The 56364-nt window shown below is 70.6% G+C and carries 51 protein-coding genes and 1 pseudogene (2 of these 52 only partly in view); 16 read left to right on the forward strand and 36 right to left on the reverse strand.

Features of this window, described 5'->3' with window-relative positions:
- The 5 genes from ACWFRJ_RS17845 to ACWFRJ_RS17865 all read right to left on the reverse strand — a co-directional run.
- A protein-coding gene (locus tag ACWFRJ_RS17845) for a DUF1684 domain-containing protein (protein ID WP_453530950.1) crosses the window boundary here: on the reverse strand, positions 1-60 show its start. Its footprint begins 759 nt before the window's first position; 60 of the gene's 819 nt are visible here — the first part of the coding sequence; the start codon lies at positions 58-60; its stop codon lies beyond the left edge, outside the window.
- Between the two features lie 59 nt (positions 61-119).
- Positions 120-1094 (reverse strand): ABC transporter substrate-binding protein, encoded by a 975-nt coding sequence (locus ACWFRJ_RS17850; RefSeq protein WP_453530953.1) that lies wholly within the window; start codon positions 1092-1094, stop codon positions 120-122.
- Positions 1095-1167: 73 nt separating this feature from the next.
- On the reverse strand, positions 1168-1929 hold the full coding sequence (locus ACWFRJ_RS17855; protein WP_453530956.1) for an amino acid ABC transporter ATP-binding protein: 762 nt from the start codon (positions 1927-1929) through the stop codon (positions 1168-1170).
- Positions 1926-2804, reverse strand: a complete 879-nt coding sequence (locus ACWFRJ_RS17860; RefSeq protein ID WP_453530959.1) for an amino acid ABC transporter permease — start codon at positions 2802-2804, stop codon at positions 1926-1928. The genes ACWFRJ_RS17855 and ACWFRJ_RS17860 overlap by 4 nt, the downstream gene beginning before the upstream one ends.
- The gene (locus ACWFRJ_RS17865) at positions 2801-3658 is read right to left on the reverse strand and encodes an amino acid ABC transporter permease (RefSeq protein ID WP_453530961.1); all 858 of its coding nucleotides are present in this window, start codon (positions 3656-3658) and stop codon (positions 2801-2803) included. Before ACWFRJ_RS17865 ends, ACWFRJ_RS17860 begins: the two co-directional genes overlap by 4 nt.
- A 572-nt stretch (positions 3659-4230) precedes the next feature.
- Here ACWFRJ_RS17865 and ACWFRJ_RS17870 point away from each other — a divergent pair.
- Entirely contained in the window at positions 4231-5208 is a 978-nt protein-coding gene (locus ACWFRJ_RS17870; protein ID WP_453530964.1) for an ABC transporter substrate-binding protein, read from the forward strand.
- A 52-nt stretch (positions 5209-5260) separates the two neighbouring features.
- On the opposite strand, the gene ACWFRJ_RS17875 is transcribed toward ACWFRJ_RS17870, so the two are convergent.
- Positions 5261-6553, reverse strand: coding sequence for a DUF5685 family protein (locus tag ACWFRJ_RS17875; RefSeq protein ID WP_453530967.1), 1293 nt, complete (start codon positions 6551-6553; stop codon positions 5261-5263).
- 289 nt (positions 6554-6842) lie between these two features.
- Here ACWFRJ_RS17875 and ACWFRJ_RS17880 point away from each other — a divergent pair, with 289 nt between their 5' ends.
- On the forward strand, positions 6843-7286 hold the full coding sequence (locus tag ACWFRJ_RS17880) for a cell division protein SepF (RefSeq protein ID WP_383275957.1): 444 nt from the start codon (positions 6843-6845) through the stop codon (positions 7284-7286).
- Between the two features lie 13 nt (positions 7287-7299).
- On the opposite strand, the gene ACWFRJ_RS17885 is transcribed toward ACWFRJ_RS17880, so the two are convergent.
- Together ACWFRJ_RS17885 and ACWFRJ_RS17890 are read right to left on the reverse strand one after the other, a co-directional pair.
- Entirely contained in the window at positions 7300-8496 is a 1197-nt protein-coding gene (locus tag ACWFRJ_RS17885; protein WP_453530971.1) for an acyl-CoA dehydrogenase family protein, read from the reverse strand.
- Between the two features lie 181 nt (positions 8497-8677).
- Positions 8678-10306, reverse strand: coding sequence for an MFS transporter (locus tag ACWFRJ_RS17890; protein ID WP_453530974.1), 1629 nt, complete (start codon positions 10304-10306; stop codon positions 8678-8680).
- A 230-nt stretch (positions 10307-10536) separates the two neighbouring features.
- On the opposite strand from ACWFRJ_RS17890, the gene ACWFRJ_RS17895 reads away from it, so the two are divergent.
- Both ACWFRJ_RS17895 and ACWFRJ_RS17900 read left to right on the forward strand, forming a co-directional pair.
- The gene (locus tag ACWFRJ_RS17895) at positions 10537-11697 is read left to right on the forward strand and encodes a glycosyltransferase family 39 protein (RefSeq protein ID WP_453530977.1); all 1161 of its coding nucleotides are present in this window, start codon (positions 10537-10539) and stop codon (positions 11695-11697) included.
- 236 nt (positions 11698-11933) lie between these two features.
- Complete coding sequence (locus tag ACWFRJ_RS17900) at positions 11934-12947, forward strand: phosphatase PAP2 family protein (protein ID WP_453530980.1); 1014 nt, start codon at positions 11934-11936, stop codon at positions 12945-12947.
- A 123-nt stretch (positions 12948-13070) separates the two neighbouring features.
- Here the strand turns inward: ACWFRJ_RS17900 and ACWFRJ_RS17905 are convergent, their stop codons facing one another.
- Positions 13071-13286, reverse strand: coding sequence for an I78 family peptidase inhibitor (locus ACWFRJ_RS17905; protein ID WP_453530983.1), 216 nt, complete (start codon positions 13284-13286; stop codon positions 13071-13073).
- 414 nt (positions 13287-13700) lie between these two features.
- Here ACWFRJ_RS17905 and ctaD point away from each other — a divergent pair.
- A pseudogene (gene ctaD, locus ACWFRJ_RS17910) lies at positions 13701-15383 on the forward strand (aa3-type cytochrome oxidase subunit I); the annotation flags it as partial.
- Here the strand turns inward: ctaD and ACWFRJ_RS17915 are convergent.
- The 5 genes from ACWFRJ_RS17915 to ACWFRJ_RS17935 form a co-directional block, all read right to left on the reverse strand.
- Complete coding sequence (locus ACWFRJ_RS17915) at positions 15274-16329, reverse strand: helix-turn-helix transcriptional regulator (RefSeq protein WP_453530986.1); 1056 nt, start codon at positions 16327-16329, stop codon at positions 15274-15276. The pseudogene ctaD and the gene ACWFRJ_RS17915 overlap by 110 nt on opposite strands.
- 85 nt (positions 16330-16414) lie before the next feature.
- The gene (locus ACWFRJ_RS17920) at positions 16415-17290 is read right to left on the reverse strand and encodes a hypothetical protein (protein ID WP_453530988.1); all 876 of its coding nucleotides are present in this window, start codon (positions 17288-17290) and stop codon (positions 16415-16417) included.
- Entirely contained in the window at positions 17287-18567 is a 1281-nt protein-coding gene (locus tag ACWFRJ_RS17925; protein ID WP_453530991.1) for a glycosyltransferase family 4 protein, read from the reverse strand. Before ACWFRJ_RS17925 ends, ACWFRJ_RS17920 begins: the two co-directional genes overlap by 4 nt.
- Positions 18568-18731: 164 nt before the next feature.
- Positions 18732-20039 carry an ABC transporter substrate-binding protein gene (locus tag ACWFRJ_RS17930; RefSeq protein WP_453530994.1) on the reverse strand — a complete coding sequence of 436 codons (1308 nt, stop codon included), beginning with the start codon at positions 20037-20039 and terminating at the stop codon, positions 18732-18734.
- A complete protein-coding gene (locus ACWFRJ_RS17935) occupies positions 20014-20541 on the reverse strand; it encodes a hypothetical protein (RefSeq protein ID WP_453530997.1) in 528 nt (175 codons plus the stop codon). Before ACWFRJ_RS17935 ends, ACWFRJ_RS17930 begins: the two co-directional genes overlap by 26 nt.
- A gap of 200 nt (positions 20542-20741) precedes the next feature.
- On the opposite strand from ACWFRJ_RS17935, the gene ACWFRJ_RS17940 reads away from it, so the two are divergent.
- The 3 genes from ACWFRJ_RS17940 to ACWFRJ_RS17950 are packed head-to-tail and all read left to right on the forward strand — an operon-like array spanning position 20742 to position 24908.
- The gene (locus ACWFRJ_RS17940; RefSeq protein ID WP_453531197.1) at positions 20742-21257 is read left to right on the forward strand and encodes a hypothetical protein; all 516 of its coding nucleotides are present in this window, start codon (positions 20742-20744) and stop codon (positions 21255-21257) included.
- A 4-nt stretch (positions 21258-21261) separates the two neighbouring features.
- Positions 21262-24204 (forward strand): ABC transporter permease subunit, encoded by a 2943-nt coding sequence (locus tag ACWFRJ_RS17945; protein WP_453530999.1) that lies wholly within the window; start codon positions 21262-21264, stop codon positions 24202-24204.
- On the forward strand, positions 24201-24908 hold the full coding sequence (locus tag ACWFRJ_RS17950) for an ATP-binding cassette domain-containing protein (protein WP_453531002.1): 708 nt from the start codon (positions 24201-24203) through the stop codon (positions 24906-24908). The genes ACWFRJ_RS17945 and ACWFRJ_RS17950 overlap by 4 nt, the downstream gene beginning before the upstream one ends.
- On the opposite strand, the gene ACWFRJ_RS17955 is transcribed toward ACWFRJ_RS17950, so the two are convergent.
- Together ACWFRJ_RS17955 and ACWFRJ_RS17960 are read right to left on the reverse strand one after the other, a co-directional pair.
- Positions 24895-25737 (reverse strand): transglycosylase family protein, encoded by an 843-nt coding sequence (locus ACWFRJ_RS17955; protein ID WP_453531005.1) that lies wholly within the window; start codon positions 25735-25737, stop codon positions 24895-24897. The genes ACWFRJ_RS17950 and ACWFRJ_RS17955 overlap by 14 nt on opposite strands.
- A 119-nt stretch (positions 25738-25856) precedes the next feature.
- Positions 25857-26510, reverse strand: coding sequence for a transglycosylase family protein (locus ACWFRJ_RS17960; protein ID WP_453531008.1), 654 nt, complete (start codon positions 26508-26510; stop codon positions 25857-25859).
- A gap of 522 nt (positions 26511-27032) precedes the next feature.
- Between ACWFRJ_RS17960 and ACWFRJ_RS17965 the strand changes: the two genes are divergently transcribed.
- Entirely contained in the window at positions 27033-27836 is an 804-nt protein-coding gene (locus ACWFRJ_RS17965) for a hypothetical protein (RefSeq protein WP_453531011.1), read from the forward strand.
- A gap of 148 nt (positions 27837-27984) precedes the next feature.
- Positions 27985-28284 (forward strand): hypothetical protein, encoded by a 300-nt coding sequence (locus ACWFRJ_RS17970; protein WP_453531014.1) that lies wholly within the window; start codon positions 27985-27987, stop codon positions 28282-28284.
- A gap of 89 nt (positions 28285-28373) precedes the next feature.
- On the opposite strand, the gene der is transcribed toward ACWFRJ_RS17970, so the two are convergent.
- The 6 genes from der to ACWFRJ_RS18000 form a co-directional block, all read right to left on the reverse strand.
- Positions 28374-29846 (reverse strand): ribosome biogenesis GTPase Der, encoded by a 1473-nt coding sequence (gene der / locus ACWFRJ_RS17975; RefSeq protein ID WP_453531017.1) that lies wholly within the window; start codon positions 29844-29846, stop codon positions 28374-28376.
- 70 nt (positions 29847-29916) lie between these two features.
- Positions 29917-30603 carry a lysophospholipid acyltransferase family protein gene (locus tag ACWFRJ_RS17980; RefSeq protein ID WP_453531020.1) on the reverse strand — a complete coding sequence of 229 codons (687 nt, stop codon included), beginning with the start codon at positions 30601-30603 and terminating at the stop codon, positions 29917-29919.
- On the reverse strand, positions 30561-31262 hold the full coding sequence (cmk, locus tag ACWFRJ_RS17985; RefSeq protein WP_453531023.1) for a (d)CMP kinase: 702 nt from the start codon (positions 31260-31262) through the stop codon (positions 30561-30563). Before cmk ends, ACWFRJ_RS17980 begins: the two co-directional genes overlap by 43 nt.
- A 110-nt stretch (positions 31263-31372) precedes the next feature.
- Entirely contained in the window at positions 31373-32458 is a 1086-nt protein-coding gene (locus tag ACWFRJ_RS17990) for a prephenate dehydrogenase (RefSeq protein WP_453531026.1), read from the reverse strand.
- Positions 32455-32817: a chorismate mutase gene (gene aroH, locus ACWFRJ_RS17995; protein ID WP_453531028.1), complete on the reverse strand. Its 363-nt coding sequence runs from the start codon at positions 32815-32817 to the stop codon at positions 32455-32457. Before aroH ends, ACWFRJ_RS17990 begins: the two co-directional genes overlap by 4 nt.
- Before the next feature lie 145 nt (positions 32818-32962).
- Complete coding sequence (locus ACWFRJ_RS18000) at positions 32963-33454, reverse strand: YidB family protein (protein WP_453531031.1); 492 nt, start codon at positions 33452-33454, stop codon at positions 32963-32965.
- Positions 33455-33643: 189 nt separating this feature from the next.
- Between ACWFRJ_RS18000 and ACWFRJ_RS18005 the strand changes: the two genes are divergently transcribed.
- The 4 genes from ACWFRJ_RS18005 to ACWFRJ_RS18020 are packed head-to-tail and all read left to right on the forward strand — an operon-like array spanning position 33644 to position 36174.
- On the forward strand, positions 33644-34330 hold the full coding sequence (locus ACWFRJ_RS18005) for a hypothetical protein (protein WP_453531034.1): 687 nt from the start codon (positions 33644-33646) through the stop codon (positions 34328-34330).
- 29 nt (positions 34331-34359) lie between these two features.
- The gene (locus tag ACWFRJ_RS18010; protein WP_453531037.1) at positions 34360-34953 is read left to right on the forward strand and encodes a DUF6529 family protein; all 594 of its coding nucleotides are present in this window, start codon (positions 34360-34362) and stop codon (positions 34951-34953) included.
- Positions 34950-35423 (forward strand): QcrA and Rieske domain-containing protein, encoded by a 474-nt coding sequence (locus ACWFRJ_RS18015; RefSeq protein ID WP_453531040.1) that lies wholly within the window; start codon positions 34950-34952, stop codon positions 35421-35423. The genes ACWFRJ_RS18010 and ACWFRJ_RS18015 overlap by 4 nt, the downstream gene beginning before the upstream one ends.
- Before the next feature lie 22 nt (positions 35424-35445).
- A complete protein-coding gene (locus ACWFRJ_RS18020) occupies positions 35446-36174 on the forward strand; it encodes a nucleotidyltransferase domain-containing protein (protein WP_453531043.1) in 729 nt (242 codons plus the stop codon).
- On the opposite strand, the gene ACWFRJ_RS18025 is transcribed toward ACWFRJ_RS18020, so the two are convergent.
- From ACWFRJ_RS18025 to ACWFRJ_RS18075, 11 genes are all read right to left on the reverse strand, one after another.
- A complete protein-coding gene (locus ACWFRJ_RS18025) occupies positions 36147-37148 on the reverse strand; it encodes an ADP-ribosylglycohydrolase family protein (RefSeq protein WP_453531046.1) in 1002 nt (333 codons plus the stop codon). The two genes, ACWFRJ_RS18020 and ACWFRJ_RS18025, sit on opposite strands and share 28 nt — an antisense overlap.
- Positions 37145-37882: an NUDIX hydrolase gene (locus ACWFRJ_RS18030; protein WP_453531049.1), complete on the reverse strand. Its 738-nt coding sequence runs from the start codon at positions 37880-37882 to the stop codon at positions 37145-37147. The genes ACWFRJ_RS18025 and ACWFRJ_RS18030 overlap by 4 nt, the downstream gene beginning before the upstream one ends.
- 133 nt (positions 37883-38015) lie before the next feature.
- Positions 38016-39260, reverse strand: coding sequence for a pseudouridine synthase (locus ACWFRJ_RS18035; RefSeq protein WP_453531052.1), 1245 nt, complete (start codon positions 39258-39260; stop codon positions 38016-38018).
- Positions 39261-39270: 10 nt separating this feature from the next.
- The gene (gene scpB, locus ACWFRJ_RS18040; protein ID WP_453531055.1) at positions 39271-39927 is read right to left on the reverse strand and encodes an SMC-Scp complex subunit ScpB; all 657 of its coding nucleotides are present in this window, start codon (positions 39925-39927) and stop codon (positions 39271-39273) included.
- Positions 39924-40916 carry a segregation and condensation protein A gene (locus ACWFRJ_RS18045; RefSeq protein WP_453531058.1) on the reverse strand — a complete coding sequence of 331 codons (993 nt, stop codon included), beginning with the start codon at positions 40914-40916 and terminating at the stop codon, positions 39924-39926. Before ACWFRJ_RS18045 ends, scpB begins: the two co-directional genes overlap by 4 nt.
- Positions 40917-40933: 17 nt before the next feature.
- Entirely contained in the window at positions 40934-41530 is a 597-nt protein-coding gene (locus tag ACWFRJ_RS18050; protein ID WP_453531061.1) for a hypothetical protein, read from the reverse strand.
- Positions 41515-42699 (reverse strand): ParA family protein, encoded by a 1185-nt coding sequence (locus ACWFRJ_RS18055; protein ID WP_453531064.1) that lies wholly within the window; start codon positions 42697-42699, stop codon positions 41515-41517. The genes ACWFRJ_RS18050 and ACWFRJ_RS18055 overlap by 16 nt, the downstream gene beginning before the upstream one ends.
- 324 nt (positions 42700-43023) lie before the next feature.
- Positions 43024-44139, reverse strand: a complete 1116-nt coding sequence (gene ald, locus ACWFRJ_RS18060; RefSeq protein ID WP_453531200.1) for an alanine dehydrogenase — start codon at positions 44137-44139, stop codon at positions 43024-43026.
- 144 nt (positions 44140-44283) lie between these two features.
- Positions 44284-46383: a tetratricopeptide repeat protein gene (locus tag ACWFRJ_RS18065; protein ID WP_453531066.1), complete on the reverse strand. Its 2100-nt coding sequence runs from the start codon at positions 46381-46383 to the stop codon at positions 44284-44286.
- A gap of 188 nt (positions 46384-46571) precedes the next feature.
- Positions 46572-47198: an NUDIX domain-containing protein gene (locus tag ACWFRJ_RS18070; protein WP_453531069.1), complete on the reverse strand. Its 627-nt coding sequence runs from the start codon at positions 47196-47198 to the stop codon at positions 46572-46574.
- A gap of 86 nt (positions 47199-47284) precedes the next feature.
- Positions 47285-48934: a CTP synthase gene (locus ACWFRJ_RS18075; RefSeq protein WP_453531072.1), complete on the reverse strand. Its 1650-nt coding sequence runs from the start codon at positions 48932-48934 to the stop codon at positions 47285-47287.
- A 412-nt stretch (positions 48935-49346) separates the two neighbouring features.
- Here ACWFRJ_RS18075 and ACWFRJ_RS18080 point away from each other — a divergent pair, with 412 nt between their 5' ends.
- Both ACWFRJ_RS18080 and ACWFRJ_RS18085 read left to right on the forward strand, forming a co-directional pair.
- The gene (locus tag ACWFRJ_RS18080; protein WP_453531075.1) at positions 49347-51158 is read left to right on the forward strand and encodes a glycoside hydrolase family 15 protein; all 1812 of its coding nucleotides are present in this window, start codon (positions 49347-49349) and stop codon (positions 51156-51158) included.
- A 192-nt stretch (positions 51159-51350) separates the two neighbouring features.
- A complete protein-coding gene (locus ACWFRJ_RS18085) occupies positions 51351-52994 on the forward strand; it encodes a PucR family transcriptional regulator (RefSeq protein WP_453531079.1) in 1644 nt (547 codons plus the stop codon).
- Between the two features lie 28 nt (positions 52995-53022).
- Here ACWFRJ_RS18085 and ACWFRJ_RS18090 read toward each other — a convergent pair whose 3' ends face one another.
- The 3 genes from ACWFRJ_RS18090 to recN form a co-directional block, all read right to left on the reverse strand.
- The gene (locus tag ACWFRJ_RS18090) at positions 53023-54159 is read right to left on the reverse strand and encodes a glycosyltransferase family 4 protein (RefSeq protein WP_453531082.1); all 1137 of its coding nucleotides are present in this window, start codon (positions 54157-54159) and stop codon (positions 53023-53025) included.
- A 386-nt stretch (positions 54160-54545) separates the two neighbouring features.
- Complete coding sequence (locus ACWFRJ_RS18095) at positions 54546-55358, reverse strand: hypothetical protein (protein WP_453531085.1); 813 nt, start codon at positions 55356-55358, stop codon at positions 54546-54548.
- A 91-nt stretch (positions 55359-55449) separates the two neighbouring features.
- A protein-coding gene (gene recN, locus ACWFRJ_RS18100) for a DNA repair protein RecN (protein ID WP_453531203.1) crosses the window boundary here: on the reverse strand, positions 55450-56364 show its 3' portion. The gene runs 813 nt beyond the window's last position; the window shows 915 of its 1728 coding nt (coding positions 814-1728); the start codon falls outside the window, past its right edge; it ends in the stop codon at positions 55450-55452.

Genomic DNA, 56364 nt, shown 5'->3' on the forward strand with positions numbered 1-56364 from the left:
CCGCTGCTCGTGCCAGTGCTTCCAGTCGCGTACCGGGTCCGTCGTCGCATCCGTCGTCATGTGATCAACCTTTCCATAGGGGCATACGGGTACCGGCTAACGGCTCCCCGCCGATGGCTCTACTCCTTGGGCAGACCCTTGGGGTTGACCTCCGACTCCTTGACGGCCTCGCTCGTCAGACCCCAGCGCTTGAGGACCTTGGCGTAGCTTCCGTCCTTGATCACGTGGTTGAGCGCGGCGGCGTACGCGTCGACGAGTCCGCTGTCCTTCTTCGTGGTGGCGGCGATCTCGCCCTGGATGCTTGGGCCTGCGCCCGAAAGGGTCCCGATGATCTTCGTCTGTCCCGACGACGCGACGTGGTAGGCGGCCGAGGGGTTCGGGCCGAGATACGCGTCGATGCGCCCCGACTGGAGGGCCAGGTAGTAGTCGGAGTCCTTCTGGAAGTACTTGATGTTCACCGGCTTGCGCCCGGCCTTCTCGTTCTCCTCGCTCCAGTCGACGAGGATCTTCTCCTGGTTGGTGCCGGAGGAGACCGCGATCGTCCTGCCCGCCACGTCCGCGGGCTTCTTCGCCGTCCACTTCGCGTCCTTGCGCGCCTCGAAGGCGATGTTGTCGTGGCGGTAGGTCGCGAAGTCGTACTTCTCCTTGCGCTCCTCGGTCACCGTGACGTTCGAGAAGACCCCGTCGAACTTCCCGCTGTCCAGGCCGACGAAGAGGTTCTCCCAGGAGACCTGCTCGAACTTCGGCTTCAGGCCGAGCGTGTCGGCGACCAGGCTCGCGATGTCGACCTCGGAGCCGATCCGCGTCTTGTCGTCGGTGGCGAAGAAGCCGAGCGGCGCGACCGAGTCGGCGCTGCCGCCGAGCCGCAGCGTGCCGCGCTCGCGCACCTTCTCGGGCAGGAGTTTCGCGAGGGCGTCGGCCTTCTTGCCGCGTACGCGGTTCTGGTCGGGCCCGATGTTGATGTTGCCGACCTTCTTGGTGCCGGGCTCGCCGCCGCCGGTCGCGGCGTCGCTGTCCCCGCCGCAGGCGCTGAGCAGGGGCGCGAGGGCCAGGGCGGCGACGGAGGCGGCGAGGGTGGTACGTCGGGAAAGCATGCGGGAGCTCCTGGAGAATCTTGGTCTTGAGGACGCTTGGTCCTGAGGACTCTTGGGCCGGAGAACGCTTGGGCTAGAGAACCTTGGAGAGAAACGCGCGGGTGCGGTCGTGCCGCGGACGGTCCAGTACGTCGCCGGGGGCGCCCTGCTCGACGATGAGCCCCTCGTCCATGAAGACCACCGTGTCGGCGACCTCGCGCGCGAAGCCGATCTCGTGGGTGACGACGATCATCGTGGTGCCCTGGCTCGCCAGGTCCTTGATCACGTCGAGGACTTCACCGACCAGCTCCGGGTCGAGCGCCGACGTCGGCTCGTCGAAGAGCAGCAGCTTCGGTTCGAGGGCGAGCGCGCGGGCGATGGCGACACGCTGCTGCTGCCCTCCGGAGAGCTGCTTGGGGTAGGCGTCCGCCTTGTCGGCGAGCCCGACCCGGTCGAGCAGGGTCCCGGCGTCGGCGACGGCTTCCTTGCGCGGCCGCTTCAGCGCCGATATGGGCGCCTCGACGATGTTCTCCAGGACCGTCAGATGCGGGAAGAGGTTGAAGTTCTGGAAGACGAAGCCGATCTGGGTGCGCTGCTTGAGCACCTCGCGTTCGCGCAGCTCGTACAGCTTGTCGCCGGAGCGCCGGTAGCCGACGAGCGCCCCGTCGACGCTGATCCAGCCCTTGTCCACCTTCTCCAGGTGGTTGATGGCGCGCAGGAGAGTGGACTTGCCGGACCCGGAGGGCCCGAGAATGACGGTGACCTCCCCCTTGCGCACCTCCAGATCGAGGCCCCGCAGTACTTCCAGTGACCCGAAGGACTTGTGTACGGACCGGAGTTCGACCATCGCGCTCATCGCGATGCCCCCTTAGAGAAGTGGCGTTCGACGTAGTGCTGGAGGACGGAGAGGGCGCTGGTGAGCAGGACGTACCAGGCGGTGGCGACCATCAGGAGCGGCACGACGCGGCCGTTGCGGCCGTAGATGACCTGCACCTGGTAGAAGAGCTCGCCGATCGCCATCACGGAGACGATCGATGTGCCCTTGAAGAGGGAGATGATCTCGTTGGCCGCGTTGGGCAGGATCGAGCGCATCGCCTGTGGCAGGACGATGCGGCGGATCTGCCGAAGCCGCGGGATGCCGAGCGCCGCCGCTGCCTCCAACTGGCCGCTGTCCACGGAAAGTACGCCCGCGCGCACGATCTCGGCGGCGTACGCGGCCTGGTGCAGGGCGAGCCCGAGGACCGCCGCGCTCATCGCCCCGACCAGGCCCATCGTGTCGAAGGAGTAGAACCCGGGCCCGAACGGGATCCCGAACTGCAACTCCTTGTAGAGGTAGGCCAGGTTGAACCAGAACAGCAGCTGCACGATGAGCGGGATCGACCGGAACGCCCAGATGTAGCCGACGGCCACCGCCCGCAGGAAGGGGCTCACCGAGAGCCGCATGAAGGCGATCACGATGCCGAGCGCGAAGCCGAGGGCCGTGCCGTAGAAGGTGAGCTGGAGGGTGACCCAGACCGCTTTGAGGATCACGTCGGCGGTGAAGAACTCGGCGAACACCCCCCACTCCCAGCCGGAGTTGGTGGCGAGGCCGTGCACGAACTGGGCCAGGAGGACGGCGGTCGCGACGACGGCGGCCCAGCGCCAGGGGTGGCGTACGGGAACGACCTTGAGCGCGCCGAAGTCGTCCTTCACCAGATCGTCGCCGGCGGCCCGGCGCTCCGTCACGCTCATCGGGTGCGCCCCGAACCGCGCGCGTAGTGCCGCTCCACGTAGTACTGGCCGACGCTGAGCAGCGAGGTGATCACGACGTACCAGATGGTGGCGACCAGGAGCAGCGGGATCACCTGGTAGGTGCGGTGGTAGACGAGCTGCACGGAGTAAAGGAGGTCCTGCACCGCGATCACGCTGACGATCGACGTGCCCTTGAGGGTGCCGATCAGCATGTTCCCCGCGGGCGGCACGATGGAGCGCATGGCCTGCGGGAGGACGATCCGCCGCCATCTGCGCCACCGGCTGAGCCCGAGCGCCTGCGCGGCCTCGATCTGCCCCCGGTCGACGGAGAGGATGCCGCCGCGCACCACCTCGGCGGCGTACGCGGCCTCGTGCAGGGTGAGTCCGATGACGGCGATGGTGATCGGCCCGAGGAGGTTCACCGTCTTCACGCCGAAGAGGTACGGGTACAGCGCCCCGATGTTGAACCAGAACAGCAGCTGCACCAGGATCGGCATCGACCTGAAGAGCCACACGTAGCCCCAACTGACGCCGCGCAGAACGGGGTTGGACGACAGTCGGCCCATAGCGAGGATCGATCCGAGTACGAAGCCGAGCACCATGACGACGGCGGTCAGCCAGAGCGTGAGCCACAGGCCGCGCAGCACGGACGCGGAGGTGAAGTAGTCGCCGACCACGTCCCACTGGAACGCGTCGTTGCGGACGACGGAATTGACGGCGAGCGCGAGGAGCACGAGGACCGCGGCTGCGGCCACCCACTGCCCGGCGCGGCGCTGCGGCACGATGCGCGGGACATCGGGTGGTGGGTCTTGAGGAGGGGCCGCTGCGGCTTTGGCTAGCGTGTCGGAAGACATGGTGAAGGCTCCGTGGTCAGCGGAGATCTCCGGCGCACGACGGAACGCACATCAGAACGCACATCGAAACGCTCGACGGAGCATTCAGCGTCGCGTTCGGCGGGAGATCACACACGGGTGATGCCTTCACACGGACCGAGCCCCTCAGCACGATCCGCCTTGAGAGTACGGGGCGCTTTCGGCCCGCTGTCAAGAGTGTCCAGGATATGAGCGGTTGGTCTCACGGCAGTTGACGCGGAAACGGATGCCTGTTCCACTTGCCCCATGCATTCGCAGCAGTGGCTGGTCACGCGCTCCCACATCGACTTCGGTCGAGTGTGGTCGGCGTCGTGTTCGACGACTCTCTGAGCCGACCCCCTGCGCGCTGAGCCCTCTTTCCTTCCCGGGTCTCCTGCGCCTCGCATCTCCCGTGTGCCGCATCTCCTCTGCGTCCGCGCGCCCTTGACCTCGCCTTCACACGCGTACACCGCCGTCGCACCGCTCTGAGCGTCTGAACTTCTGAGCGACGGCACCCCTCCCTCGCCGTACGTCCGCTTCGCCCTGCCCTGCTGCCTGATGGAGAGCGTCACGCCATGAGCAAGTCCCCGCATTCCCGTCGTTACGCATATTCCCGTCGCATCCCGGCGGCCTTCGCACTGATCACCGCCGCCGCGCTCACGCTCACCGCCTGCGGCTCCGGCGACCCCGCCGACACCGCGGGCGGCGCGGCACCCGCGGGCAAGAGCACCAAGATCCCCACGCAGGACGTGGTCTCCCCGGTCGAGAAGAACGCGGCGGCCGCGAAGCTCCTGCCGGCGGACGTACGCGAGCGGGGCACCCTCAATCTCGCGACCGCCGTCGGCGGCAGCCCGCCGGGCAACACCTACCTGGAGGACGGCAAGACGATCGTCGGCCAGGACGCCGACTTCGCGGCGGCCGTCGCCAAGGTGCTCGGCCTGAAGCTGAAGCGCGAGGCCGCGAGCTTCGAGGCGATCCTGCCCGCCCTGGACAGCGGGAAGTACGACCTGGGCACCGGAAACTTCGGCGTGACCGAGGAGCGGCGCAAGACCATCGACTTCGTCACGTACATCAACGACGGCCAGGGTTTCGCCGTCCGCGACGACAGCAAGCTGAAGAAGGTCACCGACTTCAAGCAGCTGTGCGGTCTGAACGTGGCGACCGGCGCGGGCACCACCTTCGAGGTCACCCTGGAGGACAACAAGCACGTGTGCGAGGACGCGGGCAAGAAGCCGTACAGCGTGAAGACGTACGCCGAGCAGGGCGCGATCTGGGGCTCGCTCCAGCAGGGCCGCACCGATGTGGTGATGTCCACGATCAACGGCCTGCGCTACGCGGTCGACCAGCAGGAGGGGCTGAAGTTCCTCGGCGAGTACCACCGTCTCGACGTCGGCTTCGCCTTCAAGAAGGGCACGAGGCTGGCGCCCGCCTTCCAGGCAGCGGTGAACCAGCTGATCGAGGACGGCACGTACGACCGCATCCTGAAGAAGTGGGGCACGAAGGACTCCGCGATCGAGAAGTCCCAGATCTCCCCGCCGGAGATCAAGGACTGACTGGTGCACGGACTGACCGGGGTCACGGACTGACTGCGGCTCAGAGCGGCTCCTAGAGCCCGCAGTCGCAGCACTGGCAGCACTCGCAGATGCCGCAGCACCCGCAGTCGCCGCAGTTGGCGCAGCAGCCCTCCCGCTTCTTGCGGGACCAGGGCCCCTCGTACGAATCGGCGCAGCACAGCTTGCAGGTGCAGCAGAGGCCGATGGCGACCGCGCACCCCGCCCAGAACCCCCGCTTGCCCGGCTTCGGCGGCTGCGGCTCGAACCCGGGCCCGCCACCAAAACCGCCGGGCCCGCCCGGACCGCCAGGACCTCCTGGCCCACCGGGCACCCCGCCTCCGTACGGATTGCCACCTCCGTACGGGGACTGCGGGCCGTACGGACCGCTGGAGGGAGGTCCGTACGGTCCGCTCTGGCTCGGCGGACCACCCTGCGGCGGCCCGAAGGTACCGCCCTGATGGTCCGTCACCTCGTGTGCGTGCCCGCAGGCGTCGGTCCCGAAGGCGCGGTCCACCGAACGCCCCAGCTCGTGCGCAAGGAGCATGTGGGCGAGCTTGCCGTCGGTGAATTCGGCGTCGCGCAGCGCGAGGCGTATGCCGTGCAGCGCGTCGTCGGCGAGACGCCGGGCATCGGCCAGGCCCGTGCCCGTGGCCGTCAGCGGGTTCCAGGCGCCCGATGCGGCGTCAGCTTCCTTGTCCTCCACGGCATCCAGGAGATGCGCGAGCCTGCCGAAGAGGCGCCCGGCCTCCGCGAGCGGCTCGGCGTTGTCCGGCCTGCCCGCGATGACGGCGGTGTGCGCGAAGGCCGCCGCGGTCGCTGTCTCGGTCGGCTCGGTGACCGTGAGCAGGGAGGTACCGGGGCCCGCCAAGCCCTCGATGCCGACCTGGCGTTCGACGGCGTCGAGCAGGACCGCCGTGTCGAAGCCCACGTCGGCGCCGGTGCGGGCGCCCGCCCGGTCCCAGCTCCGTGCCACCTTGCGGGCGGCGGCGGCCACCGGCCTGCGGGCCAGGAGGCCGTCCCCGTCGACGACGTGGTCACGCACCTTCGCGGACGCGAGGACCAGCGAGACGGCGGCGGCGAGCCGCGCGCCCTCGCCCTGAGCGACGGACGCGGTGCGCATGCCGCGCAGGGGGCAGGGGCCCGCCGTGCGGCGCCACCCGGTGGACTTCTGGGCCTGAGCCTCCGTCAGAACCGAGATGATCAGGCCGTCGTAGTTCGTCACGACGCGGGCGAACTGTCCGTGATCACCTCGGAGGGCGAGGCAGAGTCCGCACAGATGGGCCATCCACTGAGCCTTGAGCCCCTCGCCCAGACGATGGCTGCAGGGCCTGACAATTCCGAACATACGACTCCCCCGTGAGCCCGCTGACGATCAACTCGGGCATCGTATCGAGGGGTCCGTTCACCCGGACGCACCGGTCGTCACCCATACGCCGTGAAGAATCATATTTCACTCACTGTCAGCAGCCGTACACAGCAGACCCCTTGGGGAGCCACGTGTATCAGCGTGTTGACTCTGCACCAGTACCGTCACGAAAACCCCGCGCGGCGACTATCCACTTGGCGCACTATCAGCATCATGGACGAACATGGGGATGCGGAACGCAGAAAGCCCGCTGTGAGAGGAGGCGTCCATGGGATCGGTGCGCAAGGCGAGTGCCTGGCTTGGCCTCGTCGACGACAACAACAACGACGAGCGTTACTACGACGGATATGACGACGACGCGGCCGAGGGACCCGGCGATGCCTGGGTGACCGACCCGCGCGTGCGGGTGGTGGCCGAGGCAGCCGAGGAGGAAGGGCGCCGGATCGGGACCGTGACCCCGGACAGTTTCCGGGACGCGCGCGGCATCGGCGAGCTCTTCCGGGACGGCGTCCCGGTCATCATCAACCTCACATCGATGGAGCCCGGCGACGCCAAGCGCGTCGTGGACTTCGCGGCAGGACTGACCTTCGGCCTGCGTGGCTCCATCGAGCGCGTGGCGACGCGGGTCTTCCTGCTGACCCCCGCCGACACCCACATCGTCAACGGGGAGGCCACGAGCCGTCCGACGGACGGCTTCTTCAACCAGAGCTAGCGGGCGAGGCCGCTCACCGGAAAGCGTCGAGGCCGGTGAGCGCCTTGCCCAACACGAGCTGATGCATCTCGACGGTGCCCTCGTAGGTGAGCACCGATTCGAGGTTCGTCGCATGCCGCATGACGGGGTACTCCAGCGAGATCCCGTTCGCGCCCAGGATCGTCCGGGACGTGCGGCAGATCTCGATCGCTTCTCGTACGTTGTTGAGCTTGCCGAAGCTGACCTGTTCGGGACGGAGCCTGCCCGCGTCCAGACGCCGGCCGAGGTGGTGCGCGAGCAGGATGCCCTTGTGCAGCTCGACCGCCATGTCGGCGAGCTTGGCCTGGGTGAGCTGGAAGCCGCCGATGGGCCTGCCGAACTGCTCGCGGGTCTTGGAGTACTCGACGGCTGCCTCGAAGGAGGAGCGGGCGGCGCCCATGGCTCCCCAGACGATGCCGTAGCGCGCGTGGGAGAGACAGCTCAGGGGGCCCTTGAGCCCGGTGACCTCGGGAAGCACGGCGTCGGACGGCAGCCGCACCTCGTCCATCACCAGCTCACTGGTGACGCTCGCGCGCAGCGACCACTTGTGCTTGATCTCGGGCGCCGAGAAACCGGGCGTTTCGGTGGGGACGACGAAGCCGCGGATCCCCTCGTCCGTCTGCGCCCAGACGACGGCGACACCGGCCACCGATCCGTTGGTGATCCACATTTTGCGTCCCGTGAGCACCCAGTCGGTGCCGTCCTTCTTCGCGTGCGTGCGCATGGCCGCCGGGTCGGAGCCGTGGTCGGGCTCGGTCAGGCCGAAGCAGCCGATGATCTCGCCCGCGGCCATCCCCGGCAGCCAGTGCTGCTTCTGCTCCTCGGAGCCGAAGCGGTGGATGGCGTACATGGCGAGGGAGCCCTGCACGGAGACGAGCGAGCGGATGCCGGAGTCGGCGGCCTCCAGCTCCAGACAGGCGAGGCCGTACTGGACGGAGCTCGCCCCCGCGCAGCCGTAGCCCTCCAGGGACATGCCGAGCGCGCCGAGCGAGCCGAGCTCTCGGGCGAGATCGCGGATGCCGGGCAGCTCGCCCTTCTCGTACCAGTCGGCGATGTGCGGCAGGACGCGGTCGGCCGCCCAGGTGCGGACGGTCTCCCTGATCGCGAGGTCCTCCGGCTCCAGGAGGTCGTCGACGCCGAGGGGGTCGGTGGGGTCGAAGGGCGGCAGGGGTGTGCGGGCGCTTGCGGACATGCGGGCCTCCGGCGACACGAAAACTAGCAGTGGTAGTTATCTAGGCTCGGCTGACGTTACGACGCAGCATCCCGCACGTCCAGAGCCGCCCGCCTTCCCCCGCGCCCGCCCCTGGCCGGAGTCCGGGACCTGCCCGCCTTCCTGCCCTACTGCCTCAGCGGCGGACGACGACGGGCTCCGCTCAGCGGCGGACGGGCTCCCCGGGAACCTCCACCGCTTCCCGGGGCGACGGAATCGCCTGCTCGGGCTGCTCCTCCTGCGCCCCGCACTCCATGGTCCGCGGCAGCTTCAGCGCCATCAGCGCGCCGAGCAGCAGCAGCCCCGCACTGACCAGCAAGGTCACATGCAGCCCGTGCACGAAGGACTCGCGCGCGGCGCTGCGCAACGCGTCGCCCGCCCCGCCGCCGAGCCCCGAAGCCACTTCGTACGCCTCGCCGAGGGAGTGACTCGCGGCGGCGCTCTCCTTGTCGGGGACGCCCCGCACGGACGAGAGGCCCGGCGCGTACGCCGCGTTCATGACGCTGCCGAGCAGCGCGATGCCGATGCCGGCGCCCAGCTGGTACGAGGTCTCGCCGATCGCCGCCGCGCCGCCCGCCTGCGACTGGGGCGCCTCGCTGAGCATCGATTCGTACGACCCGAAGAGAGTGGTCTGCAGGCCGAGGCCGAGCAGCACGAAGCTGGTGATCATCAGCGGGTCGTTGATCTTGTCGCCCATGCCGGTGAGCACCACGACGGCCACCGCGGTCAGGATGAAGCCTGAGGCGACCATCACGCGCGGACCGAAGCGGTGCAGGAACTTCGATCCGGCGAGGCCCGCGACCATCGCGGCGACGGTGAGCGGCACGAGCCGCAGGCCGGTCTGGAGCGGGGAGAGCCCGAGCACCAGCTGCAGATACTGCGCGGCGACCAGTTCGAGGCCCACCAGGGCGAGCATCGCGAGCACGATGCAGCCGAGCGAGGTGCTGAACGCGGGCCGCGCGAACATCGACAGATCGATGAGCGGGAACTTGCGCCGCCGCTGCCTGCGCACGAAGCCGATCAGGAGGACCCCGCCCAGGAAGAACGAGAGGAGCGTCGTCATGCCGAACGGCGACTCCCCGCCACCGGCCCGCTTCACCGCGAACACGAGGCCGAAGAGTCCGCCCGCGGCCATCAGCGCGCCGATCACGTCCCACGGCCCGTCGCGGTCGCCCGTCGACTCGGGAAGCAGCAGGCGCCCGATGGGCAGGCTGACCAGCATCAGCGGGATGTTTATCAGGAAGACCGAGCCCCACCAGAAGTGCTCGAGGAGGAAACCGCCGAGCAGCGGCCCGCCCGCGGCGCCGATTCCGGCCACCGCGCTCCACACACCGATGGCGACGGCACGCTCACGCCGGTCGGGGAAGACCTGGCGCAGGATCGAGAGGGTCGCGGGCATGATCATCGCACCGCCGACGCCGAGCAGGGCGCGGGCCGCGATCAGGATCTGGGCGTTGTCCGCCATGGCGGCCACGGCCGACGCCACGCCGAAGAGTGCGTAGCCGAGCAGCAGCACGCGTCTGCGGCCGACCCGGTCGCCGAGGGTGCCGAAGAGGATGAGCAGCGAGGCGCAGACCAGTGGATAGACGTCCACGATCCACAGCAGCTCGATGCCGCCGGGCTTCAGATCTTCGGTGACGGCGGGCACCGCCACATGCAGAACGGTGGCGTCGACGGCGACGAGCAGCAGGCTCACGCAGAGAACGACGAGCACCAGCCAGCGGTTGGCGCCGCCCTGCGACCCGGGTACCCGACGGCCGGAAGGAGCGGTGGCCGTGGTTGGACCCGACATGTGCGATACCTCCCAGTGATCCCTCGCATCGGCGGCCCTGCGGGACGTGATCTCCCAGCTGGCGGCGGCGATGGGCGAGTGAGCCGTCAGAGTACGCGAGTTCACGGCCGTGGCGCGTGGCGGACCTCTCATGGTTGATCGGAGAGAGTGTGGCGTACGCCACGCCGCACACGCCTGGACCACGCACCCGGCCGGGCGGACGGTTCCCGCCTACGCAGATAATCGTGCCCGTGAACGACCTTGATCAGTGCCTGCCGCCGCCCTCGCACGGCGCCCGTGCGAGCGCCGCGCTGCGCCGTGCGGCGCCCGCCCTGCTCGCCTACGCGGGTGTGCGCGCCCTGGGGGTCGCGGTGCTCGCGGTGTGGAGCGCGGCGGCGGGCAAGAACCCGCACACGCTCCTCACGGCCCGCTGGGACTCGCTCTGGTACACCCGCGTCGCCGACTTCGGCTACGGCTGGGAGGTGAAACTCCCGGACGGCAGCGTGCACTCGAACCTCGCGTTCTTCCCGCTGCTGCCCTGGCTCGAGCGGCTCGTCTCGGCGATCAGCCCCCTTTCGTACGCCGACGCGGGCCTGGTGGTGAGCTGGCTGGCCTCGCTCTGCGCCGCCGCGGGGATCTTCGCGATCGCCGACCACCTCTACGGGCGCCGCGCGGGGATCTGTGCGGTCGCGCTGTGGGCGGTCCTGCCCGTGGGGATCGTGCAGTCGATGGCGTACAGCGAGTCGCTCTTCACGGCGCTCGCTGCCTGGTCGCTTTACGCGGTGCTCACCGGCCGCTGGGTGTGGGCGGGCGTGCTCGCCTCCTGCGCGGGCCTGACCCGGCCCGTGGGCGCCGCGGTCGTCGCGGCGCTCTGGGTGGCGGCGGCCGTCCACATCCGCCGGGAGCGGGAGGCCGGGTGGCGCATGATCCTCGGGGTGGTCCTCGCGCCGCTCGGGGCCGCGGGCTACGTCCTGTGGGTCGGCCACCGCACCGGCGACGGCCTCCTCGGCTATCTCGACGTGCAGGCGGGCTGGGGCAACGGCTTCGACTTCGGCTACGCCTTCGTCCGCTTCATCGGCGACAAGTTCACCGGCTTCCCCGCGGCCCTGGCGGGGGTCGGTCTGATCGTCGGGGTCGCCCTGGTGATCTGGCTGTACGTCATCGGCGTACGACGGAGGCAGCCGCTGCCGCTGCTCGTCTACACCGGGATCGTCGTGGCGCTCGCCCTGTGCGCGGCGGGCTATTTCGGCTCGAAGCCGCGCCTCCTGCTGCCCGCCTTCCCGCTGCTGCTGCCCCTCGCGGTGGCGCTCGCCCGGCTGCGTACGTCCAGGTCGGCCCTGGTGCTCGGGGGTGTGGCCGTGGCGAGCGCGGTGTACGGGGCGTTCTGGCTGAACGGCTCGGGTCCGCCATGATCATTTCTGCGGCCCCGGTGAGCGCGGGGGAAATTCCACACCAGGCCACGGTGAACGAATTCATAAGCACCATAAAACTGCCCCACTAATGATCAACAAATTAAGTAAGGGGCTCGTGACCTAATACGGAATCCGTAGGAATAAACCTCCGCCTGAGAGGAATGCCACATCACATCGTCATCACAAAGCCACTGATTCGGCCTAGTCACACACTCACTCGCTGTAACGTCGATTGGGTGCGTACCGAACGAAACCTCACCCGTCTGGATCGGGTCTTCGCCCGTCTCGACCGTGAACCGGAACGACCGGCCGGCCTCGATGTACCGAGGATGAGCAGGCACCGGATCGTGCTCTTCAGCGCGACCCTGGCCTTCTACCTCGCCATCGTGGTCGCCGTGCTCGCCACGACCTGGCTCGTGCGGTTCGACTGGCAGGTCATGTTCTTCCGGCCCTACCAGCAGTGGCCAGAGATCCACGCCTTCCTCGACTACTGGGTGGTCCTGGGCCAGCGCGGCCCGACGGCCGTGATGGTCGCGGCCTGGCTCGGCTGGCGCTCCTGGCGTCAGCACACCATCCGCCCGCTCCTGACGTTCGGTGCGGCGCTGCTGCTCCTGAACGTCACGGTCGGCGCCGCCAAGATCGGCATGGGCCGCCTCGGCCCCCACTACGCCACCACGATCGGCGCCAGCGAGATGGGTCTCGGCGGCGATATATTCCCCTCGGGTCACACCGCCAATGCCGTGGTGACCTGGGGAATCCTGGCCTACATGGCCTCCACCCCGCGCACCCGCCGCTACCTCTCGGCGCTCTCGGCCGTGGTCTCCCTCAGCGTCGGCCTGACCACCGTGTACCTCGGCACGCACTGGCTGAGCGACGTCTTCCTCGGCTGGGCCGCCGGTCTGCTCGTCCTCCTTGCGCTGCCCTGGGTGGAGCCGCTGCTCACCCGGGTCGAGGGCTGGATCTTCAGCGTGCGGGACCTCTGGCGCGACCGCCGTGCGGGCGCAGGTGTCCCGGCCCCGGTCACCCCGGTCCCCGCGATGTCGCCGCAGGCCGCCGCCGTACCGGCCGACGAGCCCCAGGTCCGCGAGCCGGTCGGCGCCCCGCGCACCGCGCGCTCCCACCTCGCGCCGGGCCCGCACACACCGCGCTCCGAGCGCAGCCCGGTCACCCCGGCGGGCAGCCGCCGCCCGCCGCACTCCGAGCGCACCTCACGCGCCTCCACGCCGGCCCGCCCGGTGGCCGGCGGCTAACCCCAGGACAGCGGGGGTCGGTACGCACAACCCATCCCCCGCATCGCGAAGGCCCCGGTTCCGTCTCGGAACCGGGGCCTTTCGCCTGTCCACTCGCTCGTCCGCGCCGCACGCGTCGGAGGGTCAGCCCTTCCAGCAGCGGGTCACGACGCCTTCCTTGACCTCGAAGTTGAGCCGCCCCGCGAGGTACTCCATGGTGATGATCGCGCCCGGCGGCAGCGCCCTGACAGGGGACCAGCCGCGCTCGCGGGCCTGCTGCTCGGCGCCATCGGCCGCGAGGCCCACGTAGGCGTCCAAGCTGTCCTGGGGTTCGGCGGGAGGAGTCGGTATAGGTGCCATGACCGCCACGGTAGGCGGCGTGGCCCGGCCGGGGAAGCCGTAGCCGGACACCATGGGTCACCGGTCCCTCTCCGGTCACGCTTTTGTCACAGGATCACGACGCCCGTTTCCCCTTAACTCCGTCACACGTACGGGCGGTTCCGGACTTGTTCAGACGTGATTCCTGTATTTACCGCGAGCCCGTCGACGGCGACCGGAAACGACCGTAATGGCCCGACCGAAAGGTGGTCCGAGCACCTTTTCACACCCCCCGCAATTCTCGAATCCTGGACGATCCAGGGGATGTGACGGCGCATAAGGAATTCATGGTTCCAGCACAGCGGGCTCGAACGCCCCCTGTCGGAGTCGGGGTGACGCGAGCATCATGGCCCCGGCTGGCAGGCCCACGGTGCGCGACGGCGAAGGGGCGGGCGTATGGGTACCGAGACCGAGGCACCACAGGCGCGACCCGTCAGGCACACGAGCCCGGGCCGGATCCTCGTGGACTGGCTGACCACCACCGACCACAAGAAGATCGGCCATCTGTACCTGATCACGGCCTTCGCGTTCTTCCTCGTCGGCGGCCTGATGGCCATGCTGATGCGGGCCGAGCTCGCCCGTCCCGGGCTCCAGCTGATGTCGAACACCCAGTTCAACCAGTTGTTCACCATGCACGGCACGATCATGCTGCTGCTCTTCGCGACGCCGACCTTCGCGGGCTTCGCCAACGAGATCATGCCCCTGCAGATCGGCGCGCCCGACGTCGCCTTCCCACGGCTCAACATGCTCTCGTACTGGCTGTTCCTCTTCGGCGGCCTGATGGTGCTCGGCTCGCTCATGGTGCCCGGCGGCCCTGCCGACTTCGGCTGGTTCGCCTACGCGCCCCTCAACAGCATGGAGCGCTCGCCCGGAGTCGGCGCCGATCTGTGGATCATGGGGCTCGCGCTCGCCGGGTTCGGCACGATCCTCGGCTCGGTGAACTTCCTGACGACCATCATCGGGATGCGGGCGCCCGGGATGACGATGTTCCGGATGCCCGTCTTCACCTGGAACGTCCTGTTCACCTCGATCCTGGTCCTGCTCGCGTTCCCCGTGCTCGCCGCCGCGCTGCTCGTCCTGGAGGCGGACCGGCGCTTCGGATCCATGGTCTTCGCCCCGGAGAACGGCGGTGCGCTGCTGTGGCAGCACCTCTTCTGGTTCTTCGGGCATCCGGAGGTCTACATCATCGCGCTGCCGTTCTTCGGGATCGTCTCCGAGATCATCCCGGTGTTCAGCAGGAAGCCGATCTTCGGCTATCTGCCCCTGATCGGCGCGACAATGGCCATCACCGGGCTCTCGGTCGTCGTATGGGCACACCACATGTTCGCGACGGGCGGTGTCCTGCTGCCCTTCTTCTCCTTCATGTCCTTCCTCATCGCGATCCCCACCGGCGTGAAGTTCTTCAACTGGACGGGGACGATGCTCAAGGGCTCGCTGTCGTTCGAGACACCGATGCTGTGGTCGATCGGCTTCCTGGTGAGCTTCCTCTTCGGCGGGCTCACCGGCGTCATCCTGGCCTCGCCGCCGCTCGACTTCCACGTCACCGACTCGTACTTCGTCGTGGCGCACTTCCACTACGTCGTGTTCGGCACCGTCGCCTTCGCGACCTTCGGCGGCTTCTACTTCTGGTGGCCGAAGCTCACCGGGAAGATGCTCGACGAACGGCTCGGCAAGATCCACTTCTGGACGCTCTTCGTCGGCTTCCACACCACGTTCCTCGTCCAGCACTGGCTGGGCGCGGAGGGCATGCCACGGCGGTACGCGGACTATCTGGCGGCGGACGGCTTCACGGTGCTCAACACCGTCTCGTCCATCGGGGCGTTCCTGCTCGGCATGTCCACGCTGCCGTTCCTCTACAACATCTGGAAGACCGCCAAGTACGGCAAGAAGGTCGACGTCGACGATCCCTGGGGCTTCGGCCGCTCCCTGGAGTGGGCCACCGCCTGCCCGGCGCCGCGCCACAACTTCGTCACGCTGCCCCGGATCCGCTCCGAGTCCCCGGCGTTCGATCTGCACCATCCCGAGTACGCGGCGTTCCAGGCCCCGGATCCGCAGGCCGCACACCCCGGTCCAGGGCCCGGCTCAGGAGATCACGCGCCGAGCTGAGCCGCTCGGTGAAGTCCGCGGGCTCGACCACCTCGAACTCGAAGCCCATCAGCAGCACATGGATCACCAGGACGTCCAGGTTCGTGGCGCCCGTGCGCAGCAGACAGCTGTGCTCGGTCTCGGCCTCGAGGGTGCCGTCGGACGGGGTGACCCGCTGGGCCGCCTGCTCCAGGGGCACCAGGAGCCGGAACACCGCCTGGGCGGCGTACGCGCGCGTGGAGATGCCCTTGGAGACGTAGGCGGCGAGGTCGTCGGCGGGCGGGGTGCGGGGGGCGAAGCGCGGTCCGTGCGGCGGCCTCGGCGTGACCCGGTCCGCGCGGAAGGTCCGCCAGTCGTCGCGCTCGACGTCCCAGGCGACCAGGTACCAGCGGCGCTCGGTGCAGACGAGGCGGTGCGGTTCGACGGTGCGGCGGGTCGAACTGCCGCCGTGGTCGCGGTAGTCGAAGCGCACGCGTTCCGCGTCCCGGCAGGCGTGGGCGAGCTCGGTCAGGACCGAGGGGTCCACGGCCTGCCGCTGCGGGGTGCGGAACATCGGCACGGTGAACGCCGTGAGCGCGCCGACCCGGCGCCGCAGCCTGCTCGGCAGGACCTGCTCCAGCTTGGCCAGGGCGCGTACGGAGGTCTCGCCGATGCCCTCGATGCCCTGTCCGGCCGCGGTGCGCAGACCGACGGCCACCGCGACCGCCTCGTCGTCGTCGAGGAGCAGCGGCGGCAGCTCGGCGCCCGCGCCCAGCTGGTACCCGCCGCCCGTGCCGGGGCTCGCGTTGACGGGGTAGCCGAGCTCGCGGAGCCGGTCCACGTCACGCCGCACGGTGCGCGGGGTGACGCCGAGCCGCTCTGCCAGGTCCGCGCCCGACCAGTCACGGTGGGCCTGGAGGAGCGAGAGCAGACGGAGCAGGCGTGCGGAAGTCTCCAACATGGAGCCGATTGTGCCCGGCGTCGCGGACAGCCACGGTCCGCGACAGCGTCAGTTCTCTATGCCATCGACACCGACCTCGACGCCGTCAGTCCTCGATCGCGTCCGTCTCGCGGATCCGTACCGAGAGGTCGTTGTCGTTCGTGTAGTACGCCCCCGCGTCCAGCGGGCCGTGCGCCGCGGTGTCGAGCCGCACCGACGGATAGGTGAAGATCTGCTTCTTGTCCGGCACGTCGTCCAGGAGCCGGGCGAGCCGGACCCGCGGTCCGCTGTCCCCCGCGGGGCGCAGCCAGAGGTCCCAGGGGACCGGGCCGCTCTCGGCGAGCACGTCGCAGTGCAGCGTGAAGCTGAACTCCACTCCGTCCGCGGACAGTTCGTAGCGCTCGACGCACTCGGGCTCGGCGCGCAGGGACGCCTCGGCGTATGCGGCGCCGGTCAGCGCGGTGCCGTACACGCGGCCCTGCACGCTCACCGACGTGCCGGTGATCCGCAGCTCGCCGATCTCCGCGTGCGGGGCGCGCAGCCAGCTGCGTACGGAGAGGTTGCCCTGCTTGGTCGCGTACGGGATGCGGACGGCGATGTAGGCGCGGGCCCCGCTGGGGGCGCGGTCGACGAGGGAACGCAGGTCGTTCACGCCGGGCGCGAGGCGGCGCGGTGTGCCGCCCCCGACCTCCGCGTAGGCGTTCCAGCGGCCCTCGGCCAGCTCGACGCTGCTGGGCAGAGCGGCCCGCAGCCTGCCGTCGGCGGCGGGGGACAGCGGCAGGCGCACGTCCTCATCGGTGGACGCGGAATCGCGGCGCCGCAGCAGCAGGTAGGCGGCGCCCTCGCCACCGGGGTCGGTGACGTCGAAGGTGAGACCGCCCGCGGAATCGGCGATGCAGTCGGCGCGCGGTGCCGCGGGGACGTCCTGATCGGCACCGGTGTCACAGGGCGGTGAGGCGTCCGGGGTGGCCAAGGCCGTCATGCGGTGAATCCTTTCGTCTGTATGCCGCTGGTCGGTACCCCATGTCCGATGTCCCGTACCGCGTAGGCGCCGCCCAGCAGCGCCCCACGGGTGCGGTGCAGCGAGCCGCGCACCCGGCCGCCGAAGGAGCTGCCGCGGGCGAGCATCCCGGTGAACATCTCGTCGTAGCGCTCGGCGATGTGGGCCGGGTCGAAGCGCGCGGAGTCCTCAAGGGCGGCGCCCGCCATCCGGTGGCGCAGCGTGTCGTTGTTGATCAGTTCGAGCAGGCCGCCCGCGATCGCGTCGGGGTTGCCGACCTCGACGAGGCGTCCGTCGACACCGTTGTCGATGATCTCGCCGGGCCCGTGGGGGCAGTCGGTGGCGACGACGGGCAGGCCGCAGCGCATCGCCTCGACGATCGTCATGCCGAAGGACTCGAGGCTTGAGGTGACGGCCGCGATGGAGCCCTTGGCCCACTCGGGCTCGATGGGGTGGGCGGGCCCCATCAGGAAGACGTGGTTGTAGAGGCCGAGCTCGTCGATCAGGGCGCGCAGCTTGTCCTTCTGCTTGCCGCCGCCGTAGATCCGAAGGCGCCAGTCGGGGCGCTCGGCGCGCACCTGGTCGAAGGCCCGTATCAGCAGGTCGTACCGCTTGACGGGGGCGAGGCGCCCCGCGGCGACGACCCACTTCTGGGAGCCGTCGGCGGGCTCGATGCCGGGCGCGGGCACGGGGTTGGGCACGGCCTGGACGTGGACGCCGGGCAGGCGCATCTTGCGGCGGTAGGCGCGGGCGTCGGCCTCGGTCGTCGTGGTCAGGACGTCGAGGCGCGGATAGACGCTGCGGAGCTGACGGCGCAGTTCCTTGGAGTGGCTGTCGAGCGTGAGGTGCTCCTGGCCGACCCGCAGCGGGCCGCGCGCCGCCTCACGGGCGATGTGCACGTTCAGGCCGGGCCGCGTACCGACCACCACGTCGGAGCTGAGCGAGGAGAGGTGCGCGGCGATGCGCCGGTCGGTGAGTGCGCTGTACTGGCCGTAGCGTCCTTCCGCGGTGGGGAACGTCCGGGCGGGCCGCAGGGCGTCGGCGCTCTCCCCCTCGTAGCCGGGGTTGTCCTTGCGCGTGTCGACGAGGTGACTGAGCCTGACGCGGGAGTCAGGGGAGAAAACGGGCTCGTCACGGTGCCGGAAGACGGAGACGATCTCGACGTCGTGCTGCTCGGCGAGAGTGTTCGCCAAGTTGTACGTCGTCCGGATCGTCCCGCCGATTCCGTACGCGTTATGAATAAGGAAAGAGATGTGCATGCGTCCCCGTATCCCACGCTTCCCCGCGGACAGTCCTTCTCGTCCGCCTACCGCAGGGTTAGACGGGTATTACGGGAACAGGGTTGGGTTTCATCATCATCTTGTTCCTGAAGCGATACGCCATCGGTATCCCGATTCGGGAACTTTCCTCCCGTCCATCCGCATCATGGCTGGTAGGAGAGCTGCGGCACGTCGAAGCAGTTCTTGTTCATGTTTCCCTGTGTGACCCAGCCCTCACCGTCCTTCCAGCGGGCCACCGACACACAGGTCATACGGGTCTCCGGCGGATCGGCCCGCTCCTCGTACGTCACCGGGAGAAGCAGCCCCCGGGCGGTGTACGACTTTTTCCGGTCCATGAAGCGGTCGACGCAACGGCGCGTGACGTCCCCCCGGCACGACTTCGCCGCGTCCGTGAACCACATGGCGGCGGCCCAGCCCTCCAGCTGCCACTGGGAGAGCACCTTGTGCCCCTTCATGGCGGCGCGGAAATCGCGTACGGCCGGATGGTCCGTGTCCTCGTAGTTGCGGCTCGCACCCGTCACCCACAGGGCGTTGCGGCAGCGCGGTGCGTCCTTGTAGTCCTCGGCCACGGAGGAGGTCCAGTTCTGGATGTTGGTGACCTTGGCGGTCACCTTCGCTCCCACCGCGTCCATGGCCTCGCACAGCTGGGCATTGCCGTGGGTGTCCATCGCGTCGAAGACCAGGTCGGCGCCCTGCTCCTTCAGGTCGGCAGCCGCCGCGCGGAAATTGGGCAGCGCGAAGTCGACCTGCTCGGTGACCACCTTGTAGCCCTCGGCCTTCAGACCCCGGGTGACGAGACGGGCGTACGCGGCGGACGCCGCCTGGTTGTAGGAGACGACGGCGGCGGTCCGCGCGCCCTGCTCCCGCTTGAAGTAGCGGTAGACCTCGGTACCGCCGACCAGCTTGCCTCCCCAGCCCGGCTTCCCGTTGCGTGGGGCGAGGCTGCCGTAGATCCCGTAGAGATGCGGATAGGTGTCGTACGCGGACCCGATCGGCTGCCCCCCGACGTCGGGCACGCGCGCGCGGGAGACGCGGGAGGCCCCGGCGTAGTCGAGGGAGCTGGTCGCGACGAGCGCGACGACGTGCTCCTCGTCGACCAGCTTGTCCACACACTCGTTGTTGCCGACGCCGCTGCCGCCGTCGTCACACGTACGCACATCGACCTTGCGCCCGTCGATCCCGCCACGCGCGTTCAGCCGCTCGAAGTACGCCTTGGCCCCGTCGCGCGGCCCGGTGAACGCGGAGCCGCCGACGGGGCTCGTCGCACTGGTGATGACGCCGACCCGGATCGGCGCCCCGGCCGGGGCGGGCGCCGTGCTCCTGCCCCCGCGCCCCTCGAAGTCGCTCTCGGGGAGCCGGCTGCCGCATCCGGCCACCGCCACCGACACCGCCACGAGCAGCGCGGCTACGGCTGGGGCCAGGGCCTCAACAGCCCGGACCGGGCGACTCATTGCCGCTCAGCTTCACCAGTGCGCAGAGAGTCTTGACGGACACCTTCCAGGTGTCGTCCTGGTTGACGGAGGTGCCCGAGGCATCGGGCAGGGCGGTGGCGCCCTTCAACGTCAGTGCGTACGTCACGTCCGCCTCGGTCGCCGAGCTGAACTCGACCTTGGTGACGTCGGCGCTGACCTGCTTGCCGCGCTTGTCGCCGTTGAAGCTCTCCAGGACGCCCCGCATCTTCGGCCCGTTCTCCAGGACGGCCTCCTTCTCCTTCACGGGGACGGCGGGATCGAAGAACTTCTCGAAGTTCTTCTTGACCTGTTTCTCGGCCGCCGCGGGATCGGCGGGCGCGGTGGCGGTCGCACTCTCCGTCGCACTCGCGTCGTCCGAGGGAACGTCCTTGGACGATGTGGCGGCGGACGGCTTCGGCGGATCGCTCTCGCCGCCCCCGCCGCTGTCATCGCCGCATGCAGCGGCGGCCGGAGCGACGAGCAGGACCACGGCAGCCGCCATAGCCGCGCTCCGCACCCTTCCCCGCTTGATGTCGCTCCCCCGCCTGGGCCTTGTCCAGAGAACCATCTGGTACACCGCCGGGTATCGGCCGAGCCGTCAGGGCCCGGAGCTTTCAGGGTCAGCTTCCAGAAGGCATAGTGCAATCCATTGACTGACATGGACAGCCCATCGACGTGACTGACGTGTTCCAGGGGGCCCTTATGCGGGCGGCTCGACCGGATCAGACAGCTCGTTCGGCTCGGCTCAGCGCCGTGCGCCCCATGCTCTGGGCTGCCTTCGCCGCCCTCGCCACCGGTGCGGTGCTCTGCGTGATCGGCTGGTACGGCGTGTCCGGGGAGCGCTTCGCCGAGCGGCAGCTCCCGTATCTGGCGTCGTGCACGGTGCCGGGGGCGGCACTGATCGTCGCCGGGGCCGTGCTCTTCGCCCACGGCAGGAGCGCTCTGGCCACGGCTCGCGTGGAGGAGCTGTACGAGCTCCTGGTGACGGCGGGCACGCCGCCCGCCACCACGGGGTCCACGGCCGCGGTGGCGACGAGCGACGACATCCTGTTGATCCCCGGCGGAACCCTCTGGCACCGGGCGGACTGCCCCCTGGTGGCGGGAAAGCCGGAGGCGGCCCCCGCGGACGCCCGCATCCTCGCGACAGGCGACCTGAGCCCGTGCCCCATCTGCGAACCGGAACCGGCCCCCGCGGTCCCACCGTCACCGGAGCGATGACCCGGTGGCCTCCCTGAGCTACGACCTCACCCTTGCCGGGCTCGCGGTCGGCAGCGCGGCGGCCCTCACCGGCATCGGCCTGATCGTCACGTACCGCGCGACCGGTGTCCTCAACTTCGCGCACGGCGCGATCGCGATGATCTGCGCGTACGTCCTGCGCCACCTGGCGGTGGAGTGGCACTGGCCGCTGCCCCTGGCCACGGCGGTGACGCTCCTCGTGATCGCCCCCGCCATCGGTCTGCTCCTGGAGAAGGCGGTCTTCCGCCCCTTGGCGATCCTGGGCGGCGACCCGGCCCAGACCCTGGTGGCGTCCATCGGCGTCTTCGTCCTCCTGGTCGGAGGCGCCGCGCTGATCTGGGGCCCGGGAGCGAAGGCGGACGCCTCCACCCTCGTATCGGCGGACCCCTGGGCCCAGTTGGCGGTGACGATCGCCCTCGCCACCACGATCTGGGCGATCACCCGCTGGACCCGCTTCGGCAGCGAGCTGCGGGCGGTGGTCGACAACCGGCCCCTCGCCGTCCTGAGCGGGATCGACGCGGACCGGGTGGCGTCGGCGGGCTGGGCGTTCGGCGCGTTCACGGCGGGGCTCACCGGCGTATTGCTCGCCCCTTTCGTACGCCTCGACCCGTACGGCATGCCGCTCCTGGTCATGGAAGTGGTGGCGGTAGCGGTGGCGGCCCGCATGCGAAGCCTGTTCATCGCGGTGGTGGTGGCCCTGGGACTGGGCGTGGCCCAGAGCCAACTGACCCGCCTGCACCCCTCCGGCTGGGCGGAACCCCTGCTCCAGGCAGTAGGAGCGAACCTCTTCGTAGTAGCGCTGCTGATCGCGGCCCTGGTACTCCCGGGCATCGGCTCGCAGACCACGCTTCCGCGCACGGCGACGGCGCGCGTGGCGACGCCACCGGGCGCGTGGATCGTGGCGGCGGTCCTCTTCCTCATACCGCTCGGCTTCGCGGGCTCGGACCTGACCACCTCGGTCCAGGTCCCGGCCCTGGCCGTCATCCTCCTCTCCCTGGTGATCGTCACCGGCAGAGGCGGCCAGATCTCCCTGGGCCAGGCGGCGTACGCGGGTCTCGGCGCGCTCTTCACGGCGCTCCTGACGGCGGGCCGCTTCCCGGGGCTGCCCGAGCTCCCGCACCTCCCCGCCCTGGCCGTGGCCGTCCTGCTCGTGGCGCCCCTCGGCCTCCTCACCGGCTGGCCCGCGCTGCGCCGCCGCGGCCTCGCGCTCGCCCTGGCGACGTTCGCCGTCGGCGTCGGCGTCAGCCGCTTCGTCTTCGCGCAGCCGTACGCGACGTCGGGCCTCGCCCTGGACCGTCCGGCGGGCTTCGACAGCGACCGCGCGTACTACGTCCTGGAACTGCTCCTGCTCGCGGCGGCGTTGCTCTTCGCGACCAGCATGCGCCGGGGCCGTATGGGGCGCGCGCTGGCCGCGATGCGGGACCACGAGGCGGGGGCGGGCGCGGCGGGGGTGCCGGTGCGCACCCTGAAACTCACGGCCTTCGTGGCAGGGGCGGCGCTTGCCGCGCTGGGCGGCGGGATGCTGGGCATGGGCCTGCGGGCCTTCGACCCCGCCGCGTACGACCCTGTGCGGGGGCTGCTCTGGTTCGCGGCGGTGGTGGTCCTCGGCGCGGACAGCTTGCTGGGCTCGCTGGTCGCGGCGGCGCTCCTGGTGGGCCTTGACGCGGGTACGCGGGGTGGGGTGGCCGCGGCGGTGATCGGTGTCCTCGCGGTGCTGGTGGGCCGCTTTCCGGGAGGCCCGTACGAGGCACTGCGTGCGGCTACAGCGGGGTTGAACCGGCGCCCCTCCCTGACGCCCCTGGGCACACGTGCCCGCACTGCCCTGACCCCCACTCCCCACCCACCCGCCCGATCACCCCGCATCCCCACCACCACGAACAAGCTCTCCCTCCCACCCGCCCGATTACCCGGCGTCGAACGGGCGGGGAACGAGCGGGCGGGAGGCGGGTGGGTGGGACGCGAGCAGGCGGAGAGCGACCCGGCGGGGAACCACCGGACAGGAACCGACCGGCCGGGAAGCGACCGGACGGGAACCGAGCCGCCGCCGAGTCAGTGCCCGGACGAGCGTCGTACCGGGCCGCAGGCGCCGATCCGGCCCGAGGAGACGGTTCGGTATGTCCGCCCGGAGCACGGTTCGCGGCACTCCGGATCCGAAGCGGTCACGCGTCCAGCGGCGGATGGCGAGGACGGACATACCGAGGCGGCCCCGCCCCCGAGCGGACCCCACCGCGCACCCCGGCGCCCCCACCCCCTCACCGCCCACCGCATCACCGCCACCTACGACGGCTTCACCGCCCTGGACCGGGTGGATCTCTCCGTGCCCCCCGGCCACATCACCGCCGTAGTAGGCCCCAACGGCGCCGGCAAGAGCACCCTCTTCCACTGTCTGGCAGGCACTCTCCACCCCAAAGCGGGCCGCATCACCTTCGACGGACGGGACATCACCCGTACCCCCGCCCACGCCCGGACCCGCCTCGGCGTGGCCCGCACCTTCCAGCAACTGGCGGTCTTCCCGTCGCTGACCATCACGGAGAACGTCCAAGTAGGCGCGGAGCAGGGCCGAGTACCGGACCCCACAGCCACCACCCAGTCCCTCCGCCTCCTCTCCCTCCACCACGACACGACCCGCCACCACCCCGCCGCGGACCTCCCCACCGGCACCCTCAGACGCGTAGAACTGGCCAGAGCCCTGGCGGGCCGACCGCACACGCTGCTCCTGGACGAACCGGCGGCAGGCCTGGACACCGCCGAAGTGGCCGCCCTGGCCCGCGTCCTGCGGGCCCTCGCCGCCGACGGCATGGCGCTCCTGGTGGTCGAGCACGACATCGACCTGGTCGCGAACCTCGCCGACACCGTCCACGTCATGGCAGCGGGCCGCATCATCACATCGGGCCCGCCCAACGAAGTGCTCCACAGGGTGACCCCATGAAAACCGGCATCCAGCTCCACGAGGCCCGCGTCCGCTACGGCCCCTTGGAGGCCCTGCACGGCGTGAGCATCGCCGCCCCCTCCCCCGGACTCACCGTCCTCCTGGGCCGCAACGGCTCGGGCCGCACCACAGCTCTGCGCGCCCTGGCCGGCACGGCCCCCCTCGCCACCGGGACCGTCACCTGGGACGGAACGGACGTCACCCAGCTCACCGCGCACGCACGCGCGAAGCGGGGCCTGTGCTTCGTACCGGACGGACCAGCCGTGTTCGGCCACCTCACCGTCGACGAGAACCTCGACCTGTCCAGCCACGAGGCGAAGGCCGACATCACCCCGGCCCTGGACGCGTACCCCGAGCTGCGCCCCCTGCTCCCCCGCCGGGCAGGCACCCTCTCCGGCGGCGAGCAACGCATGCTCGCCCTCTCCCGCGCCCTCCTGACGGCCCACGCCCGAGTGATCCTCATCGACGAGCCCACCCAGGGCATGTCCCCCGCCGTCGCGTCCCGGACGTACGACCTGATCGTCGGCCTGAGCGCGCACGCCTGCGTCCTGACTGCGGAACAGCGACTGCCGTCGGGACTGCGCGAACACGCGGGCCTGACGGCAGTGGTGGTGCACCGACTGCGCCGTGGCGCGGTCGTGTTCAGCGGCGAGGCGAGCGAACTCGGCCGACGGAGGCGATCCGGACGGTCTACTTCGCGGTGACCTTCCCCGGAGCGGGCGTCGACGGAGCGGGCGTCGACGGAGCGGGCGTCGACGGAGCGGTCTCCTCCGGAGCTGCTTGCTTCGGAACGACCTTCTTCGGGGCGGTCTTCTCCGGGGCGGTCTTCTTCGGAGCAGTCTTCTCCGGCACAACCTTCTTCGGGGCGTTCTTCTTCGGAGCGGCCTTCTCAGGAACAGTCTTCTTCCTGATGACCAACTCCGTGCCGACAGCCAGCCGTCCGGGCTCGCTCCCCACAGCCTTCCGGTTGGCTTGATACAGCGCCTGCCAGCCGCCCTTGACCTTGTAGCGCCGGGCGATGGAACTCAGCGTCTCGCCCGCCTTCACGACGTGCACGACGACGCGGCCGTCCCGGATCTCCTTGGGGATCTTCTTCGAGCAGACGGGCCACGCCTTCCACCCCTGGGTGCGCAGCACCTTCTCGGCGACCTTGATCTGCTCCTTCTTGGTGGCGAGGTCCGCGCGCGGCGCGTACTTGAGCCCGCCGTGCGACTCCCAGGTGGGCTGATAGAACTGCAGCCCTCCGTAGAAGCCGTTCCCGGTGTTCACATGCCACCGGCCGCTGCTCTCACACTGGGCGAGGCAGTTCCAGGGCCCCTCGGTGCGGGAGCAGTCGTACGCCGCGACGAGGAGCCCGGCACTCGGCAGAGGCGGAGTCGGAGCCGCGGACACGGACGCGGACGCGGACACGGACGCGGATGCGGATGCGGATGCGGATGCCGGAAGCAGCAGCGAGGAGGCCGCGGCGACGACCAGGCCGGCAAGACCGGCCAGACCGGCGGGCCACAGCGACCGGAGACTCTTGATCGGCATCGGGTACATCCGCCCACGCTAGGCAGCCCCGCCATGGCGCGGAGCCGTGCCGCGCCGCCACGGGCGCGGTCCCACCCGGTCGGCCGACCGGGTGGGACCGCGTCTCTGAGGGGGAGAACTCAGAGGTCGAGCCGCTGCCCGGGCATGATCACATGCGGATTGCCGCCGATGACCGCCTTGTTGGCGGCGTACACCTTGTGCCAGTTGACGTCGTGCGCCGCCGCGATCCGGCAGAGGGTGTCCCCCGGCCGAACGGTGTAGTCACCGCGTCCGGAGCCACGGTCGACGTGACTCGGCGCACGCTTCTGCGGCTTGGCGGACCGCTCTTCGGCCACCTTGGGAGCCTTGGCGGCCTTGGCGACCTTGGGAGCCTCAGCCGCCTTGGCCGCCTTGGGGGCCGCCGCCGCCCCCGGCGCGCTGCCGGACGCACCCGCACGCGCCGAGCAACTGGGCCAGGCGCCCCAACCCTGGGCGCGCTGGACCTTCGCGGCGACAGTGATCTGCTGCGCCTTGGACGCGTTGTCGGCGGTCGCCGCATAGGCTCCTCCGCCGTACGCCCGCCAGGTGGACGCGGAGAACTGGAGTCCTCCGTAGTAGCCGTTCCCGGTGTTGATGCTCCAGTTTCCGCCGCTCTCGCACTTGGCGATGCGATCCCACACTCCGCTGTCCGCCGCTCCGGCCTGGCCGGAGGCGGCGAGCAGTCCCAACGGGGCGAGCAACGCCGCTCCGCCGATCACTGCTGTCCTGCGAACGCACTTGGGACGTGCGGACATGAATTTCCCTCTCGAAGGACTCGGGATCCCCCGGATGTCCCGGGCCTCCCCGCGCATCTGACGCCGGAGGCCCGCTCACCCCGTCCGCCGGAGTGCGGCACTTTCGTACCACGGTGCTTGAGCTGGCTGGTGCGGCCGGCGGACGTACCCGAGCGGTGCTCGCTGCACACGGCGGTGGAATCTAGGTGCCTGCTCGCCCTGCCATCAACCAACCCCCCGTCACTCCAGGCCAGTTGCCAGTTACCTAGAGTATCGGCGAATTCAAGCCATCCATTAAATCCGCTGATTTCACGATTTGCCGACCAGCCACCCCAGCAATATGTGACCCAGTTCACTACTCCAACTTCCTTGTACGCAGCAGACGTTGGCGCGGAGTGATGGATTCCGCCCGGCAACTCACCCTCCGCTGTGGATGGTTCGATTCCGTTCGCCTTCGCGCGTGACTTGCACCACTGATCGCCCGTTGTCTTCTTATGAGCCGGGCACCCCCGGTCCGCACGCAACGATTCCGAGGAGCCACCCGTGCCGCGCATGCTCGAAGTCGGCGACGACGTACGCGCCGAGATCGGCGACGATGAAGCCGACCGGCTGCTGGCCGGAGAGAACGCTCCGGGCAGTTATGACTGCACGTCCTGCCGCACCCCCGGCGACACCGAACAGGAGCGCACCAGCACGGTCCTGTTCATCGGCGACGAAACCGCCGTACTGGCCTTCGCCCACGCCACCTGCCTGCCCTCCCAGATCGTCCAGGTCTCCGAGGAGCAGCTGCAGGGTGCCGTGCGCTCGATCACCGGCGAGGACGGCACAGGCCTCGCCGGAGTCCCGGGACCCGGTCCCGGTGAAGCAGCGCCCGACCAGGCGGTTCTCGGCGTGACCAGCGGTCTCGTCCTGATCGAGGGCGAGCTGCGGCCCGCGCTCGTCGTCGAACCGACCGGCGCCATCGCACGCCCCGGCACCGAGCAGGGCGGCGACAACTTCCTGCAGCTCCTGGTCGAGCAGGGCTTCTCACCTGTGGCCTCGCTCGACGGCGTACCACCGGTCCTGCACGGCTGGTCGGTGCTGCTCGCCGCGGGCCAGCTGCACGCCGTGCTCCAGCCCGGCGCGGACGGCGGATCCTCCGTCGCCTGGTGGCAGGCCCACCACCCGCTCCAGGTCACCGATGCCTGGCGGGCCGCGGCCAACAAGCTGCAGTCGGTGCTCCTGTTCGCGGCGCCGGTCGGCTCCATCGGCCGCCAGCACCGCGAGGACCTGATGCGCGACGCCCTGGACAAGGCGGCGGCACACGGCCGTCTGGTCGCGGCCGCGATGCCGCTCGCAGGCACCTGAGCCCGCGCGGGCCGCGCCGTCACGCTCCCGGCGCTCCGTGAAAGCGGCGCGGCCCCCGCATCCGTACGGGCATGGGGTCGTTGGCACATACGTGCACACATACGACCCTTCCCGCCCCCGGCCGGCGTACCAGACCCCCATCCCCTCCATGCGCTCGTCGCAGGACACGGGGGGCGCCCACTCGGCCACGCCGATCTACGACGCGCTCTACTCGGAGTACCGCAGATCGTTCAAGGCCCTTCCGGGAGACCGGTCCGGCGAGGAGGATCTGGGGTTCACGTCGTTCGGCGGCGCGCCGTACGGCATGCACCGGACCGGTGACCGGAACGAACCCCGGTACAACACCTTCAGTCAGCTGCACGTCACCCGCTACGGCCACGAGCAGCACGGCACGGTGCACCAGCAGTTCCCCGCGGCGCTGCCCCCGGCGCCGCGCAGGGGGTTCTGAGGCGCCATCGCCCAATGGGCCGGGGCCCGCCTTCGCAAAGAAGGCGGGCCCCGGCCCATTGGTCTTGGTCCATCCGTGCTCGCTACTGCCTACTTCTTGCGGCCGCGCTTCTCGCGCACCCGGACCGAGATGTGGATCGGCGTGCCCTCGAAGCCGAACTCCTCACGGAGCCTGCGCTCCACGAAGCGCCGGTAGCCGTGCTCGATGAAGCCGGAGGAGAAGAGCACGAACCGAGGCGGCTTCGTGCCCGCCTGCGTACCGAAGAGGATGCGGGGCTGCTTGCCGCCACGGATCGGGTGCGGGTGCGAGGCCACGAGCTCGCCGAGGAAGGCGTTGAGCCGCCCGGTCGGGACGCGCGTCTCCCAGCCCGCGAGGGCCGTCTCGATCGCCGGGACGAGCTTCTCCATGTGGCGGCCGGTCTCGGCGGAGACGTTGACCCGCGGCGCCCACGCGACCTGGAGGAGCTCGGTGTCGATCTCCCGCTCCAGGTAGTAGCGGCGCTCCTCGTCGAGGGTGTCCCACTTGTTGAACGCGACGACGATGGCGCGGCCCGCCTCGACGGCCATCGTGACGATGCGCTGGTCCTGGACGCTGATCGACTCGCTCGAGTCGATCAGGATGACCGCGACCTCGGCCTTCTCGACGGCGGACGCGGTGCGCAGCGAGGCGTAGTAGTCGGCGCCCTGCTGGAGGTGGACGCGCTTGCGGATGCCCGCGGTGTCCACGAACTTCCAGACGATGCCGCCCAGCTCGATGAGCTCGTCGACCGGGTCGCGGGTGGTGCCCGCGACCTCGTTGACGACCACCCGGTCCTCGTTGGCGATCTTGTTGAGCAGGGACGACTTGCCGACGTTCGGGCGGCCGATGAGCGCGATGCGGCGCGGGCCGCCGATGGCGGTGCCGAAGGTCTGGGCGGGCGCGTCGGGCAGGGCTTCGATGACGGCGTCCAGCATGTCGCCGGTGCCGCGGCCGTGCAGCGCGGAGACGGGGTGCGGCTCGCCGAGGCCGAGGGCCCACAGGGCGGTGGCGTCGGCCTCGCCGGACTGGCCGTCGACCTTGTTGGCGCACAGGACGACGGGCTTGCCCGACTTGCGGAGCAGCCGTACGACCGCCTCGTCCGTGTCGGTGGCGCCGACCGTGGCGTCCACGACGAAGACGACCGCGTCGGCCGCCTCGATCGCGTACTCGGCCTGGGCGGCGACGGAGGCGTCGATGCCGAGGACGTCCTGCTCCCAGCCGCCGGTGTCGACGAGCTTGAAGCGGCGGCCCGCCCACTCGGCCTCGTACGTCACGCGGTCGCGGGTCACGCCGGGGCGGTCCTCCACGACGGCTTCGCGGCGGCCGATGATGCGGTTGACGAGGGTCGACTTGCCGACGTTGGGGCGGCCGATCACCGCGAGGGCGGGCAGCGGGCCGTGGCCCGCCTCGCCGATGGCGCCCTCGACGTCCTCAGCGTCGAAGCCCTCCTCCGCGGCGAGCTCCATGAACTCCGCGTACTCGGCGTCGCCAAGCGCCCCGTGCTCCGGCTCAGCCGAGCCTTCGGGCTGGATCTGGTCGTTCATGAAGTCCGTACCTCTGTCGTATTCGTGATCGGTGGACCGCCTCGCGACGGGCCACTACTGAAAGTCTCGCTCAGCGCCCGGTCAGGCGCCTGGCGTGGTCCAGGTGAGCGGTGAGCCGCTCCTGGATGCGCACGGTCGCCTCGTCGAGGGCCTTGCGCGTACGCCGTCCGCTGTCGTCGCCCGCTTCGAACGGGTCACCGAAGACGACGTCGACCCTGCTGCGCAGCGGAGGCAGTCGCTTTATCAACCGTCCGCTCTTCTCCGTGCTTCCCAGGACCGCGACCGGCACGATCGGCGCTCCGCTGCGTACGGCGAAGTAGGCGAGGCCTGAGCGCAGCGAGGCGAAGTCGCCCTCGCCCCGGGTGCCCTCGGGGAAGATCCCGAGGACGCCGCCGTCGTCGAGCACGCCGAGGGCCCTGGTGATCGCCGTGCGGTCGGCGATCTCACGGTCCACCTTGACCTGCCCGATGCCGTGCAGGAAGCGGTCGAGGGGGCCGACGAACGCTTCCTTCTTGATGAGGAAGTGCGTGGGCCTTGGCGCCGTGCCCATCACCATCGGGCCGTCGACGTTGTGCGAGTGGTTCACGGCAAGGATCACCGGGCCGGTCGGAGGGACCCTCCAGGCGCCGAGGACGCGGGGCTTCCACAGGCCGTACATGAGGCCGACGCCGATGCGGCGGCCGACCTCCGCACCCCGTTCCGATGGCGCCGCGGTCACTTCGCTGCCCGCTTCTCCTCGACGAGGGTGACGACGCACTCGATAACCTGCTGCAGCGTGAGCTCGGTGGTGTCCACCTCGACGGCGTCGTCGGCCTTGGCCAGCGGCGACGTCTTGCGGCTCGAGTCGGCGGTGTCCCGCTTGATGAGCGCCTCACGCGTGGCGGCGACGTCGGCGCCCTTGAGCTCACCGCTGCGGCGGGCGGCGCGGGCCTCGGGCGAAGCAGTGAGGAAGATCTTCAGGTCGGCGTCGGGCAGGACGGTCGTACCGATGTCACGCCCCTCGACGACGATGCCCTTCTCGGTGGACCCGGCGATGGTGCGCTGCAGGTCCGTGATGCGGGAGCGCACCTCCGGGACGGCGCTGACGGCGCTGACCTTGGAGGTGACATCGGTGGTGCGGATCGGCCCCGCGACGTCCGTGCCGTCGACCGTGATGGTCGGGGCGAGCGGGTCGGTGCCGGAGACGATCTCGGGCTTGCCCGCGACCGCGGCGATGGCGGTGGGGTCCGTCAGGTCGATGCTGTTGTGCACCATCCACCAGGTGATCGCGCGGTACTGGGCGCCGGTGTCCAGGTAGCTGAGGCCCAGCTGGGCGGCTACGGCCTTCGAGGTGCTCGACTTGCCCGTGCCGGAGGGCCCGTCGATGGCGACGATCACTGCTGCGGGCGCCGAACCGGCGGTTTCCACGGTTTCCACGGGTGCGGAACCTTTCTCAGGACGCGGGGCGGGGTAGCGGGGCGCGGACACGCCCCGCACAAGGTTACTGGCTCCCGCGAGCACCTCTTACTGCCGGATGCCACAGCCCTTTACTGCCTGATCGCCCAGCCCCGCTCCCGCAGCGCCGCGGTGAGCACCGGGACCGCCTTCGGCTCCACCATCAGCTGCATGAGGCCCGCCTGCTGGCCCGTCGCGTGCTCGATGCGTACGTCCTCGATGTTCACCCCGGCCCGGTCCGCGTCGGCGAAGATCCTGGCCAGCTGTCCCGCCTTGTCGTCGATGAGCACCGCCACGACCTCGTACGTGGTCGGCGCGGTCCCGTGCTTGCCGGGCACCCTGACCTGTCCCGCGTTGCCCCGCCGCAGCATGCCCTCGACCGATGCGGCGCCCTCGCGCCGCTTCTCCTCGTCAGCGGACTGCAGCGCGCGCAGCGCCGTCACCGTCTCGTCGAGGTCGGTGGCGACGTCGGCGAGCAGATCGGCGACGGGACCGGGGTTGGCCGACAGGATGTCGATCCACATCCCCGGGTCCGAGGCGGCGATGCGTGTGACGTCACGGATGCCCTGCCCGCACAGGCGCACCGCCGTCTCCTCGGCGTTCTCCAGTCGCGCCGCGACCATGCTGGAGACCAGGTGCGGCATGTGCGAGACGAGCGCGACCGCGCGGTCGTGCGCGTCGGCGTCCATGACGACCGGCACTCCGCGGCAGAGGGCGACGAGCTCCAGGGCGAGGTTGAGGACCTCGGTGTCGGTGTCGCGGGTGGGCGTGAGGACCCACGGCCGTCCCTCGAAGAGGTCGGCGGTGCCCGCGAGGGGGCCGTTGCGCTCGCGCCCCGACATGGGGTGCGTACCGATGTACGGGGTGAGGTCGATGCCGAGCGCTTCAAGCTCCCGGCGCGGGCCGCCCTTGACGCTCGCCACGTCGAGGTAGCCGCGGGCCACCTCGCGCCGCATGACGTCGGCAAGGGTCGCCGCGACGTGCCCGGGCGGTACGGCGACGACGCACAGGTCGACCCGTCCCTCGGGCGGTTCGTCGGTGCCCGCGCCGAGCGCCGCAGCCGTGCGGGCCTGCCCGGTGTCGTGGTCGGCCAGATGCACGGTCACGCCGCGCGAGGCGAGGGCCAGGGCGGCGGAGGTGCCGATCAGGCCGGTGCCGATGACGAGGGCGGTTCTCACTGGGCGATGTCCTTGCGCAGGGTGGCCGCGGCGCCGAGGTAGACGTGCGTGATGTCGGCGCGGGGCTTGTCGGACTCTATGTGCGCGAGGACACGCACGACCCTCGGCATGGCGCCCTCGATCTGCAGTTCCTGCGCGCAGATCAGCGGGACGTCCACGATGCCGAGCCTGCGCGCCGCCGCCGCGGGGAAGTCGCTGTGCAGGTCGGGCGTCGCGGTGAACCAGATGCTGATCAGGTCGTCCTCCGCGAGCCCGTTGCGCTCGATGATGGCGGTGAGCAGCTCGCCGACCTGCTCGTCCATGTGGTCGGCCGCGTCCCGCTCCAGCTGGACGGCGCCCCGGACCGCTCGTACCGCCACAGTGCTGCTCCTCGCTCACGTACGTATGACTGATGTACCGACAAGGGTAGTCAGGGCCCCGGGTACGCGTGCGCGGCGCCCGCCTGCCGAGACGGACGCCGCGTGCCTCACCGGGGTGGGACCCGAGGTGGGAACAGCAGTCGGGTCAGAGTTTCTGCTCCTTGATGAGGTCCTCGAGCGAGCCCGACGGAACCTGCCCCTCCGGAGTCAGTTCGTCGACGGCCTGGGGCAGCTGCCGCGCGATCTGGTCGGCGGCCTCGTCACGGCTGACGCCCGCTTCCGTGGCCACCTTGTCCAGAGTCTCGTCGGGGACGGCCTGCTTGACGTGGTCCGGGCTCAGCGGCTGGTTGTCGCCCTTGCCGACCCAGGAGTCGAGCTGGTCCTGGCTGACCAGGCCCGACTTCGTGATCATGTCCATCAGGCCGCCCAGCGGATTGCCGCCGCCGGAGCCGCCCTGCCCGCCTGAACCACCTTGACCGCCGGAGCCGCCGCCCAGCAGGCCGCCGATCAGCGAGCCGAGGACGTTGCCGCCTCCGGAGCCACCGGCAGCGCCGCCCTGGCCGCCCTGACCGCTCTGACCTCCTTGGCCGCCGCCGAGGAGACCGCCGAGAAGGCTTCCCAGATCGTTACCCGCCATGGTCGCGCCTTTCGAGTGAGGGGCCGGGGCGGCGCCTCGAAGGGGCGCGGACCTCAGACCATGCCAATGTCGCCCGAATCGCCCTCTGTCGCCACTTGGCCCGATTGGTGGGCGTTCAACTATGGACGCCGGGGCGCCGTTCCGCTTGCATGGAGGGGCCGTCACGGCACACGCCTCGGGGGAGGCCGCATGAAGCGCTCGGGACCGCTGTACACGCTTCTGGGGGGACTGCTGCTCGCCCTGTTCATGCTGTCGCTCAACGCGACGACGGGGACGGGCAATTCGTCGTACGGGAAGGGCTCGCCCGGCGCCGCGTCGTCGGCGCCCCCGCCCGCGAAGCCCACCAAGAGCACACCCGCACCCACGGAGAGCTCGTCCAAGAGCCCGTCCGAGAGCCCGTCCACGAGGCCGACCGGGAAGTCCGAGTACGCGGGCCGCACGGCCGACGATGCCGCCGCTGTCTCTCTCTCGATCCGTGACGACAAGGCCATCGCGTACTACTGCGACGGCCGAGACGTCGAGTCCTGGCTGAAGGGCGACGTCAAGGACGACGGCTCCATGCGCCTGACCGGCAAGAACGGCGCGAAACTGGACGCCACCCTCGCCGACAACGCGGTCCGCGGCAAGGTCGAGATCGGCGAACAGCCACAGGACTTCACCGCCGCCAGGGCCAAGAAGCCTTCAGGCCTCTACCGCGCGACCACCGAGGTGCGCGGCGCCGAGATCGACGGCGGCTGGATCGTCCTGCCCGACGGGCGCCAGGTCGGCATCCTCAAGCAGGACGGCAAGCCGCAGAAGGCCCCGCGCCTCGACCCGGAGACCGGCGCCGTCCCGTTCGACGGCGGTGAACTCACCGCCCGTCCCGTCGTGCCCTGAATCCGCTCCGCCCCGACCAGGGAGCCGCCATGAGCGTCGATCCGAACGCCGCAACGCAGGGCGGTTTCGGCCCGCCCCCCGCGTCGGGCGACCACCGCCGCCCGAGCGCCGCCCGCTATCTCGTCCCCGCCCTGGTCGCCGCGGCGGTCGCGGTCGGCCTCGGTGTGTACGGCAAGGCGCACGACCCCGAGGGCACGGCCTTCAACCTCGCCGGGTTCAGCAGCACGAGCGCGGTCAAGGCCTGGCTCGGCACGACGGCGTTCGCCTTCGCCCTCGTCCAGGTCGTGTCGGCGTTCATGGTGTACGGGCGCCTTCCGGGACCGTCCTGGTCAGCCGCGCTGCACCGTTGGTCGGGCCGGATCGCGTTCCTGGTCGCGGTCCCCGTGGCGGTCCACTGCCTCTACGCCCTTGGCTACCAGACGTACTCGACCCGGGTGATGTGGCACTCGCTGCTCGGCTGCTTCTTCTTCGGGGCGTTCAGCGCCAAGATGCTGCTGCTCCGCTCGGAGAAGCTGCCCGGCTGGCTGCTTCCGGTGATCGGCGGCCTGGTCTTCGCGGTCCTCACGGTGGTCTGGCTGACGTCGGCGCTGTGGTTCTTCCGTACGTTCGGAGTGACGACATGAACACCCCACATCCCACACGGCGCGCTGTCATCGCCGCGGGCGGAGCGGTCGCGCTGACCGCCGGATGCAGCAAGTACGGGGACGAGGGCGCGAAGCAGCCCAAGTCGCAGCCGCCGTCAGCGGCACCGCCCTCGGCGTCGAAATCCGGCGGGAAGAACGGGAAGAAGAACCCGCCGCCCAAGGCCGAGGAGCTGGCGAAGACGTCCGACATCCCGGTCGGCGGCGGCAAGATCTTCAAGGACAAGAAGGTCGTCGTGACCCAGCCGGCGAAGGGCGACTTCAAGGCCTTCTCCGCGATCTGCACCCACGAGGGCTGCACGGTCAGCCAGGTGGCGAACGGCACGATCAACTGCCCCTGCCACGGCAGCAAGTACCGCGTGGCGGACGCCTCGGTGGTCGCAGGCCCCGCGCCACGCCCACTGCCCCCGGAGAACATCACGGTCACCGGAAATTCGATCACCCTCGGCTAGTACATGGCCGTACGCTCCCCCCATGCGCAGCCGCAAGGACCCGGACACCGATCTCGTACGCGACCACACCGTCTACGCCTGCGTGATGGGCTCGCGCGCCTTCGGTCTTGCCACGGACGACAGCGACACCGACCGCAGGGGCGTCTTCCTGGCCCCCACACCGCTCTTCTGGCGCTTCGACAAGCCGCCCACGCACGTGGAGGGACCGGCGGAGGAACAGTTCAGCTGGGAGGTGGAGCGCTTCTGCGAGCTGGCCCTGCGCGCCAACCCGAACATCCTGGAGTGCCTGCACTCGCCCCTCGTGGAGCATGTGACGGACACCGGCCGCGAACTCCTCTCCCTGCGGGACGCGTTCCTCTCCCGCCAGGCACACCTCACGTTCGCCGGGTACGCCCGCGGCCAGCACAAGAAGCTCGAGGACGACGTACGCCTGCACGGCGCACCACGCTGGAAGCACGCGATGCACCTCCTGCGCCTCCTGACGAGCTGCCGCGACCTGCTGCGCACCGGCAGCCTGACGCTCGACGTCGGCGACCAGCGCGAGCCGCTGCTCGCGGTCAAGCGCGGCGAAGTGCCCTGGTCCGAGATCGAGTCCTGGATGCGGCGGCTCGCCGAGGAGGCGGACGTGGCGGCCACGCGCAGCCCGCTTCCGGCCGAGCCGGACCGGGAGCGGGTGGCGGACTTCCTGTTCCGCGTGCGGCGGGGATCAGCCCTGGCATCGGCTCAGGAATCCCAGAGCGCCCCGAGCTGAAGCAGCTCCTCCCGGTACTCGATCCGCTCGGCCCACTCGGCGGGCCAGGCGTCCGCACCCAAGTGGGCACCCGCGAACGCGCCTGCCAGGCAGGCGATCGAGTCGGAGTCGCCCGAGGTACAGGCTGCCCGTCGCAGGGCGGTCACGGGCTCGTCCACGAACTGCAGGAAGCACAGCAGCCCCGTGGCGAGCGCCTCTTCGGCGATCCAGCCCTCGCCCGTGGCCAGACAGGGGTCAGTCTCCGGGTTGGCGTGCTTCAGCGCGGCCTCCAGGCGTTCGAGGACGGCCAGACACTCGTCCCAGCCGCGGGCCATGAACGCCCCCGGCGTCAGATCGTCGCCGCGCGTCCACAGCTCGCCGAGCCAGTTCGCGCGGTACGTCTCGCGGTTCTCGTACGCGTAGGAGCGCAGCAGTCCGACGAGGCCCGTCGGCTCGGCGCCCTCCGCGAGGAGTCGCACGGCGTGCGCCGTGAGGTCCGACGCGGCGAGCGCCGTCGGGTGACCGTGGGTGAGTGCGGACTGCAGCTGAGCCGCACCCGACCGCTGCTCATCGCTCAGGCCTGGCACGAGCCCGACGGGCGCGACGCGCATGTTGGCGCCGCAGCCCTTGGAGTGCACCTGGCTTGCCTCCTCCCAGGGCTTGCCGGTCTTGAGGAGGTAGCAGGCCTTCAGGCAGGTGTTGCCGGGCGCGCGGTTGTTCTCCGGCGACTGGTACCACTCCACGAACTCCTCGCGCACCGGCCGCTCAAGGCGCTTCGGCCCGAGCAGCCCTCGCCCCATGGCGGTACGCAGGCCGCGGCCGAGCGCCAGCGTCATCTGCGTGTCGTCCGTGACGATCGCGGGCCTTGGCAGCTCCATCTCCCGCCAGGGCCCGCACTTGGCGAGGATCGACGGCACGTCGTTGAACTCGGTCGGGAAGCCGAGCGCGTCCCCGAGGGCGAGGCCGATCAGGGATCCGGTGGCGGCGCGCTTCATGAGGGCTGTCCTTCCGAGGGGAGCGTCGAGAGGGGTGCGGGGCGGAGCAGGGGCGGGTGCAGGGCGGTGGCCGGGCCCGCCCGGTAGAGGGCGGCCGGTTTGCCCCGGCCGCCCGTCAGGCGCGCGGCGCCGGGAATCGCCTCGACGAAGCCGGTCGTGCCGAGCACCTTGCGCCGGAAGTTGGCCGGGTCGAGCTCGGCGGCCCACACGCTCTCGTAGACCTGCCGCAGCTCGCCGAGCGTGAACTCGGGCGGGCAGAAGGCCGTGGCAAGGCCGGTGTACTCGAACTTGGCGCAGACGCGGTCGTGGGCGTCGGCGAGGATCCGGTCGTGGTCGAAGGCGAGCGGCCCCTGGGTGCCGTACGGCAGCCACTCCGCGCGGGCGGCGTCGCTGCCGGCGCGGACCGCGGGGGGATCGGGGACGAGCGCGGCGAAGGCGACGGAGACGACGCGCATCCGCGGGTCGCGGTCCGGCTCGCTGTAGGTGCGCAGCTGCTCCAGGTGGAGCCCGGCGCTGTCCTTGAGGCCGGTCTCCTCGGCGAGCTCGCGCCCCGCCGCGGTCTCGGCCGACTCGTCCGGCAGCACGAATCCGCCGGGCAGCGCCCAGTGTCCCGCGTACGGATCCTGGCCGCGTTCGACGAGCAGCACGTGCAGGCGGCCCGCGCGGACGGTGAACACGGCGAGGTCGACGGTGACGGCGAACGGCTCGAAGGCGTGCTTGTCGTAGCCCTGCATGACCCCTCCCCCCTTTATGGTCAGTACGACTCTAAAGGTGGAGGGGTCTGCACCGCAACACACAGAACAAAAGGCGGCCGGCCCCCGCGTTCGCAGGGACCGGCCGCCTTCACTGACCTCGGAGCGGACTCGCCTAGAGGTCGACTTCCTGCATCAGCATGCCGACCTCGGTGTTGGACAGCCTGCGCAGCCACCCCGACTTCTGGTCGCCGAGCGCGATCGGCCCGAAGGACGTCCGCACCAGCCTGTCGACCGGGAAACCGGCCTCCGCGAGCATGCGGCGCACGATGTGCTTGCGACCCTCGTGCAGGGTCACCTCGACCAGGTAGTTCTTGCCGGTCTGCTCGACGACACGGAAGTGGTCCGCGCGGGCGTACCCGTCCTCGAGCTGGATCCCGTCCTTGAGCTGCTTGCCCAGGTCGCGCGGGATCGGGCCGACGATGTGCGCGAGGTAGACCTTCTTCACGCCGTACTTCGGGTGCGTGAGGCGGTGCGCGAGCTCACCGTGGTTGGTGAGCAGGATGACGCCCTCGGTCTCGGTGTCGAGCCGCCCGACGTGGAACAGCCGCGCCTCGCGGTTGTTCGTGTAGTCCCCGAGGCACTGCCGCCCCTCGGTGTCCTCCATGGTGGAGACGACACCGGCGGGCTTATTCAGCGCGAAGAACTGGTACGACTGGGTGGCGACCGTCAGGCCGTCGACCTTGATCTCGTCCCGCTCCGGCTGGACCCGCAGGCCCTGCTCCATCACGATCTCGCCGTTGACCTCGACGCGGGCCTGCTCGACGAGCTCCTCGCAGGCACGGCGCGAGCCGTAGCCCGCGCGGGCCAGGATCTTCTGCAGCCGCTCGCCCTCCTGCTCGGCGCCCGGGAAGGTCTTGGGCGGGCTGACCTTCGGCTTGCCCGCGTACCGCTCGCGGTTGCGCTCTTCCTGCCGCGCGTCGTACTCACGGGACGTCGCGGGAGCTCCCGCGCCGCGCCGCGTGCCCCTGTCCGAGCCCTGGGGCGCCCTGGGGCCGCCCTTGGCGCCGCCGCGCGCCGCCGCGCCACGGCCCTTCTTGGAGGCGTCGCCGCCTACGTCGTAGCGGCGCTCCTCGGGGCGGGGCTTGCTCTCGCGCTTCGGCGTCTGGTCGTCGCGCGCGCCACCGGCGCCGCGGCCCTGCCTGTCGGGGCTGTTACCGGAACCCCGGTAATCGCGGCCGCCACCGCCACCGCTGCCGCCACGACCACCGGCACCACCACGGCCACCGGCGCCACCACGGCCTCCGCCGCTGCTGCTGCCGCTGCCGCGACCACCACCGCTGCTGCCACGGCTGCCGCTGTTGCCACCACGGCTCCCGCCGTTGTTTCCGCTGCTGTTCCTGCCGTTGCTGCTTCGCATCAAATTTCCGTTAGTCGGCTGTGTCCTGGGTGTACTCGTCACCCGGTGCATCGGGTGCGTCCGGGTCGAACGACAAAGCGCCTTCCAGCGTCTCGGCCTCGATCGCCTCCGCCTCGGGGAGGAAGGGCGCGAGCTCCGGGAGCTCGTCCAGGCCACGCAGGCCCATCCGCTCCAGAAAGTAGTTCGTCGTCCTGTACAGGATCGCACTTGTTTCGGGTTCCGCGCCCGCCTCCTCCACCAGGCCCCTCTGGAGAAGCGTCCGCATCACGCCGTCACAGTTCACTCCGCGCACCGCGGAGACCCGGGAACGGCTGACCGGCTGGCGGTACGCGACGACCGCGAGGGTCTCCAGGGCCGCCTGGGTGAGGCGCGCCTGCTGCCCGTCGAGCACGAAGCGCTCGACGGCGGCTGAGTACTCGGGCCGCGTGTAGAACCGCCAGCCGCCCGCGACGAGCCGCAGCTCGAAGCCCCTGCGCTGCGCGGTGTACTCGTCGGCGAGCTCCCGCACCGCGTCGGCGATCTGCCGCCGGGGCCTGTCGAGGATCTTGGCGAGGTGCTCCTCGGTGGCCGGTTCGTCGACGACCATGAGTACGGCTTCCAGGGCGGGCCGCAGCTCCAGATCGGCGACGGCGCCCGCCAGGTCCCCCGCGGGACTCTCCACACTCATGTGACCGTCTCCTCACTCTTCTCACCCGGCGGATCGGGTGCGCGGTCGAACTCGTCCGTCACCGTCGGCTCCCCGTCGCCGTCCCCGCCGGTCCACCGCACCATCAGCTCGCCCAGGGCGCTCTCCTGGTCCAGCTCCACGACCTTCTCGCGGTACAGCTCCAGGAGCGCGAGGAAGCGGGCGACGACGGTGAGGGTGTCCCCCGCGTCCTCGACGAGCACCTGGAAGCTGACCTCGCCCCGCTCCCGGAGCCGGGCCACGACCACCCCGGCCTGCTCCTGCACGGAGACGAGCGGGGCATGGATGTGGTCGATGTACACCTGGGGCTTGGCCCGGGGCTGCATCGCCTTCACGGCGAGCGCGGCGAATCCGGCGGCGCCGATGCTGATGACGACTTCGGGCAGCAGTTCGGCGTGGTGGGCCTCCAGGCCCACGGTCCGCGGATAGCGCCGCGCCTCGTCGTCGAGCCGACCGCTGAAGATGTCGGCGATGCGTTTGTACGCGCGGTACTGCAGCAGCCGCGCGAAGAGAAGGTCCCGGGCTTCCAGCAGCGCGAGATCCCCCTCGTCCTCGACCTCGGCGGAGGGCAGGAGCCGGGCCGCCTTGAGGTCGAGCAGGGTGGCGGCGACCACGAGGAACTCGGTGGTCTGATCCAGGTCCCAGTCGGGTCCCATGGCGCGGATGTGCGCCATGAACTCGTCGGTCACCGTCGAAAGGGCGACTTCGGTGACGTCCATCTTGTGCTTCGAGATGAGCTGAAGCAGCAGATCGAAGGGGCCTTCGAAGTTGGCGAGACGGACCTTGAACCGCCCGTCGTCCGGCTCGGGCGGCGTCTCGGGCTCGGAATCGGAGGCCGCCTCCAGCTCGGACTCGGGCTCCGGCTCAGGAACCGGCTCCGGCTCCGGCGCGGGAGCAGCGGGCTCCGCGCCGGGGCCACGCCCCAGCGCACGCCGACGGGCGGCCGGTGCGGAATCGTCGTTCAAGGGCATCGCCTGGAACGCTACCGCTACCGCCCGCGCAACCGTCGTACGAGAATGCTCGCGTCTCCGCGGGACTCCAGATCCGCGAGAACGACTGCCACCGCCTCGCGGACGATGCGCCCGCGGTCGACCGCGAGCCCGTGCTCGCCCCTCAGGACGAGACGCGCGTGCTCGAGGTCCATCAGCTCCTCGGCGGAGACGTACACGGTGATCTTCTCGTCGTGCCGCTCGCGCCCGCTGGGCCGCCGGTTGGCCGCTCGTGCGCGCCGCCGTGCCTGTGCCGTGGAGGAGGAGTTCGCGGACCGGCCGCCGCCCTGTGCGGCGGCGCCTTCCTGACCCTGGTCGGGACGGCGCCCGTCCTTCTCGGCATCGGCGGTGGCCGACCGGCTGCGGGACTCGCCCGACTCCGCGTCGGCGGAGCCGTGTTCGGCGGCGTCACCGCCGTCTCCCCCCGTGACAGTGCCGTGCGCGTCGACGGCAGCGGCCTCGTCGCTCTCCCCCGCGGGCGGGGGCACCCGCGGCTCGCCGTTCGTCTGGCGGCGCGGGGAGGACGACTGCAGCGCCATCCCCCCGGTCGTACGGAACAGTTCGTCGGCCCCCGGCAGACTCACTCGGCGTGACACCGGGCGAGCACCTCCCTGGCGAGCTGGCGATAAGCGGCCGCGCCGACCGAGTTCGATGCGTACGTCGTGATCGGCTCACCGGCGACCGTGGTCTCCGGGAAGCGGACCGTGCGTCCGATCACTGTGTGGTAGACGTGATCGTCGAAGGCCTCGACCACCCGCGCGAGCACCTCACGGCTGTGCACCGTGCGGGAGTCGTACATGGTGGCGAGGATGCCGTCGAGCTCCAGGTCGGGGTTGAGCCGCTCCTGGACCTTCTCGATCGTCTCCGTCAGCAGGGCCACACCGCGCAGCGCGAAGAACTCGCACTCGAGCGGCACTATCACCTTGTGAGCCGCCGTCAGGGCGTTCACGGTGAGCAGGCCGAGCGAGGGCTGACAGTCGATCACGATGTAGTCGTAGTCCTGCATCAGCGGCTTCAACGCCCGCTGCAGCGTGGACTCGCGCGCGACCTCGCTCACCAGCTGCACTTCCGCGGCCGACAAGTCGATGTTGCTGGGCAGCAGGTCCATGTTCGGGACCGCCGTCTTCAGCAGCACCTCGTCCGCGGACATGCCCCGCTCCATGAGCAGGTTGTAGACCGTCAGGTCCAGCTCCATCGGGTTCACCCCGAGGCCCACCGAGAGCGCGCCCTGCGGGTCGAAGTCGACGAGCAGGACCCGGCGTCCGTACTCCGCGAGCGCGGCACCCAGGTTGATGGTCGACGTCGTCTTGCCCACGCCGCCCTTCTGGTTGCACATCGCGATGATCTTCGCGGGACCGTGGTCGGTCAACGGGCCCGGGATCGGGAAGTACGGCAGCGGGCGCCCCGTGGGACCGACGCGCTCACGGCGCTGACGGGCCGCGTCCGGGGCCAGCGTGGCCGCGTACTCGGGATCGGGCTCGTACTCGGCGTCAGGGTCGTAGAAGTGCCCCTTGGGCAGTTCCTCGTAGTCGGCGAGTTGGGTGTGGGTGGTGTTCTCGCCACTCCGGTCGCCGGCCATGGCGTTCACGTGATGGCCATCCATGCTCTGGGGTGCAGACGATGTCGGTTGCGTCGGCTGCGGTTTCTGGCGGGCTTCGAAGGTGCGGACAGCGACGGAGCCGACGGCCTCGAGTCCCACGGGTCCTTGGCCCCGCTCGGAGATTCCTGGTTGACCACCCCCGGGAGCAAATGTCGACTCATTCACAAGTCGTCTTACCTCCTTGGTGACCAGGAAATTTCTCGATAGGTCAGCGTGGCACTATGCCGACGGTTGGCGACTCTATGGCGTGTCACCGGTCCGCAGCAACACAATCCGCCGGACCCGGCCCGATGTGTCGGCAATCGAACGCCCCCATGTCAAGGGCGCACGGCACGTCGTCACCACAATTCCGGGGTGGGCGAATCGGTTAAAGGGTTACGTTCAAGGCGAGTTGACCATGTCCATGGACATACGCGTACGGCCGGACCCCTCTCAAGGTCCGGCCGTTGGCGTGAGATTGACGACTCTCGTTGACGAAAGCGGTCAGATTCAGCCGAGGAGCGTCTCGAGCTCGACGTGCTCGAGGCCGTGCGACTCGGCGACCTCCTTGTAAACGACCTTGCCGTCATGGGTGTTGAGGCCCAGGGCGAGCGCCCTGTCACGGCGCAGCGCCTCGGTCCAGCCGCGGTTCGCCAGCTCGACGATGTACGGCATGGTCGCGTTGGTCAGCGCGTACGTCGAGGTGTTGGGCACCGCGCCGGGCATGTTGGCGACGCAGTAGAACACCGAGTTGTGGACCGGGAAGGTCGGCTCGGCGTGCGTCGTCGGGTGCGAGTCCTCGAAGCAGCCGCCCTGATCGATCGCGATGTCGACAAGGACACTTCCGGGCTTCATTCGCGACACGAGCTCGTTGGTGACCAGCTTCGGAGCCTTGGCACCCGGGATGAGGACGGCGCCGATGACGAGGTCGGCCTCGACGCACGCCTTCTCGAGCTCGAAGGCGTTGGAGACGACGGTCTGGATCTTCGTGCCGAAGATCTTGTCCGCCTCCTTGAGCTTGTTGATGTCCTTGTCGAGCAGGGTCACGTGGAAGCCCATGCCGATGGCGATCTGCGCGGCGTTCCAGCCGGAGACGCCACCGCCGATGACGACGGCCCGGCCGGCCGCGACACCCGGGACGCCGCCGGGAAGGACACCGCGGCCGCCGTTGGCGGCCATCAGGTGGTAGGCGCCGACCTGCGGGGCGAGACGGCCCGCGACCTCGGACATCGGGGCGAGCAGCGGGAGCGCGCGGTTGGCGGTCTCGACGGTCTCGTACGCGATGGCGGTGGTGCCGGACTCCAGGAGCGCGTCCGTGCACTCCCTGGAGGCGGCCAGGTGCAGGTAGGTGAAGAGGGTCTGGTCCTTGCGGAGGCGGTGGTACTCCTCCGCGACCGGCTCCTTGACCTTCAGGAGGAGGTCGGCGGTGGCCCAGACCTCGTCGGCGGTCTCCAGGATGCGGGCGCCCGCGGAGACGTACTCCGCGTCCGTGATCGAGGAGCCGACACCGGCGTTCTGCTCGATGACGACCTGGTGGCCGTGGCGCACGAGCTCGTGCACACCGGCGGGGGTGATGGCCACCCGGAACTCGTTGTTCTTGACCTCGCGGGGGATACCGACCTTCACGTCGATCACGGTCCTCTTGGCTCAGGGATTTTTCGGGCAATACGTTACATACCGATACACAAGAGGGCGCATCGGAGACACCACGGATGTCCGCGGCGGAGCCAGTCTAATGAAGGATTTCTCGCTGTCTAGCCTTTCAATGCATCAATCTTCTGCGGAAGCGCTACGGATTTCGCAGGCGGAGGCCGTTGCTCCATCTTTCGATGCAAGCCCCGTGACCTCCTTGAGCTCCGTTCCGAGCATGCGTTCGGCGGCACTGCGGTGCAGCCGGGCGGCCGCCGGGTCGCCGAGCCGGTCCAGGGTGTCGGCGAGCCTGAGCTGCAGCGCCGCCTGGAGACGTACGTCGTCGGCCCGCCGCGCCCACTCGACGGCTTCCTGGCAGGTGCGCAGCGACTCCTCGGGCCGTCCCGCGTACTCCTGCACCCGCGCCAGCTCGCTCAACGCCCTTGCCTGGCCCGCCACATCCCCGGTCTTACGGTGTCCGGTGACGGCCGAGCTCCAGTTGCGAAGGGCCTCGCCGTACCGGCCCGCGTACGTGTGCACCGCTCCGATCCGGCCGTAGAGGCGTGCGGCGTCGGTGCGCTCGTCACGCGCGAGCCGATGGGCCAGGGCGCGCCCGAACCAGTCCGACGCCCGCGGCCAGTCCCCCAGCTCCTGGTAGGCACTGCCTACGGATTCCATCGCGCGGCCGGTCGCGTACGGATCATTTGCCTGCCGTCCGGCATCCAGTGCCAGGCGGTAGCGCACCAGCGCCCCCTGCGTCCGCCCCGTCCTCGCGTCCAGATCCGCGAGGTTCAGGAGGGCCGCCGCCTTCTCGCGGGGCAGCTTCCTGCGCTCGGCCACGTCGAGGACAAGCTGGTGGATGCCGTACAGCTCGGGGGCCGCGTCCTCCGTGCCGCGATGGGCGACCAGGGCCCGCGTCAGGGCAGCCATCAGGCGTCGCGCGAGGGTGTCGAGCTCTCCGTCGGCGACCGCGAGGCGGGCCGCGGCGAGCAGGGCGGGCTGCCGGATGCGCAGCCACTCGGACGCCGCACCGGGGTTGGGGAAGCGCAGGGCGCGCGGCATGCCGGCGAGCTTCTTGCGGGCCGCCGAGCCGTCCGGTTCCGTGATCGCCCGGCAGGACTGGAGCAGCCGCACGGTCCGCTCCAGCATCCTGGCCCGGGCCAGCTGGATCTCCGCGGGCCTGTCCTGGCGCTCGGTGCACGCGCGGAGCAGCGGCACCAGGCAGGCGGGCAGCTCGTACTGCGGCAGCGGCGACTGGACGGCCCTGACGAGGCCGAGCTTCACGAAGTCGTCCAGGGTCGTGCGGGCGGCGGAGACCGAGCAGCCCGCGAGCGCGGAGGCGGTGTGCGGGTCTACGTGGCCCGCGGGGGCCAGGGAGAGGAATCGCAGTATCCGCGCGGCCGCTCCCGGCAGGGACGCGTACGAGAGCTGGAACATCCGGGAGAGGGCGCCGGGCGCCGACTCGTCCTCGGGCCTGTCGTGCACCTGCTTGGCCAGGTCGGCGACGGCCGCCTTGGGCCGCCCGGAGAGCCAGCCACCGGCAAGGACGAGCGCGGCGGGGTGTGCGCCGCACGCCTCGACCAGGCTCTCCGCGGACCGCGGGTCCACGGTGATGCGCACCGGGCCCGCCGCACGGGAGAGAAGTTCGACGGCAGCGGCGCTGTCCAGGCCGCCCAGCGTGCACGGCCGCACGTCCGGGATCCCGGTGAGCGGGCCGTCGGACACGGCGACGGCCAGGCATTCGGGCACGTCCGGGATCAGCGGGTCGACCTGCTCGGCGTCGGCGGCGCCGTCGAGGAGCAGCAGCGCCCTGCGTCCCGTCAGGGCGTTCCGGAGTACTTCGGTGAGCTCGTCCTCGTCGGCCCCCGGGGGCGCAGGGACGTCGAGGGCGTTCAGGAGTTCCCTGGCGGTGCGTTCCGTGGGCACGCGCGTGCCGTCGGGTTCGGTGAGGTGGGTGCGGAGCACCCCGTCGGGGTAGCTGTCGGCGAGCCGCCGCGCGAGTTCCTCGGCGAGCGCGGTGCGGCCCGAGCCGGGGCGGCCGGCGATGAGGAGCACGCGTGCGCGTGGCGCCTTGCGGCCCGAGATGGTGTCGAGCCCCGCGCGGTCGATGTCGGCGCGGAGCTCTTTCAACTCTCTGCGCCTGCCGACGAATTGACCGCCCTCGGAAGTCTGGTCCGAAGCGGGCCGCGGCACCGCGCCGCCCGCTGCCGATCCGTCCGTGTCGACCGCCTGATCCGTCACGGGCCATGCTCCGTCCGCCTGCGCGCGAACCCGCCGGGACTCCGGTCGGGACGCTTCCAGAGCCTAGTTCAGGCCCTGGTCACTCCCCCGACGAGCGGCGCGCACAAGTCCCCCGATCGGATCAGTAGATCGTCACACCGGAGAACCCGGATGGCCCTGCTGGCCTCCAAAGGCCTCCAACGGCCCCCTCAGGCCTCGAAGGGGCGCGCGGGCCAGGGCGCGTCGGCCGGGCGCAGCGCGTCGACTCCGTCGCCGCTCAGCACGGCGGTCAGCGAAAGGGCGCCCACGACGAGGCAGTTGTTGTGCAGCTCACCGGCGAGCACACCGCGTACGAGCTCTTCGAGCGGTACGCGCGCCAGCTCCATGTCGGACTCCTCCTCGGAGACCTCGAAGCGCTCGCCGTCGGCCTCGGAGAGATCGCGGGCGAGGAAGATGCGCACGGCCTCGTCGCAGCCGCCGGGGGTGGTGTAGACGTCGGTCAGGACGCGCCAGTCCTCGGCCTTGACGTGCGCCTCTTCGTAGAGCTCGCGCTGGGCGGCGTGCAGGGGGTTCTCGCCGGGGATGTCGAGAAGACCGGCCGGGATCTCCCAGAGCTTCTGGCGGACGGGGTGGCGGTACTGGCGCAGGACCAGGACGCGGCCCGCGTCGTCAAGGGCGAGCACGGCGACAGAGCCGGGGTGCACCTGGTAGTCACGGTGGACCACGGTGCCGTCGGGCATCACCACGTCGTCGGTGCGCACGGAGGTCTTGTTCCCCACGAAGGGCGTCTGGACCGCCGTGACCTGCCACTCCTCGGCGGTGTCCTTGATCGTCATGTCGCCCTGTCCTCCCACACGTGCAAACAGAAACCGGGGCACGCGCCTCGTAAGGCCCGTACCCCGGCAACCGTATCGCTCTTGCGTTACTTGCTCGTCTTGCGCTCCACCGCGGCCTTCACCAGGCCCGCGAAGAGCGGGTGCGGGCGGGTCGGGCGCGAGCGCAGCTCCGGGTGCGCCTGGGTGGCGACCAGGTAGGGGTGGACCTCGCGGGGGTACTCGACGTACTCGACGAGCTTGCCGTCCGGGGAGGTGCCGGAGAAGAGGATGCCGGCCTTCTTCTCGAGCTCGGCGCGGTAGGAGTTGTTCACCTCGTAGCGGTGACGGTGGCGCTCCTCGACGTACTCCTTGCCGTCGTACACCTCACGGGCGATGGAGCCGTCGGCGAGCTTCGCGGGGTACATGCCCAGGCGCATCGTTCCTCCCATGTCGCCCTCGCCCGCGACGATGTCCAGCTGCTCCGCCATGGTCGAGATGACCGGGTGGGCGGTCGCGGCGTCGAACTCCGTGGAGTTGGCGTCGGGGATGTCCGCGAGGTTGCGGGCCGCCTCGACGACGATGCACTGCAGGCCGAGGCAGATGCCGAGCAGCGGCACCTTGTTCTCGCGGGCGTACTGGATGGCGCTGACCTTGCCGTTGACGCCGCGCTCGCCGAAGCCGCCGGGAATCAGGATCGCGTCGACGTCACCGAGTTGCTTGGCGGCGCCCGCCGGGGTCTTGCAGTCGTCGGACGTGACCCACTTGACCTTGACGCGGGCGCGGTTGGCGAAGCCGCCCGCCCGCAGCGCCTCGGTCACCGAGAGGTAGGCGTCGGGCAGGTCGATGTACTTGCCGACCAGCGCGATGGAGACCTCGTGGTCCGGGTTGTGCACCCGGTCCAGGAGGTCCTCCCACTGGGTCCAGTTCACGTCACGGAACGGGAGGTCCAGCTTGCGGACCACGTAGGCGTCGAGGCCCTCGGTGTGCAGGACCTTCGGGATGTCGTAGATCGACGGCGCGTCCTTGCAGGCCACGACCGCGTCCTCGTCGACGTCGCACATCAGCGAGATCTTGCGCTTGATGGCGGTCGGCACGTCGCGGTCGGCGCGCAGCACGATGGCGTCCGGCTGGATACCGATGTTGCGCAGGGCCGCGACCGAGTGCTGGGTCGGCTTGGTCTTCAGCTCACCGGACGGGCCGATGTAGGGAAGCAGCGAGATGTGCACGACGAAGACGTTGTCGCGGCCGACCTCGTGGCGGACCTGACGGACGGTCTCCAGGAACGGCAGGGACTCGATGTCGCCGACCGTGCCGCCGACCTCCGTGATGACCACGTCGACGTCGTCGGTGGCCATGCGGCGGATGCGGTGCTTGATCTCGTTCGTGATGTGCGGGATGACCTGGACGGTGTCGCCGAGGTACTCGCCGCGCCGCTCCTTGGCGATGACCTGCGAGTAGACCTGGCCGGTGGTGACGTTGGCCGTGCCGTCGAGGTCGACGTCCAGGAAGCGCTCGTAGTGGCCGATGTCCAGGTCGGTCTCGGCGCCGTCGTTCGTGACGAACACCTCTCCGTGCTGGAAGGGGTTCATCGTGCCGGGGTCGACGTTGAGGTAGGGGTCCAGCTTCTGCATGGTGACCCTCAGGCCCCTGGCCTTGAGCAGCGCGCCGAGGCTGGAAGCCGTCAGTCCCTTACCGAGGGAGGAGGCGACACCCCCGGTGACGAAGATGTGCTTGGTCGTCGTGGCTTTGGGCTGCATGGCCAAGAGGGGGCTCCCGTGGTCGCGGTCTGGAGGGTGCGTACCGGCGTCCGTCCAAAGAGTCTGGAGGAGGTGCCGTCGCTGCGGTTCGGGGGTTCTATGACCACCGGCTCACGGGCTACCAGGGTATCAGCGACGAAGGGAGGCTGCTTCCGGCCACGCTCGATCACTCACGTCACAACTCCCTCACCTGGTGCTCACCCGTTCAGCGCAGCCTCGTTGCCGGGAGCGGCGCGCAGATCACCGGTGTGCGTCGTATCCTGCTCGGACACTCACTGCCGAGCCGGACCGATCAACGGCAACCACCCCCCGCCCGTTCCGCGGAACAAGAGGCTCGCGCAGTTCGTTTTACAGCGAACCCTTGACCGTAGAGCGAGCGCCCCGAGAGGGCGACGTGGCCGTTTGACTGGAGATGCACGTGGCCGGGCGCATCGAGGATTACGCACTCATCGGAGACATGCAGACCGCTGCCCTGGTCTGCCGGGACGGCACAGTCGACTGGCTGTGCCTGCCCCGCTTCGACTCACACGCCGTCTTCGCCGGATTGCTCGGCACGGATGAGCACGGATTCTGGCGTCTCGGGCCTGCTCACAGCCCCGACGCGCCACCGCCGACAGCCGCGCGGCGCACATATCGCGGCGATTCACTGATTTTGGAATCCGAGTGGGACACCCCGCGCGGCACGGTCCGCGTGACCGATTTCATGCCGCCGCGCGACACGGACGCCCCGCAGCTCGTGCGGATCGTCGAGGGCGTCAGCGGCCGGGTGCCGATGCGCTCCACCCTGCGGATGCGCTTCAGTTACGGCCGTGTGGTGCCCTGGGTGCACAAGGTCGACGGGCGCACGGTGGCTGTCGCTGGGCCCGACTCGGTGTGGCTCGACACGTCGGCCGAGACCTTCGGCAAGGACCTGACGACGTACTCGGACTTCACGGTCGCGCCCGGTGAGCGGATCGCGTTCACCATCTCGTGGCAGCCCTCGCACAAGGAGCCGCCCGCGCTGCCCGAGCCCGAGAACGCCCTCGTGGCGACGCAGGACTTCTGGCGCGAGTGGGTCGATCACTGCACGTACCACGGCCCGTACCGCGAGTCCGTGGTCCGCTCGCTGATCACGCTGAAGGCCCTGACGTACGCCCCGACGGGCGGCATCGTCGCGGCGCCCACGACGTCACTGCCCGAGGACATCGGCGGCTCCCGCAACTGGGACTACCGCTACACCTGGCTGCGCGACGCCGCCATCACGCTCTCCTCGCTCCTGCGCACCGGATACCGCGAGGAGGCCCGCGCCTGGCGCGAGTGGCTCCTGCGGGCGGTGGCGGGCGATCCCGAGAACCTGCAGATCATGTACGGCATCGCGGGCGAGCGTGAACTCGGCGAGGCGGAGCTCGACTGGCTTCCCGGATACGAGGGCTCGACGCCGGTCCGGGCCGGCAACGGCGCGGCCCACCAGCTCCAGCTCGATGTGTACGGCGAGGTCACCGAGGCCCTGCACCTGGCGCACATGACGGGCCTCGCCCGCAGCGACTACGCCTCACTGCTCCAGCTCAAGCTGATCCGCTACCTGGAGTCGAACTGGGACCAGCCGGACGAGGGCATCTGGGAGGTGCGAGGACCGCGCCGCCACTTCGTGCACTCCAAGGTGATGTGCTGGGTCGCCGTCGACCGCACGATCAAGCTCATCGAGTCCGGCGACGCGGACGGCCCCCTGGAGAAGTGGCGCGAGCTGCGCGACGACATCCACAGGGACGTCTGCGAGAAGGGCTACGACAAGGAGCGGAACACGTTCACGCAGTCGTACGGCTCCAAGGAGCTGGACGCCTCGCTCCTTCTCATCCCGCAGATGGGCTTCCTGCCGCCCGACGACAAGCGCGTCATCGGCACGATCGAGGCGATCCAGCGGGAGCTCTCGACGCCGGACGGCTTCATCCTGCGCTATCCGACGACCGGCGACGACGCGGGCGTGGACGGGCTCGAGGGTGACGAAGGTGCCTTCCTCGCCTGTTCGTTCTGGATGGCGGACGACCTGGCGATGATCGGCCGGGTCGACGAGGCCCGCAAGCTCTTCGAGAAGCTGCTCGCGCTCCGCAACGACCTCGGGCTGCTCGCCGAGGAGTGGGACCCGCGCCTGCAGCGCCAGGTCGGCAACTTCCCGCAGGCGTTCAGCCATGTGCCGCTGATCGACACGGCACTGAGGTTGACGGCCAGCGGGGCGTACGGCGGCTAGCCGGGCCCCCTGGATCCAATCGGATCGGATCGGACGGCGACGGGTTGCCCGTCGCCGTCCGTTTTCATGTTCGGGTTTCATGTTCAGGTTTCATGTCCGGGGCGACGGGTTGTCGGGATATGGGCGGAACAGATCACTCCTGTAACCGGTCGGAGATGTTCCCGGGGCGTATGCGCAGGTAGCGTCCGCCCCATGGAAAGTCAGGGCACGCAGGGCACTCAGGGCGGGATCACCGTGCAGCGGGCCCTGGAACTTCCGGGTCTTCGCGGCGGGCTCCCGGAAGTGGTCGCGGGCGCGGAACGGCTGCAGCGCACGGTGCGGTGGGTACACGCGGGCGAGGTGCCGAACATCGCCTCGCTCCTCAAGGGCGGCGAGCTGCTCCTGACCACGGGCCTTGGCCTCGGCGCACGCCCCGCCGAACAGCGCGTCTTCGTGCGCAAGCTCGCCGAGCGCGGCATCGCGGCCCTGGTCGTCGAGCTGGGCCCGCGCTTCACACGGCTTCCCGCGGCGATAGTGGAGACGGCGCGCGCGGCGGGCCTTCCGCTGGTGCAGCTGCACCGCGAGGTGCCCTTCGTGACGGTCACGGAGGAGGTCCACACCGAGATCGTCAACGGCCACTACGCGCTGCTCCAGCGCGCCGAGGAGGTCCACCGGCGCTGCACCCAGGCGCTGCTCGGCGGGGGCGGCGTACCCCAGGTCCTGAACGTTCTCGCGGACTTCAGCGGCAACCCGGTGTTCCTGGAGACGGCGGACGGGCAGCTTCTCTACGCCGCCGGTGCGGGCACCGAGTGCGCCGATCCCCTCCAGGTGTGGGAGGGCCTTCGGGGGCGGACCATCAACAAGGACGAGCCGCCCGCGGGCGCACTGCTCGTCGACGTGCCGGGCGGCGGGCCCGGGGCGGGCTCGGTGCGCGCCAGGCTCGTACTGCTCGCCGTGGAGTCCGCACTGCTTCCGGTGCACCGGATCGCGGCGGAGCGGGCCGCGGGCTCGCTCGCGGTGGTCCTGATGCAGGCCCGGCAGGAGGAGGAGCTCGCCGCGCGCGGCCGGGGCGACTTCCTGACCGATCTGGCGGAGGGGCGGATCCTGGCCGACGACGCGCCCGCCCAGGCGCGGGTGCTCGGCTTCAAGCCCGGCGAGAGCCCGCTGCTCCCGGTCGTGATGAGACTCGCGGACGGCCTTCCGCCCGGCGGCGGCTGGGCCGTGCTCGCGCGGGCGGTGGCGGAGGAGCTCGCGGCGGTGGGGGTGCCTGTGCTGCTCGGCGTACGGCCGGTCGAGGGGCGCGTCCCGCTGCTGCTCGGACTGCGTTCCGAATCCGAACGCGCCGCGGTGGCCGACCGGGTCGCCACCGCGCTGCGGGCAGGGGTCGAACGGGCGGGGATGCAGCGGGCCGGGGCGCTGCCGCCGGTCGTGGTGGTGGGGGTCGCGGGCGGCTGGGCGGCGGCTTCGGCGGGGCTGCGGCACGCCGCGGAGACGGCGACGGCCGCGCAGGGCCTCTCCGACCGCCCCTGGTACGACGCGCGGCGCCTGGACATCGACCTGCTCCTTTGGCGCCTGCACAACTACGACGACTCGGCGCTCGCGGCGTTCGTGGACCGTGCGATCGGCCCCCTTCGCATCCATGACCGGCGCTCGAAGCCGCCGCTCCTTCCCACCCTGCAGACGTATCTGGCCCACGCGGGACGCAAGGCGGAGACGGCGCGCGAACTGCACCTGAACCGTCAGACGCTCTACAACCGCCTCGCCAGAATCAGTGAACTCCTCGGTACCGACCTGGACGACCCGCAGACGGTGCTCGCGCTGAGCCTGGCGCTGCGGGCGCGGAGGCACGTGGCGTAGGGGCCTCAGGGCTGCATGGGAGGCAGCGCTACATGGTGAGCGGCTGCGTCAACTCGTCGTAGACGCTCAGGACTTGCGCGACCGTCTCGTCCTCGGTCGGCCATGTCGCCGCCTGGGCCGTGCCCTTGTCCTTGAACTTCTCCCTGAGCGCGGGGTCGGCCAGGAGGCGCGCGACGGCGGTGGCCAGGGCCTCGGCGTCTCCGTACGGGACGAGGGTGGCCGCGTCGCCGACGAGTTCGGGGATGCCGCCGACAGCGGTCGCGACGAGCGGCACGCGCGCGTGCAGGGCTTCCTGGGCGAGGACGGAACGGGACTCCCAACTGCTGGGCAGGACCACGAGGTCGGCCGCGGCGAGCATCTCGGGGACGTCGTCGCGCCGCCCGACGAGCCGGACCGGAAGACCTTCGTTCTCGATACGACGCTGCAGAGCGCCACGCTCGGGCCCCTCACCGGCGATGACCAGGAGCGGCAGGGGGTCGAGGTGGCGCCACGCGCGGGCGGCCTCGAGGAGGAGGTCGTAGCCCCGGTGCTGTTCGAGCGTGCCGACCGTGACGATCAACGGCCGGTCGACGGCACCGATCTCGGCGCGGGCCTTGTGGCGTGACCCGTCGGGCTCCTCGCCCGCATCGGCCGCCGCGCGGGGCGTGGGGAGCGTGACGGGGGCGAGGCGGGCGTCTCGCGCGCCCCTGCTGCGGGCGCGGTCGACGAGGTCGGACGAGGTGCCGAGGACCACGGCGGCGGCTTTGGCGACGCGCCGCTCCAGGAGGTGCAGGAGGCGGGCGCGCGCCCCTTCCGCCTGTGCGCGGGTGTGCCAGGTGACGACGAGGGGGATACGGCGGCCGGTGAGCGCGAGGGCGGCACGCAGCGCGGCGTGCAGCCCGTGCGCGTGCACGAGATCGGCGTCGGCGCAGGCGAGGCGGAGCGAGGCGACGGACGAGGGATCGCTGCTGCGCGGCACGTGGACGTGCCGGGCGCCGGTGCCCGTCAGGTCGTAGGCCTTCGCCGCCTCGGCGGGGGCACAGACCGTGACCCGCACGCCCCGGGCGGCGAGGCCCGCGGCGAGCGACCTCACGTGGGCGCTGCTGCCCGCGCTGCCACCGCCCAGTACTTGCACGGTGTGCAGCGGGGTCTGACCGTGCGGTGAGTGGCTGCTCACGTGGCTCACGTAGCCGGGGCTCCTGGGTCGGCGTCGGGGGGCTGCGCCAAGGATGCCAGTCCGTACGGACGTTCCGGCACCACCGAAAGGTCTCTTCCGTGTCGGGGCGGGCAACTCCCTGACCCGGATCACCCACACGGGTGAGGACGACGGGGTTTCAGCGCCGCGGATGGCCTGCGGCCCTCAGCATCTTTGCAGCGGGGATATGCCGGAGGGAAGGCTTTCAGAGGCTCGGCGTGGCTCGGCGCCCGGGATAGGGCGGGAATTGAACGCCCCGCCCTGGGATTGGGCCACAGGCCGCTCCCTACGGCTCTTGAACCCGCCTCTCGCCTGCTACCTGCGCACTCCGTAGGGCAAGCGACGGCTCAGGGCGCGGCTCTCGAAACGGCGGTCGGTCACTCGGCGGCGGACCAAGAGCCTTCAGAAACGGCCTGAGCCCGTCCCCCCGCGACCGCGCCGACCTTCTCGCCGTACGCGGCTGCCGTCACCAGACCCGCCGCATGGACGGCAAGACCCGCGCGGCCGTTGCCCGCGACGATGGCGGCACCGAGTGCCGCGCCCAGGGCGTGCGCTCCCGCGTCGCCGATCATGGCCTGCTCCCCGAAGTCCTCCGGGAACACGGCTGCCGCGGCCCCCACGGAGGCGGCGGAGAGAACTCCGGCGGCGCCTTTGCGCAGCAGCCCCGGCGCCCCGAGGGCGAGCACCGCACCCGCGGCCTTCCCCGGGCGTACGTCCACGAGGTTGACGAAGTGGGCGGTGCCCGCGATCACGACGCCCGCGAGGACCTTGTCCACCGGCCGCTCCTTGAGCAGCGCACCGGCGGCGAGACCCGCCGCGGAGATCCCGAACAACTTCACGGCCCCACTGGTCACTTCACCGCCCCGCAGCGCACCCAGGTGGGCACGGAAGCCCCGGCGCGGGTCTCCCTCCCCCGCCACGTCGTCGTACGCCCCGCAGGCACCCGCGGCGATCACGGCAAGGGCGGCGGCACCTCGGGCCCTGGCGGGCAGGGCCAGCGTTCCCGCCGCCGCACCAAGAGCGGCGGCGGGACCGGCGTACAACTCCACTGCCCGCCCCGCGTAGTTCTTCCGCTGCCAGCGGTCGGGACCGCCGGGGGCACGTGAGCGCAACGCGGTGGTGGCCGCGCGGGTGACGGCGGCTGCGGCGAGGAGGGCGGTGAGGCACCGGGCGGGCTTGCGGTCGATCATGCGGGCCAGCCTAGGGCCGGGGCACGGCAGAGCCTTGCCCTCCCCTTAGCCACGGCAGCGCCCTACTTGTCCCCCGAACCGCGGCAGAGCCTTACCCGTCCCCCCGGGCCGTCGCCAGCAACTCCTCCGCATGCGCCCGCGCGGTCTCCGAGTCCTCCTGGCCCGCCAGCATCCGGGACAGCTCCCGCACCCGGTCCTCGCCCTCGAGAACCAGCACGCCGGACCGCGTCACCGACCCGTCGTTCGTCTTCTCGACAAGGAGCTGCCGGTCGGCGAACGCCGCCACCTGAGGCAGGTGCGTCACGACCACGACCTGCGCCGACTTGGCGAGCCTGGCCAGCCTGCGGCCGATCTCGACCGCGGCCTTGCCGCCGACGCCCGCGTCGACCTCGTCGAAGAGGTACGTGGGAACGGGATCCGTGCCCGCGAAGACGACCTCGACGGCCAGCATCACGCGCGACAGCTCACCGCCGGACGCGCCCTTGGCGATCGGCCGCGGCGGGGCACCCGGATGCGGGGCGAGGAGGAGTTCCACCTCGTCGACGCCCGACGGGCCGTACGCGACGAGGCGTCCGTCGACCGGCACACCGTCCGCGCCCTCGGGCACCTCCGTACTGCTGATGTCGATCGTCACGCGCGCGTGCGGCATCGCGAGCGAGGACAGCTCTTCGGTGACGGCCGCCGCGAACCGCGACGCGGCCTCCTTGCGTGCGTCGGTCAACGCCTGCGCGAGCCCAGCGAGTTCTCCCCGGAGCGCGTCCCGCTCGGCGGTCAGCTCGTCCAGACGGTCGTCGTCGCCCTCGAGTTCGGTGAGCCGCGCGGCCCCCTCCTCGGCCCAGGCGAGCACGGAATCGATGTCGGAGCCGTACTTCCGGGTCAGCTGGGTGAGCGCGGCCCGCCGCTCCTCCACCGCCGCGAGGCGCAGCGGATCGGCGTCGAGGTCGTCGGCGTACCCCGCGAGCTCCCCCGCCACATCGCCGAGCAGAATCCCGATCTCGCCGATCCT

Source organism: Streptomyces sp. NPDC055239, assembly GCF_053606205.1.

Coding starts and splice junctions, on each gene's coding strand:
- ACWFRJ_RS17865 (WP_453530961.1), bottom strand. CDS start 3,658: ATGTCTTCCGACACGCTAGCCAAAGCCGCAGCGGCCCCTCCTCAAGAC.
- ACWFRJ_RS17950 (WP_453531002.1), top strand. CDS start 24,201: ATGAAAACCGGCATCCAGCTCCACGAGGCCCGCGTCCGCTACGGCCCC.
- ACWFRJ_RS17955 (WP_453531005.1), bottom strand. CDS start 25,737: ATGCCGATCAAGAGTCTCCGGTCGCTGTGGCCCGCCGGTCTGGCCGGT.
- ACWFRJ_RS18025 (WP_453531046.1), bottom strand. CDS start 37,148: ATGAAGCGCGCCGCCACCGGATCCCTGATCGGCCTCGCCCTCGGGGAC.
- ACWFRJ_RS18035 (WP_453531052.1), bottom strand. CDS start 39,260: ATGCGAAGCAGCAACGGCAGGAACAGCAGCGGAAACAACGGCGGGAGC.
- ACWFRJ_RS18080 (WP_453531075.1), top strand. CDS start 49,347: ATGCACGTGGCCGGGCGCATCGAGGATTACGCACTCATCGGAGACATG.
- ACWFRJ_RS17940 (WP_453531197.1), top strand. CDS start 20,742: ATGCGGGCGGCTCGACCGGATCAGACAGCTCGTTCGGCTCGGCTCAGC.
- ACWFRJ_RS17880 (WP_383275957.1), top strand. CDS start 6,843: ATGGGATCGGTGCGCAAGGCGAGTGCCTGGCTTGGCCTCGTCGACGAC.
- ACWFRJ_RS17875 (WP_453530967.1), bottom strand. CDS start 6,553: ATGTTCGGAATTGTCAGGCCCTGCAGCCATCGTCTGGGCGAGGGGCTC.
- ACWFRJ_RS17930 (WP_453530994.1), bottom strand. CDS start 20,039: ATGAGTCGCCCGGTCCGGGCTGTTGAGGCCCTGGCCCCAGCCGTAGCC.
- ACWFRJ_RS18030 (WP_453531049.1), bottom strand. CDS start 37,882: ATGCAGGGCTACGACAAGCACGCCTTCGAGCCGTTCGCCGTCACCGTC.
- ACWFRJ_RS17920 (WP_453530988.1), bottom strand. CDS start 17,290: ATGACGGCCTTGGCCACCCCGGACGCCTCACCGCCCTGTGACACCGGT.
- ACWFRJ_RS17905 (WP_453530983.1), bottom strand. CDS start 13,286: ATGGCACCTATACCGACTCCTCCCGCCGAACCCCAGGACAGCTTGGAC.
- ACWFRJ_RS17970 (WP_453531014.1), top strand. CDS start 27,985: ATGCGCTCGTCGCAGGACACGGGGGGCGCCCACTCGGCCACGCCGATC.
- ACWFRJ_RS18005 (WP_453531034.1), top strand. CDS start 33,644: ATGAAGCGCTCGGGACCGCTGTACACGCTTCTGGGGGGACTGCTGCTC.
- ACWFRJ_RS18000 (WP_453531031.1), bottom strand. CDS start 33,454: ATGGCGGGTAACGATCTGGGAAGCCTTCTCGGCGGTCTCCTCGGCGGC.
- ACWFRJ_RS17960 (WP_453531008.1), bottom strand. CDS start 26,510: ATGTCCGCACGTCCCAAGTGCGTTCGCAGGACAGCAGTGATCGGCGGA.
- der (WP_453531017.1), bottom strand. CDS start 29,846: ATGAACGACCAGATCCAGCCCGAAGGCTCGGCTGAGCCGGAGCACGGG.
- ACWFRJ_RS17915 (WP_453530986.1), bottom strand. CDS start 16,329: ATGTTGGAGACTTCCGCACGCCTGCTCCGTCTGCTCTCGCTCCTCCAG.
- ACWFRJ_RS17925 (WP_453530991.1), bottom strand. CDS start 18,567: ATGCACATCTCTTTCCTTATTCATAACGCGTACGGAATCGGCGGGACG.
- ACWFRJ_RS18095 (WP_453531085.1), bottom strand. CDS start 55,358: ATGATCGACCGCAAGCCCGCCCGGTGCCTCACCGCCCTCCTCGCCGCA.
- ACWFRJ_RS18020 (WP_453531043.1), top strand. CDS start 35,446: ATGCGCAGCCGCAAGGACCCGGACACCGATCTCGTACGCGACCACACC.
- ACWFRJ_RS18085 (WP_453531079.1), top strand. CDS start 51,351: ATGGAAAGTCAGGGCACGCAGGGCACTCAGGGCGGGATCACCGTGCAG.
- ACWFRJ_RS18045 (WP_453531058.1), bottom strand. CDS start 40,916: ATGCCCTTGAACGACGATTCCGCACCGGCCGCCCGTCGGCGTGCGCTG.
- ACWFRJ_RS18070 (WP_453531069.1), bottom strand. CDS start 47,198: ATGACGATCAAGGACACCGCCGAGGAGTGGCAGGTCACGGCGGTCCAG.
- ACWFRJ_RS18015 (WP_453531040.1), top strand. CDS start 34,950: ATGAACACCCCACATCCCACACGGCGCGCTGTCATCGCCGCGGGCGGA.
- ACWFRJ_RS18075 (WP_453531072.1), bottom strand. CDS start 48,934: ATGCAGCCCAAAGCCACGACGACCAAGCACATCTTCGTCACCGGGGGT.
- ACWFRJ_RS17860 (WP_453530959.1), bottom strand. CDS start 2,804: ATGAGCGTGACGGAGCGCCGGGCCGCCGGCGACGATCTGGTGAAGGAC.
- ACWFRJ_RS17870 (WP_453530964.1), top strand. CDS start 4,231: ATGAGCAAGTCCCCGCATTCCCGTCGTTACGCATATTCCCGTCGCATC.
- ACWFRJ_RS17850 (WP_453530953.1), bottom strand. CDS start 1,094: ATGCTTTCCCGACGTACCACCCTCGCCGCCTCCGTCGCCGCCCTGGCC.
- ACWFRJ_RS17885 (WP_453530971.1), bottom strand. CDS start 8,496: ATGTCCGCAAGCGCCCGCACACCCCTGCCGCCCTTCGACCCCACCGAC.
- ACWFRJ_RS17890 (WP_453530974.1), bottom strand. CDS start 10,306: ATGTCGGGTCCAACCACGGCCACCGCTCCTTCCGGCCGTCGGGTACCC.
- ACWFRJ_RS18010 (WP_453531037.1), top strand. CDS start 34,360: ATGAGCGTCGATCCGAACGCCGCAACGCAGGGCGGTTTCGGCCCGCCC.
- ACWFRJ_RS17855 (WP_453530956.1), bottom strand. CDS start 1,929: ATGAGCGCGATGGTCGAACTCCGGTCCGTACACAAGTCCTTCGGGTCA.
- ACWFRJ_RS17935 (WP_453530997.1), bottom strand. CDS start 20,541: ATGGCGGCTGCCGTGGTCCTGCTCGTCGCTCCGGCCGCCGCTGCATGC.
- scpB (WP_453531055.1), bottom strand. CDS start 39,927: ATGAGTGTGGAGAGTCCCGCGGGGGACCTGGCGGGCGCCGTCGCCGAT.